Source organism: Streptomyces sp. NPDC001137 (assembly GCF_040298885.1).
Classification (GTDB): Bacteria; Actinomycetota; Actinomycetes; order Streptomycetales; family Streptomycetaceae; genus Streptomyces.
This window is the reverse complement of record NZ_JBEPBA010000021.1, coordinates 1-56940: the sequence shown is the minus strand read 5'-3', so window position 1 is coordinate 56940 and position 56940 is coordinate 1. Positions and strand designations below refer to the sequence as shown.

49 protein-coding genes (1 of these 49 only partly in view) are annotated in these 56940 nt (G+C 70.8%); 25 read left to right on the top strand and 24 right to left on the bottom strand.

The annotated features are described in order from the left end of the window. Positions 1-1113, top strand: partial view of a DUF6114 domain-containing protein gene (locus ABT254_RS33250; protein ID WP_351478377.1) — the 3' portion only. It extends 885 nt beyond the left edge of the window; the window shows 1113 of its 1998 coding nt (coding positions 886-1998); its start codon lies off the left edge, out of view; it ends in the stop codon at positions 1111-1113. A 173-nt stretch (positions 1114-1286) separates the two neighbouring features. Here the strand turns inward: ABT254_RS33250 and ABT254_RS33245 are convergent, their stop codons facing one another. From ABT254_RS33245 to ABT254_RS33235, 3 genes are read right to left on the bottom strand one after another with little or no spacing between them, the layout of a single operon-like run. Beyond that, a complete protein-coding gene (locus ABT254_RS33245; RefSeq protein ID WP_351478710.1) occupies positions 1287-1649 on the bottom strand; it encodes a hypothetical protein in 363 nt (120 codons plus the stop codon). 51 nt (positions 1650-1700) lie between these two features. Further along, a complete protein-coding gene (locus tag ABT254_RS33240) occupies positions 1701-2264 on the bottom strand; it encodes a DUF6232 family protein (RefSeq protein WP_351478374.1) in 564 nt (187 codons plus the stop codon). Between the two features lie 15 nt (positions 2265-2279). Continuing rightward, on the bottom strand, positions 2280-3533 hold the full coding sequence (locus tag ABT254_RS33235) for a hypothetical protein (protein WP_351478371.1): 1254 nt from the start codon (positions 3531-3533) through the stop codon (positions 2280-2282). A 170-nt stretch (positions 3534-3703) separates the two neighbouring features. Here ABT254_RS33235 and ABT254_RS33230 point away from each other — a divergent pair, with 170 nt between their 5' ends. Further along, entirely contained in the window at positions 3704-4069 is a 366-nt protein-coding gene (locus ABT254_RS33230) for a response regulator (RefSeq protein ID WP_351478368.1), read from the top strand. Between the two features lie 14 nt (positions 4070-4083). Here ABT254_RS33230 and ABT254_RS33225 read toward each other — a convergent pair whose 3' ends face one another. Next, complete coding sequence (locus tag ABT254_RS33225) at positions 4084-4812, bottom strand: response regulator transcription factor (RefSeq protein WP_450751459.1); 729 nt, start codon at positions 4810-4812, stop codon at positions 4084-4086. After that, entirely contained in the window at positions 4809-6671 is a 1863-nt protein-coding gene (locus tag ABT254_RS33220) for a sensor histidine kinase (RefSeq protein ID WP_351478365.1), read from the bottom strand. Before ABT254_RS33220 ends, ABT254_RS33225 begins: the two co-directional genes overlap by 4 nt. Positions 6672-6974: 303 nt before the next feature. Here ABT254_RS33220 and ABT254_RS33215 point away from each other — a divergent pair, with 303 nt between their 5' ends. The 5 genes from ABT254_RS33215 (at position 6975) to ABT254_RS33195 (ending at position 13266) form a co-directional block, all read left to right on the top strand. Beyond that, positions 6975-8033 (top strand): LacI family DNA-binding transcriptional regulator, encoded by a 1059-nt coding sequence (locus ABT254_RS33215; RefSeq protein WP_351478362.1) that lies wholly within the window; start codon positions 6975-6977, stop codon positions 8031-8033. A gap of 407 nt (positions 8034-8440) precedes the next feature. Beyond that, positions 8441-9910, top strand: coding sequence for a glycoside hydrolase family 32 protein (locus tag ABT254_RS33210; protein WP_351478359.1), 1470 nt, complete (start codon positions 8441-8443; stop codon positions 9908-9910). Between the two features lie 107 nt (positions 9911-10017). Next, complete coding sequence (locus ABT254_RS33205) at positions 10018-11361, top strand: ABC transporter substrate-binding protein (RefSeq protein ID WP_351478356.1); 1344 nt, start codon at positions 10018-10020, stop codon at positions 11359-11361. A gap of 76 nt (positions 11362-11437) precedes the next feature. After that, entirely contained in the window at positions 11438-12427 is a 990-nt protein-coding gene (locus ABT254_RS33200; protein ID WP_351478353.1) for a carbohydrate ABC transporter permease, read from the top strand. A 2-nt stretch (positions 12428-12429) separates the two neighbouring features. Beyond that, the gene (locus ABT254_RS33195) at positions 12430-13266 is read left to right on the top strand and encodes a carbohydrate ABC transporter permease (protein ID WP_351478350.1); all 837 of its coding nucleotides are present in this window, start codon (positions 12430-12432) and stop codon (positions 13264-13266) included. A 39-nt stretch (positions 13267-13305) separates the two neighbouring features. Here the strand turns inward: ABT254_RS33195 and ABT254_RS33190 are convergent, their stop codons facing one another. Continuing rightward, positions 13306-14133: a class I SAM-dependent methyltransferase gene (locus ABT254_RS33190; protein ID WP_351478347.1), complete on the bottom strand. Its 828-nt coding sequence runs from the start codon at positions 14131-14133 to the stop codon at positions 13306-13308. A 40-nt stretch (positions 14134-14173) separates the two neighbouring features. After that, positions 14174-14941 (bottom strand): response regulator, encoded by a 768-nt coding sequence (locus ABT254_RS33185; protein ID WP_351478344.1) that lies wholly within the window; start codon positions 14939-14941, stop codon positions 14174-14176. A 182-nt stretch (positions 14942-15123) separates the two neighbouring features. Here ABT254_RS33185 and ABT254_RS33180 point away from each other — a divergent pair, with 182 nt between their 5' ends. After that, positions 15124-15783 (top strand): hypothetical protein, encoded by a 660-nt coding sequence (locus tag ABT254_RS33180; protein WP_351478341.1) that lies wholly within the window; start codon positions 15124-15126, stop codon positions 15781-15783. A gap of 38 nt (positions 15784-15821) precedes the next feature. On the opposite strand, the gene ABT254_RS33175 is transcribed toward ABT254_RS33180, so the two are convergent. From ABT254_RS33175 to ABT254_RS33135, 9 genes are all read right to left on the bottom strand, one after another. Then, positions 15822-17348, bottom strand: coding sequence for an NCS1 family nucleobase:cation symporter-1 (locus tag ABT254_RS33175; RefSeq protein WP_351478338.1), 1527 nt, complete (start codon positions 17346-17348; stop codon positions 15822-15824). Between the two features lie 137 nt (positions 17349-17485). Further along, entirely contained in the window at positions 17486-18505 is a 1020-nt protein-coding gene (locus ABT254_RS33170; protein WP_351478335.1) for a TIGR03842 family LLM class F420-dependent oxidoreductase, read from the bottom strand. An 11-nt stretch (positions 18506-18516) separates the two neighbouring features. Further along, positions 18517-19920, bottom strand: coding sequence for a dihydropyrimidinase (hydA, locus tag ABT254_RS33165; RefSeq protein ID WP_351478332.1), 1404 nt, complete (start codon positions 19918-19920; stop codon positions 18517-18519). Positions 19921-20014: 94 nt separating this feature from the next. Continuing rightward, complete coding sequence (locus ABT254_RS33160; RefSeq protein ID WP_344397978.1) at positions 20015-20857, bottom strand: nitrilase-related carbon-nitrogen hydrolase; 843 nt, start codon at positions 20855-20857, stop codon at positions 20015-20017. Positions 20858-21012: 155 nt separating this feature from the next. Further along, on the bottom strand, positions 21013-22578 hold the full coding sequence (locus tag ABT254_RS33155; protein WP_351478328.1) for a PucR family transcriptional regulator: 1566 nt from the start codon (positions 22576-22578) through the stop codon (positions 21013-21015). Between the two features lie 24 nt (positions 22579-22602). Continuing rightward, positions 22603-23889, bottom strand: coding sequence for an aspartate aminotransferase family protein (locus ABT254_RS33150; RefSeq protein WP_351478326.1), 1287 nt, complete (start codon positions 23887-23889; stop codon positions 22603-22605). Further along, positions 23886-24728 carry a nitrilase-related carbon-nitrogen hydrolase gene (locus tag ABT254_RS33145; protein WP_351478323.1) on the bottom strand — a complete coding sequence of 281 codons (843 nt, stop codon included), beginning with the start codon at positions 24726-24728 and terminating at the stop codon, positions 23886-23888. The genes ABT254_RS33150 and ABT254_RS33145 overlap by 4 nt, the downstream gene beginning before the upstream one ends. A 168-nt stretch (positions 24729-24896) precedes the next feature. Continuing rightward, positions 24897-26840: a hypothetical protein gene (locus tag ABT254_RS33140; protein ID WP_351478320.1), complete on the bottom strand. Its 1944-nt coding sequence runs from the start codon at positions 26838-26840 to the stop codon at positions 24897-24899. Positions 26841-26994: 154 nt separating this feature from the next. After that, complete coding sequence (locus ABT254_RS33135; protein ID WP_351478317.1) at positions 26995-27246, bottom strand: helix-turn-helix domain-containing protein; 252 nt, start codon at positions 27244-27246, stop codon at positions 26995-26997. 32 nt (positions 27247-27278) lie between these two features. On the opposite strand from ABT254_RS33135, the gene map reads away from it, so the two are divergent. The 7 genes from map (at position 27279) to ABT254_RS33100 (ending at position 35612) form a co-directional block, all read left to right on the top strand. Further along, a complete protein-coding gene (gene map / locus ABT254_RS33130; RefSeq protein WP_351478315.1) occupies positions 27279-28055 on the top strand; it encodes a type I methionyl aminopeptidase in 777 nt (258 codons plus the stop codon). Between the two features lie 338 nt (positions 28056-28393). Beyond that, on the top strand, positions 28394-28504 hold the full coding sequence (locus ABT254_RS33125; protein ID WP_107416017.1) for a keywimysin-related RiPP: 111 nt from the start codon (positions 28394-28396) through the stop codon (positions 28502-28504). 25 nt (positions 28505-28529) lie between these two features. Beyond that, positions 28530-30374: a lasso peptide isopeptide bond-forming cyclase gene (locus ABT254_RS33120; RefSeq protein ID WP_351478311.1), complete on the top strand. Its 1845-nt coding sequence runs from the start codon at positions 28530-28532 to the stop codon at positions 30372-30374. A gap of 29 nt (positions 30375-30403) precedes the next feature. After that, positions 30404-30658, top strand: coding sequence for a lasso peptide biosynthesis PqqD family chaperone (locus ABT254_RS33115; RefSeq protein WP_351478308.1), 255 nt, complete (start codon positions 30404-30406; stop codon positions 30656-30658). Beyond that, positions 30655-31080, top strand: a complete 426-nt coding sequence (locus ABT254_RS33110; RefSeq protein ID WP_351478305.1) for a lasso peptide biosynthesis B2 protein — start codon at positions 30655-30657, stop codon at positions 31078-31080. Before ABT254_RS33115 ends, ABT254_RS33110 begins: the two co-directional genes overlap by 4 nt. Then, positions 31077-32906: an ABC transporter ATP-binding protein gene (locus ABT254_RS33105; protein ID WP_351478303.1), complete on the top strand. Its 1830-nt coding sequence runs from the start codon at positions 31077-31079 to the stop codon at positions 32904-32906. Before ABT254_RS33110 ends, ABT254_RS33105 begins: the two co-directional genes overlap by 4 nt. Positions 32907-33074: 168 nt before the next feature. Continuing rightward, positions 33075-35612, top strand: coding sequence for an ATP-dependent Clp protease ATP-binding subunit (locus tag ABT254_RS33100; protein WP_351478300.1), 2538 nt, complete (start codon positions 33075-33077; stop codon positions 35610-35612). 9 nt (positions 35613-35621) lie between these two features. Here ABT254_RS33100 and ggt read toward each other — a convergent pair whose 3' ends face one another. Further along, positions 35622-37430 carry a gamma-glutamyltransferase gene (gene ggt, locus ABT254_RS33095; protein WP_351478297.1) on the bottom strand — a complete coding sequence of 603 codons (1809 nt, stop codon included), beginning with the start codon at positions 37428-37430 and terminating at the stop codon, positions 35622-35624. Between the two features lie 143 nt (positions 37431-37573). Here ggt and ABT254_RS33090 point away from each other — a divergent pair, with 143 nt between their 5' ends. Both ABT254_RS33090 and ABT254_RS33085 read left to right on the top strand, forming a co-directional pair. After that, the gene (locus tag ABT254_RS33090; protein ID WP_351478294.1) at positions 37574-38332 is read left to right on the top strand and encodes a hypothetical protein; all 759 of its coding nucleotides are present in this window, start codon (positions 37574-37576) and stop codon (positions 38330-38332) included. Between the two features lie 117 nt (positions 38333-38449). Continuing rightward, positions 38450-40015 carry a CocE/NonD family hydrolase gene (locus tag ABT254_RS33085; RefSeq protein ID WP_351478291.1) on the top strand — a complete coding sequence of 522 codons (1566 nt, stop codon included), beginning with the start codon at positions 38450-38452 and terminating at the stop codon, positions 40013-40015. Positions 40016-40051: 36 nt separating this feature from the next. Here the strand turns inward: ABT254_RS33085 and ABT254_RS33080 are convergent, their stop codons facing one another. Then, positions 40052-40828: an amino acid ABC transporter ATP-binding protein gene (locus ABT254_RS33080; RefSeq protein WP_351478288.1), complete on the bottom strand. Its 777-nt coding sequence runs from the start codon at positions 40826-40828 to the stop codon at positions 40052-40054. A gap of 130 nt (positions 40829-40958) precedes the next feature. Beyond that, positions 40959-41366, bottom strand: a complete 408-nt coding sequence (locus ABT254_RS33075) for a DUF6278 family protein (protein ID WP_351478285.1) — start codon at positions 41364-41366, stop codon at positions 40959-40961. 165 nt (positions 41367-41531) lie between these two features. Here ABT254_RS33075 and ABT254_RS33070 point away from each other — a divergent pair, with 165 nt between their 5' ends. Beyond that, entirely contained in the window at positions 41532-43295 is a 1764-nt protein-coding gene (locus ABT254_RS33070; protein WP_351478282.1) for an SGNH/GDSL hydrolase family protein, read from the top strand. A 105-nt stretch (positions 43296-43400) separates the two neighbouring features. On the opposite strand, the gene ABT254_RS33065 is transcribed toward ABT254_RS33070, so the two are convergent. From ABT254_RS33065 to pcaDC, 3 genes are all read right to left on the bottom strand, one after another. After that, positions 43401-44180 (bottom strand): exodeoxyribonuclease III, encoded by a 780-nt coding sequence (locus ABT254_RS33065; protein WP_351478279.1) that lies wholly within the window; start codon positions 44178-44180, stop codon positions 43401-43403. Positions 44181-44245: 65 nt separating this feature from the next. Further along, complete coding sequence (locus ABT254_RS33060) at positions 44246-44881, bottom strand: MBL fold metallo-hydrolase (RefSeq protein ID WP_351478276.1); 636 nt, start codon at positions 44879-44881, stop codon at positions 44246-44248. An 81-nt stretch (positions 44882-44962) separates the two neighbouring features. After that, positions 44963-46273 (bottom strand): bifunctional 3-oxoadipate enol-lactonase/4-carboxymuconolactone decarboxylase PcaDC, encoded by a 1311-nt coding sequence (gene pcaDC, locus ABT254_RS33055; protein WP_351478273.1) that lies wholly within the window; start codon positions 46271-46273, stop codon positions 44963-44965. Positions 46274-46430: 157 nt separating this feature from the next. Between pcaDC and ABT254_RS33050 the strand changes: the two genes are divergently transcribed. Then, positions 46431-46799, top strand: a complete 369-nt coding sequence (locus tag ABT254_RS33050) for a cupin domain-containing protein (RefSeq protein WP_351478271.1) — start codon at positions 46431-46433, stop codon at positions 46797-46799. 28 nt (positions 46800-46827) lie between these two features. On the opposite strand, the gene ABT254_RS33045 is transcribed toward ABT254_RS33050, so the two are convergent. Together ABT254_RS33045 and ABT254_RS33040 are read right to left on the bottom strand one after the other, a co-directional pair. Next, a complete protein-coding gene (locus ABT254_RS33045) occupies positions 46828-48978 on the bottom strand; it encodes a beta-galactosidase (RefSeq protein WP_351478268.1) in 2151 nt (716 codons plus the stop codon). Between the two features lie 238 nt (positions 48979-49216). Continuing rightward, positions 49217-49978 carry a FadR/GntR family transcriptional regulator gene (locus ABT254_RS33040; RefSeq protein WP_351478265.1) on the bottom strand — a complete coding sequence of 254 codons (762 nt, stop codon included), beginning with the start codon at positions 49976-49978 and terminating at the stop codon, positions 49217-49219. 310 nt (positions 49979-50288) lie between these two features. On the opposite strand from ABT254_RS33040, the gene ABT254_RS33035 reads away from it, so the two are divergent. From ABT254_RS33035 to ABT254_RS33010, 6 genes are read left to right on the top strand one after another with little or no spacing between them, the layout of a single operon-like run. Beyond that, entirely contained in the window at positions 50289-51656 is a 1368-nt protein-coding gene (locus ABT254_RS33035; RefSeq protein ID WP_351478262.1) for an ABC transporter substrate-binding protein, read from the top strand. After that, positions 51653-52567 (top strand): carbohydrate ABC transporter permease, encoded by a 915-nt coding sequence (locus tag ABT254_RS33030; RefSeq protein ID WP_351478259.1) that lies wholly within the window; start codon positions 51653-51655, stop codon positions 52565-52567. Before ABT254_RS33035 ends, ABT254_RS33030 begins: the two co-directional genes overlap by 4 nt. Before the next feature lie 55 nt (positions 52568-52622). Then, positions 52623-53531, top strand: coding sequence for a carbohydrate ABC transporter permease (locus ABT254_RS33025; RefSeq protein ID WP_351478257.1), 909 nt, complete (start codon positions 52623-52625; stop codon positions 53529-53531). A gap of 8 nt (positions 53532-53539) precedes the next feature. Continuing rightward, positions 53540-55519, top strand: coding sequence for a DUF8034 domain-containing protein (locus ABT254_RS33020; protein WP_351478255.1), 1980 nt, complete (start codon positions 53540-53542; stop codon positions 55517-55519). Next, entirely contained in the window at positions 55516-55863 is a 348-nt protein-coding gene (locus tag ABT254_RS33015) for an L-rhamnose mutarotase (protein WP_351478252.1), read from the top strand. Before ABT254_RS33020 ends, ABT254_RS33015 begins: the two co-directional genes overlap by 4 nt. Before the next feature lie 18 nt (positions 55864-55881). Beyond that, entirely contained in the window at positions 55882-56787 is a 906-nt protein-coding gene (locus ABT254_RS33010; RefSeq protein ID WP_351478249.1) for an amidohydrolase family protein, read from the top strand. Positions 56788-56940 lie beyond the last annotated feature (153 nt).

Genomic DNA, 56940 nt, shown 5'->3' with positions numbered 1-56940 from the left:
GGCTCAGGCTCCGCGGTGGACGGCCCTCACACGCCCCTCGTCCCTCTTGTGCCGAAGCCGCGTACCGAGACGAACGACAAACCCAGGACCGGACGCGGGCCGACCTCCGTCAAGCCCGCACCCGCTCCCGCTCCTTCCTCCGGAGCGGGCCTTCTCGGCTCGGTCTCCGACCTTCTCGGCCTGCACGGTTCGGACGAAGCACGCGACAAGCAGGACACGGGCCCGGCTGCCCGGAACGACCATGAGACGTCACGCCCGCCCCGCCCCGCCGACCGGCCCCAGCGCAGTAAGCCCGACCACGCCGCCGGGCCGGGCAGGCCGGACAAGCAGCCGAGCAAGTCGGACGGCAACGCCCCGCCGTCCGTCCTGCGCCTCGACATCCCGCCCCTGCCTGCCGATGGGCGGATGAACGGGCCGCTGTCGCTGCTGCCGCTGCACATCGATCTGGGCACGGGCTCCGACCGGGACGAGCGCTCGCCCTGGTGCCTTCCGCAGCCCTTGATCTCCCTCAGGCTGGGTGTCGATGCCGCCGCCTACCGCGTACGCACCGCCGCCCAGCCGTTCCGGGTCGTCACCCCGCTGCTGGTGCTCACGGGCCTGACCTATCACGGCATCACCGAGGTGCCGACGGCGTACGGCCCCCAGGAGGTCCTGGTCTTCACCGCGTACCGGGTCGACATCGCGAGCCTGCGCCAGACGGCTCCGCTGCTGGCCCCCGGATGCGGCCGCCACCAGCCCCCGCCGCCCGCTCCGCCCTTCCAGGGCCTGCCCGGCCTCCGGTTGCCCCTGCTCGACATGGGCATTCCCGGCATCGGCCGGGTGGACCCGTCCGCCCCCGGCCCCTGGTATCCCTGTCAGGGCACGCTGGAGACGGACGCTCCCTCCAGCACTACGGTGGCCACCGGGCGGCCCGTGGTCCTGCTGACCAAGGTCCTCAGCGGGAACCTCCTCGGCCTGCTTCCCGTCACGTTCACCCCGAGCATGCCGCCCCCACTGCCACCGGGGCTCACCCTTCCCATCCCGATCTTCTTCACGAACGTCACCGCGTACAACCAGTTCCTCAGCGCCGACGAGTTGGACGTTCCCGGTATCCACCAGACGGCGGCCCGCTGACTTCGTCGGCGGGAGTGCGGCATTGCGGCAGCGCAGGGATTTTCGACAACGTCGGCAACCTCGACATGGGCCTGGTCTTCTGCTGCTACCAGCAGGACGTCCAGCGCCAGTTCGAGGCCACCCGGACCCGCCTGATCGACGAGCCCCTCGTCGACTGCGTCCGGCGGGCCCCCTCACATCCCCCCGACGAGCGCCGTCACCAGCGTCGCCACCCCGCCCCGCACCACAGCCAGCACCGCGTCCGAGGCGCCGCCCGCGACGGCACCGGCGAGCGCCCGCAGACGCTCGGGCCGGGAGCGCACCGCCGTGACGACCGCACCGGCGTCGGTGACGCTGCCGTCCGCCGCCACGACCCCCTCCCGGGTCAACTGGGCGACGAAGGCGCGCAGTTCACCGACGGCCGCGTCCAGCTCGGCGGGTGAGACTCCCGGGGAGTTGTCGATCCTGAACGTGTTGCCGCTGCCGCCGGTCTGGACGTTCTTGTCGCGGCCGATCTTGTCGCCGCCGAACTTGTCCCCGTGGACGTAGTCGGACATCCGTGGCTCCTTCTCCTCTGTTCTCTTCTGTTCTCTTCGTGAGGGTGGTGGTCACGCGGGAGATCCGCTGTGGACGTTCTTGTCCTTGCCGACCTTGTCGCCGCCGAACTTGTCCCCGAGGACGAGATCCCCTCCCACGTGCAGGATCCGTTCCGTGGCCGGCGGGTCCTCGATGGCGGCGACGATCGCCGCCTGGATGCGGTGGATCTCGTCGCGGGCCGTCCCGGACAGCGCCGTGTACTGCGTGCCCGCCGTCTCGATGAGCAGGGCGTACCGCTTGCGCCGCAGCAGCAGCCGGTAGAGCAGCACGCCCAGCAGGTAGGCGGTCCGGACGGCCAGCAGCACGACGAAGGCCGTGCCGATCCGTCGTACGGTCTCGGCGTCCGCGCCTGCGAGCCGGGACCCGGCGCGCTGCAGGACCAGGGTGATCGCGCCGCCCAGGAGGAGCAGGGCGGCGATCTCACGGAGCGGGTAGAACGTGGCCAGCTTGCCGCGCCAGACCACACGCAGCGTCTGCACCCGCGAGATGTTGGCGAGCGGGTACGTCTCGTGTCCGATGGTGACGATCCGCTTGGCGATGCGGATCTCGCCGACCTTCTTCTTCGTTCTGCTCATCGCTGTTCGTCGTCCTCATTCGGTCGAGGTCGGGGTCGGGATCGGGGTCGGGGTGCCGTCGGACGGAGTGACCGCCGCCGGGTCGGACGGCTCGGCACATTCGGGGAGCGACAGGGCGTCGGGGCCGCCGATGAGCGCGGTGGCCGTGACCCAGCCCGTGCCGCCGGTGGCGCGGAGCAGCTCGACCCACAGGTCGCTCTCGTAGCCGTGCGCCTGCACGGGGTCGCCGTGCGCCGCGCACACCGCCTGGTACGAGCCGCCCTCCTCGATGTAGCTGATCTGCGTGTCGGCGGTTGTGGGCCCTGTGCGCACGGGCGCCGTCGCGGCACCGGTGACGGTGGTGGTGCCGGGGGTCCCGGTGTCGGTGGGCGTGTCCGTCGGTGTGGGGGTCGGAGATTCCGTCGGCGGGTCCGAGGGCACGGACGGCGTCGCGGCCACGTACACCGTCGTCGGCGTACGGCGGCCTGCGGTCACCCGGTCGCCGGGCTGGGGCGCGGTGTCGTCGGCGGGCGGCAGCTGTACGGTGCCGGCGGCGCCGGTGGTCGGGATGACGACCCGGGAGACGGTGCCCTCCTCGACGCCGTCCGCGGGCTCGGCCGCGTACTGCACCTGGAGACAGTCGGCGGCCAGCTGCGCCACGGTGTCGTCGACGTCGGCGCCGGCGCTCACCTCGGGCAGGGTGACGCCGATGTCGCCGCTGCCGGCGGCACAGGAGGATGCCGAACTGGTCGGCACGGGAGAGTCCTGCTGCTCAGGGGCGTCGGCGATCTGCAGACGCGTCACCTTGCCGGGCTGCGTACGGGTCGCGTCCACCAGTACCGTGCCGCCCTGCGCGAGCGCGAGGTCCCGCCCGTCAAGGGAGGGCTGGACATGGCGGCCCTTGGTGTGGATCTCGTAGGCGGAGTAGACGTATCCCGTCCCCTGTGCCTCCCGTGTCCGGACGAACGCTGCGCTCCGGGTGGTCGTCGCGGCGTGCGCCAGGTGCCGGATCAGGACCACCAGGTTCTTGCCGCTGACCAGTCGTTGCTGGAATCCGCCGACGGAGACCTCGCCGAGCGGCGTGACGATCTTCGCGTCGGCGGAGACGCTGATGTTGCCCGCCGAGTCGATCGTGAACGACACCGGCAGGAACGCCGGTTTGACGGTCACCGAGCCCTCGCCCGGTTTTTTGCAGCCGGCCAGGCCGGTCGCGAGCAGCGCCGCAAGCACGACCAGGGCGAGCGGCCTGGCGGTCTTCGCCCATGCCTTTCCGCGTGTCTTCCCCCGCATGATGTTCCCCCGATTCCCCCGACTTCCGATTTCCGACTCCTGATGAGTGGTCCGCCCAGTCTTCGCGCGGCAGGGGGCGGGGACATCCAGGCGGACCCTGGTCCGCCGGCGGGGGCTTCTCAGGGTCTGCCCTGATGTCATGGCCACCGCGCGCCCGTCAGCATGGGGTCATGAGCCGCAGCGTGCTGATCGTCGACGACGACCCGGCCTACCGGGCCGCCGTACGGGCCCTGTTGGAGGCGGACGGGGACTACGCCGTGACCGAGGCGGCTTCCGGGGCCGCGGCGCTCGCGGCGGTCGCCCGCGGGGAGCGGCCGGACATCGTGCTCCTGGATCTGGGGCTGCCCGGGGAGAACGTCTTCGCCGTGACACGGGAGCTGAACGCGCTGGCCGCCGACATGGTGCTCGTGCTGTGCTCGGTGCGCGAGGCGGACGAGTTCGCCGCACGCATCGCCCGCTCCCCGGCCACCGGTTTCCTGGCCAAGGACCGGCTGTCGGTCAGGGCCCTGTCGGACCTCGTCGGCCGCGGAGGGTGAGCCGGGACCGCAGGTCAGGAGTCCCTGGACTGGAGGTATTTGAGCACGGCCAGCACCCGGCGGTGGTACTCCCCCTCGCTCTCGTCGGGCAGTTCGAGCCGTCGGAAGATGCTGCGGACGTGGGTCTCGACGGTCTTCAAGGTGACGACGAGCTGCTCGGCGATCGCCTGGTTGGTCAGGCCCTGCGCCATGAGCCGGAGCACGTCCAGTTCACGGGGGCTGAGCGTGGCCAGACCACCGCGCCGGCGCGGGCCGTTGAGGAGCAGTTGCAGCACCTGCTGGTCGAACTCGCACTCCCCGTCGGCGATCCGGCCGACGGTGTCGAGGAAGTGCTCGTCGGCGACGCGCTCCTTGAGCAGGTAGCCGACGCCCCGGACGTCGGATGCGGTCAACTCGGCGAGGTGGGTGACCTGGACGCTCTGGGACAGCAGCAGGATCCCCACGCCGTGGTGGGACCGGCGGATGTCCACGGCCGCCTGGAGTCCTTCCAGGCGTTTCGTCGGCGGCATCCTGATGTCGATCACCGCGAGGTCCGGGACCGTCCGGGCGACTGCCGCACGCAGCGCGTCCGCGTCGCCGACCTGGGCGGTGACCTCGTGACCCCGGCTCGCCAGCAGCGCGGCGAGGGCACCCCGGAAGAGGCGTTCGTCGTCGGCGAGCACAATCCGCAGGGGTCTGGGCGAGGACGGGGCGCTCGTGACGCCTCCGCGCGGGGAACGTCCCGGCAACTCGTGTTCCCTCACGCCCGTCCGTCCTCCCCTTCGCCGGAAACGCCGGAAGCCGTCTCCGCTACCGACAACGCCTCGGCCGCAGCCGCCGTCACGGCCAAGTCCCGGCTTCGGAGCGGCAGTTCGACCGCCACCACGGTCCCCCGGCCGCGTTCGCTGCGGACCGTCATGGTGCCGTCGAACACCGCCACCCGGTCCCTGAGCCCGAGCAGCCCGGTGCCGCCGCGCGGGTCGGCGCCACCGACACCGTCGTCGGCGACCGTCAGCCGCAGCACCCCGTCCTCGGCCCGGTGGCGGACGTCGATGCCGATGGTCCGCGCATGGGCGTGCTTCAGGGCGTTGGTGAGCGCCTCGGCGGCGACGAAGTACACGGTGGCCGCGAGCGGCGGGGGCAGCACGGGGACCGTGCCCGCGGTCACCTCGACCGGGCAGGGGGCGCGCGCGGCGAGCGTCTCAAGGGCCGCCACCAGGCCTGTTTCGGTCAGTACGGCGGGATGGATGCCGTGCGCGAGGTCGCGCAGCTGGTCGATGCCCTCGCCCATCAGCTCCGCGATCCGGTCGAGCAGGCCGACCAGTTCGGGATCGGGCGACTCCCGGCCCGCGCACCTCTGCTTTGCCAGCCGTAACGTGACGAGCGCGGTGACGAACGTCGTCTGTGCCCCGTCGTGCAGGTCGTGCTCGATCCGGCGGCGCTGCTCGTCGCCCGCCTCGACGATACGGGCCCGTGACGCGCGCACCTCGGCCAGCTGGGCGCGCACCTCGGCGGCGAGGCGCTGGTTGTCCAGCTCCAGCGCCGCCGCCGAGACGACGGCCTCCAGAACGTAGCGGTCCTCGCGCAGCGCCGGGTCGTGGACGAGCACCCCGACCCGCTGGCCGTCCCGCTCCAGCGGGCTGACCTGCCGCCCGGGCGCCACGGCGAGCACGGTGCCCCCACTGTCCACGTACCCCTCGGAGGCGGGGTAGCCGACCTGCACCGACGGGTCGCGCAGCGCCCGCGCCAGCGCGTCGCGCAACTGTGCCCGGGTGGCGGTCGGCATGCCGCGCAGCAGGTCTGCCACGGCCGTACGGCCCATGCGGACGTGCCAGACGCCGGCCAGGAAGGCCAGCGGCAGCGCGAGCACCGCCACGTGCGCGACGGCGATGAGCGGTGGATGGGTCGGCGAGTCGGGTCCCGTCCCGAGGATCGCGTCGAGCGTGGACGCGAGCCCGCCGACCAGTCCCACGCCGAACAGCGGCGCGAGCACCCGCCGCGCCGGACGTGTGGCTCTCACCCACCGCCCCAGCAGGACGGCGACGACGGCCGCGCTCATGACGAACTGGACGCGGTCGACCGCTTCGGGCAGCCAGAGCACGGGGTGCACCAGCAGCAGGTTCCGTACCAGCGAGTCGTAGAAGAGGGTGCTCAGCGGGATCAGCCCGAACGCCGTCGCACAGCCGGCGGCCACCAGGAGCCGCTCCAGCCGCGAGCGCAGCACCCCGTCGGGGAACATCAGCAGCAGCGGGATCAGGAATCCGCTCGACGCCGACCGCACCAGCAGCCCGACGGTGTGCGCCACCGGATCCGGGCTGATCTGCAGGTCCTCGGCGAACCACCCGATGCCCACCCACAGCATCATCAGCCCGACCGGGTTGCTCGGCCGCCGTATCCGCGCGAGCAGCCCCGCCGCGAGATACAGACCACCGACCGCGCCCGAGAACCAGGTCGTGGTGGTCGTGACGTACCGCCCGGGCGCGCTCACGACCAGCACATACGCCCCGAACACGAGCCCGCCCGCGGCCAGTCCGACCGCTTCCGCCTCCGGCGCGAGCCGCAGCCGCCCGCCCGGGACTCCCCAGCGCCCGGTCGGCCCGGCCACTTCCGCCGCCTCAGCCATGAGCCGCCTCCCCCTGGCGTGCGCCCCGCCGCAGGCCAACGGCCCGTCGGGACAGCCATGTTAGCGAGGCGAACCCCTCGGACCTGGCGGAACAGGGAGAAACAGGGACAGAAAACAGCGGAGTGCGGAACGATGCGCCGACGCCCGTCGACCCGGCCGCTCGCCCCGCCGCCCTCCGGTACATGTCGTGGCCACGAGTTCGTAACGAGCCATTGACAGTGGCTTCCGGCGGGGGCACTCTCATGTCCACACGGTTGGCTAAACGATTAGGCAACCCGGAATCAACCACTTTGGGCGGGGGCAATGGCGCGCCGGATCGGGATCAAGGACGTGGCCGCGGCGGCAGGTGTGTCGACCGCGACCGTGTCGCACGTCCTGAACCGGGTCGAGGGCAAGCGGATCAGCGAGGAGACGCGCCGGCGCGTCTGGAAGGCCGCCGACGAACTCGGGTACGCGCCCAACGGACTGGCCCGCGGGCTGCGGACACAGCGGTCGCAGACCATCGGCTTCGTCAGCGACCAGATCGCCACCACCCCGCACGCGGGCCGCATGATCCTGGGTGCCCAGGAGGCCGCCGCGGCCGAGGGCCTGGTGCTGCTGCTGGTCAACACGAGCGGCGATGCCGAACTGGAGCGCACCAGCATCGAGATGCTGCTCCAGCGGCAGGTGGACGGCGTCGTGTACGCGGCCATGTACCACCGCATCGTGGAACTGCCGGAGGCACTGCGCTCGACGCCCACCGTGCTGCTCGACGCGTGCTCGGCCGACCCCGCCGTCCCGTCCGTGGTGCCCGACGAGGTCCAGGGCGGTTACGCGGCGGTGCGCGAGCTGCTCGACCACGGTCACCGCCGGATCGGTGTGACCGTGCAGACCGTGGATCTGCCCGCGCGGCAGGGCCGGTTGGAGGGCTACCGCAGGGCGCTGGCCGAGGCCGGTGTCGCCTACGACCCGTCATTGGTCGCCGCGGAGACGGCGGTGCCGTTCAACACGGTCGGCGGTGACGTGGACGCGGGCTACCGGGCCGCGCGCCGGCTGCTGACGGCCGAGCAGCGCCCCACGGCGTTGTTCTGCTTCAACGACCGGATGGCCGCCGGTGCCTACCGGGCCGCGGCCGAGCTGGGGCTGTCCATCCCCGGCGATCTGTCGGTCATCGGGTTCGACAACCAGGAACTCGTCTGCGAGTCGGTGCACCCGCAGCTGAGCACGGTTCAGCTCCCGCACTACGAGATGGGGGCACGGGCCGTGGCCCAGTTGCTCGCGCTCACCAAGACTCCGGGCCGGCCACCGGGCCCGGACCCCCAGGAATTGCTGCCTTGCCCGCTGGTGGCGCGGGCATCGGTCACTTCGCCGCCCCGACTCTGACCCCGGGACGGCGAAGCAATCGCACCGTGACAGGCGACCGTCGCAACCGGTCGTCGGTCCTGCCAGTACGTGGAACACAGTGAGGGTACACATATGTCCCCCGAGCTTTTCAATGAGCGGTTTTTCAATGAGCGGTCGAGGCGGCATTCCCGCCTGACGTCCGACAGCGCCGCGGAGTACTGAGCCGCGCATCTCCCGCCGACGAGCCGTCGGCGCTTCAGACAGCCTTCCCTCATCTCGCCGCCGGCAGCGCGCCGGACCCGGCTTCCCTCGCCATGCCGCGAGGGCCGCCGGCGGGTGCAGGGGGAAAGGCGCCTTCATCGAGTCCCCCGAGGCGATCGTGGCCGGCCGTGCCCGGTGACCGCCCGTCCTCGCATGCTCCGCTGCCCATACCGAAAGGCACGTGTGTGTCCACCGCGCCCCGCGATCCGTACCGGCCCGTCGCGCATCTGCGCCCGCCCCGGAACTGGATCAACGACCCCAACGGACTGGTCTTCCACGACGGCCACTACCACGTCTTCCACCAGTACAACCCCTCCGGCGCGACGCACGCGAACATGCACTGGGCGCACTTCCGCAGCCCCGACCTGCTGAGCTGGGAACAGCTGCCGATCGCCCTGTCCCCGACCCCGGGCGGCGTGGACGCCGACGGCTGCTTCTCCGGCAACGCGGTCTCCGACGGCGACCGGCTGGTCGCCTTCTACTCCGCGAACCGCTGGGACCGCTCGCCCCAGCACCAGCCGGTCGCCACCGCCATCTCCCGCGACGGCGGCCGGACCTTCGGCCGACGGGGCCAACTGGCCGTCCCCACCTGGCCCGAGGGCTGCACCATGTACCGCGATCCCTATGTGTGGCGGGACGGCGAGCGGTGGCGGATGCTGGTCGGCGCCGCCCTCGCGGACGGCCGCGGCGCGGCCCTGCTGTACGAGTCGCCCGACCTGGAGACCTGGACCTACCTCGGCCCCTTCGACGCCCGCGCACAGGAGCCGGTGGCCGGCACCGACCTGCACACCGGCGAGGGCTGGGAATGCCCCCAGTACCTGCCACCGCACTCCGGACGGCCCGGTGCCCTGATCTTCAGCGCCTGGAACCACCACGACGGCGCACGCTGCGTCGCGGCCCTGGTCGGCGAGGATCACGGCAACACGTTCGAGGCCGGCGCGCCCGCCTTCGTGGACCACGGCCCGGACTGCTACGCCCCCGCCCTGCTGCGCGCACCGGGCGACCGATGGCTGCTGTGGGGCTGGTCCCCGGAGGCCCGCGAGGGGGACTGGGCGGTCGAGGACGGATGGGCCGGCGTACTGACGATCCCGCGCGAGATCTCGGTCGCCGCCGACGGCACGCTGCACCAGCAGCCCGCCGCTGAACTCTTCTCTCTGCGCGGTGAGTTGGCGTTCCACACGGAAGGCGTGGCGCACGGCCCGCAGCCCGTCGCACTGGGCAGTGCGGGCCGTGCCTTCGACCTGACGGCCCGTCTGGAGACGACCGGCGCGGCGAGCCTGCGGCTGATCACCGGACCCGACGAGTACCTCGACATCCGCCTCGACCCCGCCGCGGGCGAGCTCGTCGTCGACCGCGACCACGCCTCGCTGGACCCCCGCGCGTACGGCGGCTCCTATCGGATGCCCTGCCCCGCCGGGCAGCCGGTCGAGCTGCGCCTGATCGTCGACCACTCCCTCGTCGAAGTCTTCCTGACCACCACCGGCCAGGTGCTCTCCCTGCGCTTCTACCCGACCGGGGACGGCCCTTGGCGGCTCGAGGCCCACACCGCGCCGGGCGCGCACCTGCGCCACGCGGTCGACGCCTGGGAGCTCTTGCCCCTCGTGGTCAAGGAGCCGAGCGCCGGTCCCGAACTGCCGCAGGGGCAGCCCACATGACGGAGTCATCGCCCATGTCGCCGTACCGGCGCGTGCCGATCCCGAATCCCCCCATGCACCGAAGCACCGCTCACCCTCGCCCGCACCACACACCGGAGGCACCCACGATGAACGCCGGCACCACAAGAGTCCGCCGGACGACCTCTACGGCCCTGGCCCTCGCCCTTCCCCTGGCCGCGCTCGCCGCCTGCGGCGGGGGCAGCGGCACCGGCACCTCCGCCGAGCAGGGCAGCGGCACGGGCACCATCACCGTCTGGGCCCACCAGGGACAGGCGAGTGAGGCGGCCGCCCTGCAGAGCGCGGTGAAGACCTTCAACTCCTCGCAGAAGAAGGTCAAGGTCAAGCTGACGCTGATCCCCGACAACGACTACACCAAGACCATCACCGCCACCGAGGCGTCCAAGCTGCCGGACGTGATGGAGTTCGACGGTCCGACCATGGCGAACTTCGTCTACAACAAGAAGCTCACCGCGATCGACAGTTACGTCTCCGCCAGGACGCTCGCCAACGCCACCCCGGCGATCAAGGCGGAGGGCCGGTTCGAGGGCAAGCAGTACGGGCTCGGCATGTACGACTCCGGGCTCGGCATCTACGGCAACAAGAAGCTGCTGGACGCGGCCGGCGTCAAGTACCCCACCGGTCTGTCCGACGACTGGACCGCGGCCGAGTTCACCGCCGCCGTGAAGAAGCTGGCCGCCAAGGACTCCGACGGCAAGAGCCTGGACCTCCAGGAGAGCAACGGCCTCGCCAACGAGTGGGGCACCTACGGCTTCGCCCCGGTCGTGTGGTCGGCGGGCGGCTCCCTGCTGAAGAACGGCAAGGCCGAAGGCGCCGTGGACACCCCGGCCGTGGTCTCGGCGCTGAAGACCTTCCAGTCCTGGAAGAAGTACGTCGACCCCAACACCGACGGCAACGCCTTCGCCAAGGGCCGCGTCGCCCTCAGCTGGGTCGGCCACTGGATGTACCCCGCCTACGGCAAGGCGCTCGGCAAGGACCTGGTCGTGCTGCCGCTGCCCGACTTCGGCAACGGCCCCAAGACCGGCCAGGGTTCCTGGGCGTGGGGCATCGGCGCCGACACCAAGAACGGCAAGGCCGCCGGCGCCTTCCTCGACTCCCTGCTGAACGACACCAACGTCACCGCGATGACCACGGCCAACGGTGCCCCTCCCGGCACGAAGAGCGCGCTCGCCAAGAGCAGCCTGTACAAGCAGGGCGGCCCGCTGCAGCTCTTCGCCGACCAGCTCGCCAAGGCCTGTGGTGACACGAACATCGACAAGTCCTGCGTCGCCGTGACCCGCCCGGTCACCGCCGGATACCCCACGGTCACCGCCAAGTTCAGCCAGGCGCTGAGCGACGTCTACGGCGGCGCCGACCCGAAGTCCGCCCTCGACAAGGCCGCCCGCGCCATCGACCAGGACTTCTCGGACAACGACGGCTACAAGCTGCAGTAGCGGCATCCAGCAGCCGGGAGGGACGGACCCACTCCGACAGCGCCCGTCCCTCCCGGCCCGGAAGAGGACACCCACTGTGACCACCGTGAACCCCGCACCCGCCGCACCCGACCGGCAAAAGCCGAGCCCTCCACCGCCGTCCCCCGAGTCCGTACGGCCTCGCCGCGCGAACCGCGACCGGGTGCACGGACTGCTGATGTCCGCACCCGCGCTCGGCGGACTGATCGCCTTCGTCGCCGTGCCGTTCGTGTACGCCGTCGTCCTGTCCTTCTACAACGTGCGGCTCGGCTCCCCGCTCCCGCCGCGCTTCTTCGGCATCGAGCAGTACCGGCGCATCTTCACCGACCCCGACATGTCCGGCCCGTTCCTGCGGGCCCTGCTGAACAACCTGACCTTCGCCGCAGTCGTCGTACCCCTGCAGACGGGGCTGGCGCTGGGGTTGGCGATCCTGCTCAACCGGAAGCTGAAGGCGATCGGCGTCTTCCGTTCGCTGTTCTTCCTGCCGGTCGTCTTCCCCATGGCGCTCGTCGCGGTCATCTGGCGGCTCATCCTCGCCCGCAGCGGCGACGGCCTGCTCAACTCCGCGTTGCACGCGGTGAGTTTCGGCAACTGGGGCGCCTTCGACTGGCTCGGCGACGGCCTCACCGCGATGGCCTCGATCATCGTGCTGTCCGTGTGGCAGGGCGTCGGCTTCCAGATGGTCATCCTGCTCGCCGGCCTCCAGCAGATCCCGGGCGAGCTCTACGAGGCCGCCCAGCTCGACCGCGCCTCGCGCTGGCAGCAGTTCCGCAACGTCACCCTGCCCGGCATCCGCGGCACCCTCGTCTTCGTCGCCATGCTCACCTCGGTGCTGTCCTTCCGCGTCTTCGACCAGGTCTACGTCCTCGTCCACGGCGGCGGACTCGACGAGGACGCCACCCGCACCGTGATGTACCAGGCCGTCACCACCGCCTTCGACCAGAACAACATCGGCCAGGCGTCCGCGATCACCGTCGTGTTCTTCCTGATCGTCGTCGTCCTGACCCTCATCCAGCGCCGCGTCGTCCGCCCCGGCAACGAGGACTGATCATGACCAGCACACCCCTGCGCCGCTTCTTCGACCACGCCGTCCTCAGCGTCCTGGCGTTCGTCTTCGTCCTGCCGGTCCTCTACCTGGTCCTCGGCAGCTTCAAGCCGTCCGACCAGGTCCTGAACGGGCTGACCGGCTTCCTGCCCACCCATCTGTCCTTCGACAACTACCGTGCCGTCCTGGGCAGCTTCGACTCCGACGCCACCGGCTACTTCTGGCGCTTCATGGGCATCTCGCTGCTGGTGGCCACGGTCGTGGTGCTCGGCAACCTGATCGTCAACTCCATAGCCGCGTACGGCCTCACCCGACTGCGCTGGCGCGGCCAGCGTGCCGTCTTCACCCTTGTGCTGCTGCTGATGCTGGTGCCGTTCGAAGCGGTCGCCGTGCCGCTGTTCTACATGTTCAACGAGCAGCGCAACACCATCTACATCCAGGCCGTCCCCTTCATCGCGAACGCCTTCTCGATCTACCAGTTCGCCACGTTCTTCCGCGCGATCCCGCCCAGCATCGAGGAGGCCGCCCGTATCGACGGCGCCGGGCCCTGGCGCACCTTCTTCGCGATCGTCGTCCCGATGTCGAAGCCGGTGTTCGCCTCGGTCGCGATCCTGACCTTCCTCACCCAGTGGGGAGCCTTCCTGTGGCCGGTCCTGATGATCTCCGACCCGTCGGTGCGCCCGCTGCCGCTGGAGATGAGCGTCTTCCAGGGCCAGATGCCCGTCGACTGGGGCCAGGTCCTCGCCTTCGGCGTCCTCCTCGTCCTGCCCGTCCTGATCGTCTTCGCGTTCTTCCAGCGCTGGTTCGTGCAGGGCGTGGCAAGCTCCGCCGTCAAGGGCTGAGTTGCCGGGTCGGCGGCGTAGCGACATCGGGATCCCTGCTCACGGCTCCCGTCTGCCCACCGTGAGCAGGTGTCCGCTCGCACCGAGAAGCGTCGGCTCCGCCTCGATGCGACGGGTCGCCGCCAGCACAGCCTCGCGCCGCTCCGGGTCGTCCAGCCAGTCCTCCACGCCGCCCATCAGCCAGGCGAGGCCCTCCAGGCCGTACTGCCCCTGAGGGACGAGGCCGGCTTCGGTGAACTCGCCAGGCACCTCCGCCGGCTGGGCGAAGTAGGCCACGGTGAACAGACCGCCGTCGCCGCCGTGCCGGCCGTCGCTGCTCGCCGCGTCGGTGCGTGCCCGCTGTGCCGGATCGAAGTAGCGCTCCTCCCGGAGCAGGTCGTGCAGCCCCGCGTAGCGGTTGATGGTGGCCGCCACCACGGGCCCGCCCGGCCGCACCACCCGCCGTGCCTCGGCCAACGCCTTTACCCGGTCCGCCCGTTCCGGCAGGTGGTACAGCGGGCCGAGCAGCAGCACAGCGTCGTACGAGGCGTCGTCGTCCGTCAGGGACCGGGCGTCCCCGTACCTCGCGCTCACTCCGGGCAACCGACCGGCCTGCTCGACATGCAGCGGTACGGGATCGACGAGGTCGACCTCGTACCCGTCCTGCGCCAGCCACTGCGCGTGCACGCCGCTGCCTCCGCCGACGTCCAGGATCCGTGCGGGGGCCGCGGGCAGTACCCGCCGCAGCACGTCCTGGGTGCGCCAGAACTCCAGCCGCCCGGCGGGCGCGCCGCCCTGTCTGAGGCGGGCGTCCTCCTTGCCCCGGGCGTAGTAGGCGAGGATCTCCTCGTGGACGGCCGTGCCCTGCGCGCGTGTCGTCTCCGTCATCACTCAAGGTTGCTGATCTGCGCACGCGGCGCGCAACGGGTTAAGCGCGCCGCGGCGCCACCAGCCCCGACTCGTACGCGAACACCACCAACTGGGCCCGGTCCCGTGCGCCCAGTTTCGTCATCGCACGGCTGATGTGGGTCTTCGCCGTGAGGGGGCTGATGACCATGTGGGCGGCGATCTCCTCGTTCGACAGGCCCCGCGCCGCCAGGGCCGTCACCTCGCGTTCGCGGCGGGTGAGGCAGTCCAGGCCGGGGGCCGTCGAACGGTCCGGTGGGCGGGAGACGAACTCGCCGATCAGGGTGCGGGTGACCGACGGGGAGAGCAGGGCCTCGCCGTGGGCCACGACCTCGATGGCCTGGAGGAGGTCCGCGGGCTCGGTGTCCTTGAGCAGGAAGCCGCTGGCGCCCGCCCGCAGGGCCTCGAAGACGTACTCGTCGAGACCGTAGTTGGTGAGGATCACGACACGTCCGGCCGACAGGGCGGGGTCGGCGGCGATCCGCCGGGTCGCCTCGATGCCCGTCATCACCGGCATCTGTACGTCGATCAGCGCGACGTCCGGCACCTGCGCGCGCACCAGCGCCAGGCCCTGTTCCCCGTCCGCCGCCTCGCCGACCACCTCGAGGCCGTCCTCGGCCTCCAGCAGCGCCCGCTGTCCTGCGCGAACCCTGCGGCGGCCTTCCGCAATCTGGCGCGGGCGCTGATGCCGGGCGGTCGGCTGGTCCTGGTGTGCCCCCGTCCCCGCTCGGGTCCCGACCGCATCCTGGCAGCGCTGGACGACTGGGAAGACGTCGAGGTGGAGCGGCATGACGGCATCCGGCTCGTCACCGCCCGCCGGCTGCGCCGCATGCCGACCGATGGTGACTGAACAGTAACCGCGCGGCCACGGAGCGAGTTGACACTTCCGTCTCACAGGGACTCATGTGAGACTGGCGCCCCGTCCGCAGTGCGGACCCCCTCCGCACACCGTCCCCCACCGAAAAGTGTGCCGTGCGCGATTTTCCTCTGCCGCTCGCCCTGACCGCGCGTCTGTCCCCGGTCGTCGTGCTGGCCGCGGCGGGCTGGGCGCTGACGTCCGGCCCCGCGGCGACGCCGACCGCAGAGCACAAGGACGCACCGAAGACCGGCAACCAGTCGGCCTCCGCCCCCTCCACGACCGCGCAGACCAAGACGTACGCCGCCGCCCCGGCACCCTGCGGCAGCGTGGCCGTGAAGACGCTCAAGTCGCTCGTGCCGGGGGCCAAGACGGCGGGCAAGGAAATCCAGTCGACGGACGCGAAACTGCGCCGCACCTGCTCCTGGAACGCCCTGAAGGGCTATGACTACCGGTGGCTCGACGTCTCCTTCGAGGTGATGAAGTCGGACGAAGCGGCACAGACCACGTACAAGCAACGAATTGCAGAGAAGAGTGGCGGAGGGGCGGTTCCCGGACTCGGTGACCAGGCCTACTCCATCGTCAACCTCACCACCGAGGACAAGCAGCAGACCCGCGAGGGCGTGGTGTTCGCCCAGGTCTCCAATGTGCTGGTGGTCGTCACGTACAACGGCAGCGACTTCGAGACGAAGAAGGCGCCCAGCACGGACGAGATCAACAAGGGTGCGATCAAGGCGTCGAGGGACGCCGTGACCGCGCTGAAGGGCAGCCAGTAGGACCGGCTGCCCTCCGAAGACGCAGGCAGAGCACAGGCTCAGGCCTCGAGGCGGTCCCTTCCGCGCAGCAGCATCAGCACCACGTACAGGACCATCGAGGTGCCGAGGCCGACCGCCCAGCCGTAGTCGGCGAGCGGCTCCAGCGCCGGAATGGGCCGCCCGTCGATCAGCGGCTTGAAGCTGGCGCCGCCGATCGCGAGGACACCGCCCGCCACGAAGGCGACGACGGCCCGCCAGTTCCAGCCACCCTCGTACCAGTAGCGGCCGCCCGCGCGGTACAGGTCGACCAGGTCCAGCTTGCCGCGGCGCAGGATCCAGTAGTCGGCGATGAGGATGCCGGCGACGGTGCCGAGCAGTCCGCCGACCAGGCCGAGCCAGGTGAAGATGTAGCCCTGCGGGTCGGAGTACAGCTTCCACGGGAAGATCAGCACGCCGATGACGCAGGTGGCGAGCGCACCGGCCCGGAAACTGACCTTCCGTGGCGCGATGTTGGAGAAGTCGAAGGCCGGCGAGACCAGGTTGGCCGCGATGTTCACGGACAGGGTCGCCACCAGCACGGTCACCAGTGCGTACAGCAGGCCGAAGACGTTGTCCGTCTTGGCGGCGAGCTGTACCGGGTCCCAGACCGTCTGCCCGTACACGGCCTGCGAACCGGAGGTGACCAGCACGGACAGCAGCGCGAAGAGCGTCATGGTGGTGGGCAGGCCGAGGGCCTGGCCCCAGGTCTGCGCCTTCTGCGACTTGCCGTAGCGGGTGAAGTCCGGGATGTTCAGCGACAGCGTGGACCAGAAGCCGATCATGCCCATCAGGGACGGCCAGAACAACTTCCAGAAGCCGCCGCCCCAGCCCAGCTTGGACGGCTGGTCGAGCAGCGGGCCGAAGCCTCCGGCCTTGTTGCTCATCCAGATCAGCATCACCAGCGCGCCGACGATGACGAAGGGCGCCGCCCAGTTCTCGAAGCGGCGGATCGTCTCCATGCCCCGGTAGATGATGGCGACCTGGATGACCCAGAAGATGGCGAACGACAGCCACATCGTCCAGGCGTAGCCGCCGACCTTCCCGGCGTCGGACCAGCCGTTGCCGATCAGCTTGCCGGCGAGGAAGTAGATCGCCTCACCGCCGATCCAGGTCTGGATGCCGAACCAGCCGCACGCCACCAGCGCCCGTACGACGGCCGGGAGGTTGGCGCCGCGGATGCCGAAGGAGGCGCGCGCGAAGACCGGGAAGGGAATGCCGTACTTCGGCCCCGCGTGCCCGGTGAGCAGCATCGGGATCAGCACGATCACATTGGCCAGGGCGATGGTGAGCACCGCCTGCTTCCAGTCCATGCCGACGGCGATCAGACCGGAGGCCAGGGTCCAGGAGGCCGTGTTGTGGGCCATGCCGACCCACAGGGCGGAGAAGTTGTACGTGGTCCAGGTGCGCTTCTCGACCGGGACCGGGAGCAGGTCCTCGTTGGCGTACGGGCCGCTGGGCTGCGGGGACCCGGGGGCGATCTCCACCCGCCCGTCGGCGAGGGTGACTTGGGCTGTCGGCGGTATGGCCGTGGGAGCGGTGTCGGTCATGGGCAGGCCAATCAATGAAGGGTGGGTCCGGAAAGGCCGTGCGGGTCTCCGGTCCCCTCCCCGGGGACGGCCGGGGAGGGGAGAACTGGAGTGGGGGGATGGGGAGTTGAGCGGTTGCTATGAGGGTCTTGTGCGCGTCAGGCGTTGACTGCCGGGATGACCTGGGCGCCGTACGCGTCGATCGTGCTCTCCTGCGCGTCGTGCATGTCGTAGACGGCGAACTGGTCGACGCCCAGCTCGCGCAGCGCGTTCAGCTTCTCGATGTGCTTCTCGACCGGTCCGATGATGCAGAACCGGTCGACGATCTCGTCGGGCACGAAGGCGGTGTCGGGGTTGTCGGCGCGCCCGTGGTGGGAGTAGTCGTATCCCTCGCGGGCCTTGATGTAGTCGGTGAGCTCGTCGGGGACCTGGGCGGAGTGCTCGCCGTACTTGGAGACGAGGTCGGCGACGTGGTTGCCGACCATGCCGCCGAACCAGCGGCACTGGTCGCGTGCGTGGGCGAGCGCCTCCGGCGAGTCGTCCTCGGTGACGTATGCGGGGGCGGCGACGCAGATCTTGACGTCCCCGGGGTCCCGGCCCGCCGCGACCGCCGCGTCCTTGACCGCCTTCACCATGTACTCGGTGAGATAGAGGTCGGCGAGCTGAAGGATGAACCCGTCGGCCTCCTCGCCGGTCATCTTCAGCGCCTTGGGGCCGTACGCTGCCATCCAGACGGGGAGTTCGGCGTCCTCCTTGATCCAGGGGAACTTGATGACCGTACCGCCGAGGTCGGCCTCCTTGCCGGAGCCGAGCGCCCTGATCACCTTCATGGCCTCGCTGATCCGGGCGAGGGTGTTCGGGGTGCGGCCCGCGACACGCATCGCGGAGTCGCCGCGGCCGATGCCGCAGACGGTGCGGTTGCCGAACATGTCGTTGAGGGTGGCGAAGGTGGAGGCGGTGACCTCCCAGGTGCGGGTGCCCGGGTTGGTGACCATCGGGCCGACCTTCAACTTCGTGGTGTTCGACAGGATCTGACTGTAGATCACGAACGGTTCCTGCCACAGCACGGCGGAGTCGAAGGTCCAGCCGTAGGTGAAGCCGTTGCGCTCGGCACGCTTCATCAGGCTGACGACCTTGGAGGCCGGCGGGTCGGTCTGCAGGACGAGTCCGAAGTCCATGGGCGCCACTCCTAGTTGAGGTACTGACAGGTGGAGCGCGGGGTGTAGACGCCGTGCCCGGCGTGTCCGGTGTACTCCCGCTCGTTGATGACGACTTCGCCGCGCGAGAGGACCGTCTCGACCCGGCCGGTGGTGTGCTTGCCCTCGTAGGCCGAGTAGTCGACGTTCATGTGGTGCGTCTCTACGGACATGACCTGCTCGGCGTTCGGGTCGTAGATGACGACGTCGGCGTCGGCGCCGGGCGCGATCGTGCCCTTCTTCGGGTACATGCCGAACATGCGGGCCGGGGTGGCGCAGGCGATCTCGATCCAGCGGCGGCGGGAGATATGGCCCTCGACGACGGCCTGGTGGAGCAGGTCCATGCGGTTCTCGACGCCGGGGAGACCGTTGGGGATCTTGGAGAAGTCGCCCCGGCCGAGCTCCTTCTGGCCCACGAAGCAGAAGGGGCAGTGGTCGGTGGAGACCACCTGGAGGTCGTTGGTCCGCAGGCCCTGCCACAGCTTGGCCTGGTGGTCCTTGGGGCGGAGCGGCGTACTGCACACGTACTTCGAACCCTCGAAGTCCGGCTCGGCGAGGTTGTCGGTGGACAGGAACAGGTACTGCGGACAGGTCTCGCCGAAGACCGGGAGTCCCTCGTCACGCGCGCGTGCCAGCTCGGCCACTGCCTCCATGGCCGAGACGTGCACCACGTAGAGCGGGGCACCCGCGACCTGGGCGAGCTTGATGGCGCGATGGGTGGCCTCGGCCTCCAGCAGCGCCTTGCGGACCTCGCCGTGGTAGCGGGGGTCGGTCTCACCGCGGGCCAGCGCCTGCTCGACCAGCACGTCGATCGCGATGCCGTTCTCGGCGTGCATCATGATCAGGCCGCCGTTCTCGGCGGAGCGCTGCATGGCGCGCAGGATCTGGCCGTCGTCGGAGTAGAAGACGCCGGGGTAGGCCATGAACTGCTTGAAGGAGGTGACGCCTTCCTCGACGAGGAGGTCCATCTCCTTGAGCGTCTCCTGGTTCACATCGGAGACGATCATGTGGAAGCCGTAGTCGATCGCGCAGTTGCCCTCCGCCTTGGCGTGCCAGGCGTCGAGGCCCTCACGCAGGGAGTGGCCGACGCTCTGCACGGCGAAGTCGACGATCGTGGTCGTACCGCCCCAGGCGGCCGCCCGGGTGCCGGTCTCGAAGGTGTCGGAGGCGAAGGTGCCGCCGAACGGCAGCTCCATGTGGGTATGGGCGTCGACGCCGCCCGGGATGACGTACTTGCCGGTGGCGTCTATGGTCCGCTCGGCCGTCCAGGCCTCCGCGGCGGGGGTGCCGGACGCGGCGAGGGCGGCGATGCGGCCGTCCTCGATCAGGACGTCGGCATGGAGTTCGTCGGACGCCGTGATGACGAGGCCACCACGGATGACGGTACGGCTGCTCATTCTCCCTCTCCTTATGACGGACGGTGCTGAAATCCCCCTGTGCCCCGCAGGCCCGATCCCCGTACACCGGGCCCGCGGAGGCTCACGGCGTCGGTCAGGGGGCGGTCAGCGGTGCGTACGCGTCGGGACGGCGGTCGCGGAAGAACTGCCAGCGGTCGCGGACCTCGCGGAGCTTGGCCAGGTCCAGGTCGCGCACGACGAGCTCGGTCTCCTTGTCGCTCGCCACCTCTCCCACGAACTGGGCCTCCGGGTCGACGAAGTACGTCGTCCCGTAGAAGTCGTTGTCGCCCAGCTCCTCGACACCGACCCGGTTGATCGCGCCGACGAAGTACTCGTTGGCGACGGCCGCCGCCGGCTGCTCCAGCTGCCAGAGGTAGGCGGACAGGCCGCGCGAGGTGGCCGACGGGTTGAAGACGATCTCGGCGCCCGCGAGGCCCAACGCCCGCCAGCCCTCCGGGAAGTGGCGGTCGTAGCAGATGTAGACGCCGATCTTCCCGACCTTGGTGTCGAAGACGGGCCAGCCGAGGTTGCCGGGGCGGAAGTAGAACTTCTCCCAGAATCCCGGGACTTGAGGGATGTGGTGCTTGCGGTACTTGCCGAGGTACGAGCCGTCCGCGTCGATCACCGCGGCCGTGTTGTAGAGGACGCCGGGCTGCTCCTCCTCGTACATCGGCAGGATCAGGACGATGCCCAGTTCCTTGGCGAGCGCCTGGAAGCGCTTGACGATCGGGCCGTCCGGGATCGCCTCCGCGTACTCGTAGAACGCCTTGTCCTGGACCTGGCAGAAGTAGGGCCCGTAGAACAGCTCCTGGAAGCACAGGACCTGAGCACCCTGCGCGGCCGCGTCCCGGGCCGCCTGCTCGTGTACCTGGATCATCGACTCCTTGTCGCCCGTCCACGCGGTCTGGAAGAGGGCGGCACGAATCACTCTGCTCATCGGGACCTCCGGTCGCTCGGTGTGCGAGAAGACTAGGAAGTCCGAAAACCGGCTTTGAGTTGCACGCTGTCACGTCTGCGGGCCTCGCGCGTGCCACGGTGTCACCCTCTTCCAAGCCCATGTTTCACCGCCGTTTTCCCAGGTCGTGGCATGTTTCAGCCCTGTTGCGCGTCGTGCGCGAGAAGCGCGATGTGCACCGAGGCGGCCTGCTCGAAGTCGTCGAGGTCCACCCCGAGACGGCCCTGTATGGCCTCCAGCCGGCGGTACAGGGCGGGCCGGGAGACATGGTGGAGCTGGGCGGTACGGGACTTGTTGCGGCCGGTGGCGAGATAGGTGCGCAGCACGGACAGCAGGTCGTCGTCGGCCGAGCACAGCAGCCCGTCCAGCTCCCGTTCCGCGAACGACTGCACGTGCGGATCGTCCCGCAGCAGCCGGATCAGCCCTCGCAGGTGTACGTCCCTGAGGCGTACGACGGCCGGGAGGTCGAGGGCGGCCGAGGAGTCCGCGACGGCGTCGGCGACATGCTGGGCCTCGCGCAGTCCGGCGGGCACGTCGTCCCAGGCGGTGCGCGGGTCGGCGGCTGCCACCACGGCCTTCGTGGATCCCGATTCCGTACGCAGCCTTGCCGCGAAGTGCACGGTGAGCGCCTCGGCGTCCTGGTCGCGGGCGAGGCTGAGCAGGACCGCGGTGGCCGCGTCGGCCAGCTCGGCGACGAGACCGGGCAGCCCCAACATCCTTAGGACTCGGTCGAGTTGGGTCGGTTCGCCGTCCCGCACGACCAGTGGCACGAAGGTGCGCCGGTTGACCGGCAGCCCTGCGGCACGCGCGCGTGGCAGCAGTTGCCTCGCCGGTACGACCCCGCTGACCAGGTCGGTGAGCAGGCTCTGCGCGGACTGCTCCTCCCAGGTGTGGGCCGAGTTGCCGCCGAGCATGCGGTGCAGGACGAGTGACTCGGCGGCCCGGTCGGCGAGCAGGCGTCCGGTGGCGGTGTCGCCTCGGTAGCCGCACAGCATGATCTGTCCCCAGCGTTCGCCGCGCCCGCCGAGTTCGGCGCGGATCCAGCCGTCGCCCTCGCTGCCGCCGGCCTGCCGGGAGATGCGCTCCCAGTCGCGCAGCACGTCGTCCACCGCCGGCCGCTCCCCCGCGGTGGCGAGGACACGGTGGGCGAGGTTGGTGACGACGACCGGGCAGGCGCTGTGCTGGGCGATCTCGTCGAGGAGCCGTTGCAGCGGGGCCCCCGCGGTGATGAGCCCGGTGAGCGCCGTGCGGACGGACTCCGAGAGACTCACGGCGGCGAACTTCCGCCGCACCAGCCGGGCCTGGACCTCCTCCGTCAGCTCCGCGAACGGGAAGGGCCGGTGCAGAACGATCATCGGCAGCCCGCACCGCTCGGCGGCCCGGCGCATCACGTCCGGCGGGGAGGGGAAGGCCCGCCCCAGGCCGAGCACGACGGCCGCGGCCTCCGCGCGGTGCAGGGACTGGATGTACTCCGCCTGCTTCTCCTCGTCGCCGGCCAGCAGCACCCCCGTGGTGAGCACCATCTCGCCGCCGCTGAGCATGACGCCCACGTCGGGCGCCTCGGCGACATGCACCCAGCGCACCGGACGGTCGAGCTGGGCGGCGCCCGCCACCACCTCGGGCTCACCGGCGAGGACCCTTTCCAGGGCCAGCACCTGGCGCACCGACAGAGCCGGTTCGAAGGTCCCGAAGGTGGTGGTCATGGCGGTCGCCCCTTGCTCGGTGCACTACTGCGTAAGGCTCCTCAGAGCGCGTTCGAGGATCGCGGCGCCCTCCTCGGCCTCCGCGACCGTCAGGGACAGGGGCGGGGCGATGCGCAGGGCGCTGGTGTTGTGGCCGCCGCCCTTGCCGATGAGCAGCCCGTCCGCGCGGGTCGCTTCGAGGACGGCGGACGCGGCGTCCGGGTCGGCCTCGTCGGTCCCCGGCTTCACCAGCTCGACGCCGAGCATCAGGCCGCGGCCGCGCACCTCCCGTACGTGCGGGACCTGGGCGGCGACGGCCCGCAGCCGCTCGATGAGCAGCCCGCCGACGCGCCGGGCGTTGCCCTGCAGGTCGTGTTCCAGCAGGTAGGTGAGGTTGGCGAGACCTGCCGCCATGGTGATCTGGGTGCCGCCGAAGGTGGAGATGCTGTTGGAGTCGAGGCAGTTCATGATCTCGGCGCGGGCGACGACACCGCCGATGGAGCTGCCGTTGCCGATGCCCTTGGCGAAGGTGAGCATGTCCGGCGGGCCGCTCCGGCCGTGTGCCTGCCAGCCCCAGAAGTTGTCACCGGTACGACCCCAGCCGGTCTGCACCTCGTCGGCGATCCACAGGATGCCGCGCTCGGCGAGGACCTCGCGGAAGGCCGCGTAGAGGCCGTCCGGCCCGGAGGTGAAGCCGCCGACGCCCTGGATGGGCTCGGCGATCAGGGCCGCGGGCGGGCGGGTGTGGCCGACGAGGTCCTTGAGGTCGTCGACGCAGGCCGCGATGAAGTCGTCGTCGCTGAGGGAGGCGTACGGGCCGCGGGTGCGGACGCCTCCGTGGACGTACAGCGTCTGCAGCGGGGACAGCGAGGTCGGGGACCAGCCGCGGTTGCCGGTGATGCCGACCGCGCTGAAGGAGCGGCCGTGGTAGCTGTTGCGCATCGCCAGGACGGTGTTGCTCTGCCGGTAGGTGGTGGCGAGCAGCAGGGCGGTGTCGTTGGCCTCGGTGCCGGAGGTGGTGAAGAAGACGCGGGCGTCCGGGATGCCGCTCAACTGGGCGATGCGCTCGGCGAGTTCGACCATCGGCCGGTTCAGGTAGAGCGTGGACGAGTGGAGGATCCGCCCGGCCTGCTCGCTGACCGCCTTGGTGACCTCGGGCAGCGCGTGCGCGGTCATCGTGGTGAGGATGCCGCCGAAGAAGTCGAGGTACTTGTTGCCGTCGGAGTCCCAGACGTGCCGGCCCTCGCCGTGCGTGATCTCCAGCGGGTCCTCGTAGTAGAGGGCGAGCCAGTCGGGCAGTACCGACTTGTGGCGGGCGTACAGGTCGGTCACGGCTGCACCAGTCCTTCGTAGGCGTCGGGTCGTCGGTCACGGTAGAACGCCCATTGCTGCCGCACTTCCTCGATCAGGTCGAAGTCGAGGTCGCGGACGAGGAGCTCCTCGGTCTTGTCGCTCGCGGTGTCGCCGACGAACTGGCCGCGCGGGTCGACGAAGTACGAGGTCCCGTAGAAGTCGTTGTCGCCGTACTCCTCGACGCCGACCCGGTTGATCGCGGCGACGAAGTACTCGTTGGCGACGGCCGCGGCGGGCTGCTCCAGCCGCCAGAGGTAGGAGGAGAGCCCGCGGTGGGTGGCGGAGGGGTTGTAGACCAACTGGGCGCCGTTGAGACCGAGTTGGCGCCAGCCTTCGGGGAAGTGGCGGTCGTAGCAGATGTAGACACCGACCTTCCCGACGGCGGTGTCGAAGACCGGCCACCCCACATTGCCGGGCTTGAAGTAGTACTTCTCCCAGAAGCCCTTGACCTGCGGGATGTGGTGCTTGCGGTACTTGCCGAGGAAGGTGCCGTCGGCGTCGATCACGGCGGCGGTGTTGTAGTAGAAGCCGGACTGCTCGACCTCGAAGACCGGCACGACGATCACCATGCCGGTTTCGCGGGCGAGTTCCTGCATACGACTCACGGTCGGCCCCTCGGGCACCGCCTCGGCCCAGCGGTAGTGCTCGGGTTCCTGGACCTGGCAGAAGTAGGGAGCGTTGAAGACCTCCTGGAACCCGATGATCTTCGCACCCTGTCGGGCCGCCTCGCGGGCGTGCTCCTCGTGTTTCGCCACCATGGACTCGGTGTCGCCGGTCCAGGTGGCCTGGACCAGAGCGGCACGAACGACGTTGGCCATGAGCTGCTCCTTCGGCGGGTCGTCAGAGCCTCTACGCCCGTAGAACAGGCCGTAGAGGGATGAACGTAAGCCTCCGGGAGAGCCTTGCCAAGACCATCGCCGTTAACCCGCGGAGTCGATCACGTTTCGCACTCCTGTGGAGGAGCGAAGAGGCCGGTGGCCGCGGTGTCAGGCGGTGAAGCCGGCGACCCGGAGGGCGTGCACCAGATCCCAGTGTCGCTCTTCGGAGACGCCCCGCGCGGCCTCCAGCAGGAGCGGCACGAGAGCCCCCGGGTCGGGCTCGGCGCTGCGGGCCGCCTCCTCGGGGGTGCGGACGCGGACGTATGCGTCGAGCAGCGCGCGCACCTCGCGGTGGCGTCCCTCGCCGGACAGTCCCAGTACGGCCTGTCCGATCTCGGTGGCGGGCCGGGCGACGCCCTGCCGCAGGATCTGCTCGCCGTCGCCGCCGCGCCCGGCCGCGACCAGGGCGTCCGCTGCGGCCACGAGCCGCTCGGCGGGCAGTGAGGCGGCCTCCCACAGCAGGGTCGCCCAGTCGGCGCCGAGCCCGGCGCGCTGCAGCTCCGCGGCGAGCAGCGGGAAGCGGGCGGCGGGCCAGTGGGCGGCGTCGACGAGCAGGGCGTGCGCCTCGCCGCTGCGCCCCTCCTGACGCAGCCGCACCAGCCGCTCGACGGCCCCGGCGACCTCCCGCGGCCCCGCCGTGTCCACGGGCTCGGCGGCCGGCTGCTGCGGCTGCTCCGCCACCTCGGCGGCCCCGGCGAACCGCGCTCCGCGCGGGGTGCGTCCGGCGGCCTTCGGAGTGGGCTGGGCGGGGACGGCGGTCGGCGGCAGGGCGACGGGGGCGGCCTCCTCCTCGGTCATCCCCGCAAACCGTGCACTGCCCCGGCGGCGCTTGCGCTGTTTGGGGGCGGGGGGTTCGGAGGCCTGGGGTTCAGGGGCGGGCCGTGCCTCGCCGGAGGGGTTGGCGTGCGCGTCGCCCTGCTGGGGCGGGCTCGGGAAGCCGCCGTCGGACGAGACGGGACGCGCCGCCTCGAACGGGCCACGGTGCTGTGACGCACCGCGGAGACCGGACTCGTAGGAACCGGGCAGCGCGTCCGCGGCACCTGCGCGCGGACCCTCTGAACCTGAGTCCCGCACGCCCTGACCCGCCCCCAGGGGCCCCCGGCCGTACGAGTCGTAGGACCGCGCCTCATAGGAGCCGACCGGCTGCCCCTTCGGAACACCACGATCATGCGATCCGCCATGCGCCCCACCGGAGCCGTGCGCGCCTTGCCCCGCCCCCGCAGGACCGTGATCGTACGGCTCGTACGGACGCGCCTCGGTGGAGGCAGCCGGCTCGTAGGGGTTGCTCCGGGCCCAGGCGGGACCGCCGCCGTGTGCGTCCGTCGGCCGCGGGCCGGCCGGCGTGGCGGCCTCGAACAGCCCCCGTTGCCCGGCTGCGGCGGCCGGGGTGTGCGGGCCGCGCTGGTGTGGGAAGTGGGTCTCGCCGACGTCCGTGGGGGTGTCGGTCGGCAGGGGCTCGTCCGGGGTGAACTCCCTGTCGATGCGGTAGACCGCGCCTTCCGCGATGCGGGCCCGGCGGATCGCCGCCGCCCGGCCGTCTGCCGTGCGGCTGTCCAAGTCGGCCATCCGGGCGCGGAGTTCGGCGCAGCGGGCGGTGGCCCGTTCGTGGTCGTCGCGGGCCCAGGCCAGGTCGAGGCGGAGGGCGTCGGCCTCCTGCCGGGTGACGGCGGAGGCGAGCCTGCGGCCCAGTTCCGCCTGGCGTTCGGCGGCGTAGCGCTGCTCGCGGAGCATGACGTCGAGCCGGTCACCGAGGGCGTCCCGGCCGCCGGGCCGGGCGTCGTGGGCCGCGAGCGCCGCGCCGTGCAGCCCGCGGGCCCGTTCCTGCTCCTGGGCCGCGGCCCCCGCGCCGTACTCCGCGGCGAGGTCCTGCAGAAGCGCCTGCACCACGTCCCAGGGCGGCACTTCACGCCCCTCGAGACAGGCCCGCATCCCGTCGGGGTCGCGCTGCCAGAAGACGGCGCACCAGCCTCCGCCCTGGTCCAGGCGCGTCAGCAGGCCGTTCAGATAGTTCACGAACTCCCGTACCCGGCCCGGGAGTTGATCCACAGCCATCGCCCAACTCCTGCCAGACCGGAGCACTCCGGTCCGTTAGACAACACGAGCCGTGTTACAGGAGCGCTACGAGAAGTTTTCCGACGGGACGCAGAGTACGCCCTCCCTGTCGGAACGTGACGTGCGCGGGGTGGCTCTTGCCGGACTCACACCCTCACACCACGACCGGCGCGCAGGCCCCCGCGAGTTCGTCCATCGACAGGCCGAGCGCGCGGGCCAGCGCGGCGACCGTGAAGAAGGCCGGCGTCGGCGCCCGGCCCGTCTCGATCTTCCGCAGGGTCTCGGCGGAGATCCCGGCGTCCGCCGCGACGTCCGCCATGCTCCGTCCGCCGCGGGCCTCACGGAGCAGCCGCCCGAGCCGCTCGCCGCGTTCGCGTTCTTCGGGGGTGAGAGGGGTGCGCACCATGCCGTCATTCTAATACCGGTATAGTAATTGGCATGGTGGAGCTGAAGACAGACACATCGATCGACGCCATGTACGAGGCGGGGCAGGTGGTCGGACGTGCCCTGACGGCCGTACGGAACGCCGCCGACGTGGGCGTTTCCCTGCTGGAGCTGGACGAGGTGGCCCGGGAGGTGCTGCGGGAGGCAGGGGCGTCCTCCCCGTTCCTCGGCTACCGCCCCTCCTTCGCGCCCGTCCCCTTTCCGGCCGTCATCTGCGCGTCGGTGAACGACGCGATCGTGCACGGCATCCCGACCGGCTACCGGCTGCGCGACGGCGACCTGGTCTCCATCGACTGCGGCGCGGAACTGGGCGGCTGGGTCGGCGACTCGGCGACCAGTTTCGTGGTCGGCGAGCCGCGCCCGGCGGACGTACGGCTGATCGAGACGGCGGAGCGGGCACTGGCGGCGGCCGTCGAGGCGGCGGTGGTCGGCAATCGCATCGGCGACATCGCGCACGCGATCGGCTCGGTGTGCCGCGCGGCGGGCTACGGCATCCCGGACGGCTTCGGCGGACACGGCATCGGGCGCCGTATGCACGAGGACCCCGGGGTCCCGAACGAGGGCCGCCCGGGGCGTGGCCTGCCCCTGCGCCACGGCATGGCCCTCGCCATCGAGCCGATGCTCATCGCGGGCGGCCGGGACGACTACCACGCGGCGGCGGACGGCTGGACCCTGCGCACGAACGACGGCTCCCGCGCGGCCCATGTGGAGCACACGGTGGCGATCACGGACACCGGGCCGCGGATCCTCACCGCGCGGGAAGCTCTTTGAGGGAGCCGCCCACCGGTCCCGCCGACGCCGGACAGGTGCGTGCCGACTGCCGGGCCGTGCGCTCCGGCGGCGCTCTTTCCGGCTTTTGTGCGCGGTACGCGCCGGTCGGAGCGAGGCACAGATGGGAACGATTCTTCGCGCGCGCGTACGGCAAATCGCCAACAGCTGCACGCACTCCCGCCCGGCACGTGCGCCGACGTCAGACCAGAGGTATCTGCGTTTTCGTACCGTCATACTTTCACGCTGCGCCTTGCCTCTTCCTCACGTTTCGCAGCTAGCTGGTGCTGCGCCCGCTGCCCACCCGGGGAGTGGGACTCCACCCGCAGTGAGGAGTAGTCATGAAGAAGGCATACGAAGCGCCGACGCTCGTCCGGCTCGGTACGTTCCGCAAGGAGACAGGGCTCCTGGCACGCCACGGCAACGACCGGCTGATCCTGAGCAAGAACTGACGGGCGACGGCACTGACCCGACGTCATGACTGAACTGCACGAAAGTGCGGGGACGGGCCCCGGCGACGCGGACTTCGCGGTCTTCACCGACTGCGCGGACGCGGCCGCCGTGGCCCGCTCCTTCGCCCCGCCCGGCCGCCGCACCCTCACCCACGCGTCGGGCCGGCCCTGGCTCGTCGGCCACTGGCACGACGAGGAGATCGTCACGGCGAGCGCCGGTGACGCCGCCCTCGCCGTCATCGGCTGCTGTCCCGTCGAGGCGGACGTACTGCGGCGCAGGGCCGCGCGGCTGACGGACCTCGCCGAGCTCGACGCGCTGGCCCGCTCGCTCCCCGGCAGCTTCCATCTCGTCGCCGCCCTCGACGGACAGGTCCGGGTGCAGGGCACCGCCTCGGGCCTCAGGCTGGTCTTCCACGCGGAGATCGACGGCGTACGGGTGGCCGCGAGCCGCGCCGACACGCTCGCCGCCGCGCTCGGCCTCGACCCCGACCCGCGGGAACTGGCCGTCCGGCTGCTGTGGCCGGCCCCTTACCCCCTGTTCGAGACCTCGCTGTGGCCCCCGGTCACCGCCGTGCCCCCGCACGACGCCGTGATCGTCGCCGCGGACGGGCGCTCCGCACGGCACACCCGCTGGTGGACCCCGCCGGAGCCGGTCCGTTCCCTCGCCGAGACGGCGCCGCTCATCCGAACGGCGCTGCGGGAGGCCGTCGACGCCCGGACCCGGCAGGGCGGTGTGGTCAGCTGCGATCTGTCCGGCGGCCTCGACTCCACCTCCGTCTGCTTTCTCGCCGACCGCTCCCCCGCCCGCGTGGTGGCCAGCACCTGGCCGGGCCGCGATCCCGCGGACACCGACCTGTACTGGGCCGAGCTGGCCGCGGGGCACCTCCCGGGCGTCGAGCACGTCGTCTGGGACGCGGACGCCTCGCCGCTGGTCTACGAGGACCTGCTCGGCATCGACGACCTCCTCGACGAACCCACCATCGGTGTCATGGACCGCTCCCGGGCCCGGCACCACCTGCCCGCCCTCGCCGCACGCGGCAGCCGGGTGCATCTGACCGGCATCGGCGGTGACCACGTGGCCTGGTGCTCCGAGGCCTACTACCACCGGCTGGTGCGCACCCGTCCGCTGTTCGCCCTGCGGCAGCTGCGCGGGACACGGGCCCTGCGGCACTGGCCACTCGGCGGTACGGTCCGCGCCCTCGCGGACTCCCGGCCGTACGGCAGGTGGCTCGCCGACGCGGCCGGCCGGCTGCGCGACCCGTCGCCCTCCTCCGTGTCCTGCGGGCTCGGCTGGGGCATGGCACCGCGGCTTTTCGGCTGGGTGACACCGGACGCCGAGCGCCTGGCGCGCCGGGCGCTGCTCGACGCCGCCGCGACAGTGGCACCGCTGCATCCGGACCGGGGGATGCACACGGACCTGGAGCAGATCCGCTCGACCACCCGCATCATCCGCCAGTGGGACCGGATGGCGGCCCGCGCCGGTCTGCCGATGGCCCACCCGTTCCTCGACGACCGCGTCATCGAGGCGTGTCTCGCCGTACGGCCCGGTGAACGCGTCACCCCGTGGGCGTACAAGCCGGTGCTGACCGCCGCGATGCGCGGCCTGGTGCCCGAGGAGTGTCTGCGGCGCACCACCAAGGCCGCGGCCTCGATGGACGCCGCCAACGGGCTGCGCGCACACCGCGCCGACCTGCTGGCGTTGTGGGAGGACTCCCGGCTGGAAGGTCTCGGCCTGGTGGACGGCGCCCAGCTGCGCGACCTCGCCCGGCGGCCCGCCTCCCCCGGCCTGTCCGACGCCATCCTCTACTCCACGATCGCCGCCGAGGTGTGGCTGCGCGGGCTCCGCCGCAGCCGTGCCACCCATTCCTGAGAACCCCACCGCGTCAGAAAGGCGAGCGCATGCCCTTGCGGTTCGACGCACACATCTCCACGGCCGAGACCGACTACGGCACCGTCCTGCTGGACGAACGGGCCGGTACCTACTGGGAGTTGAACCCGACCGCCACCCTGGTGGTCCGCACGCTGCTGAACGGCGGCGAGGAGGCGGACGCTGCCGCCGCACTGGTCCGTGAGTTCGACATCGACGGGGCGCAGGCCCTGCAGGACGTCGAGGTGCTGGTCGGCCACCTGCGCGAGGCCGGGCTGGCCTCATGACGACACCCAGCGCGCTGGAGCGCCCCACCGGTGTGTCCCCGGGCCTGCGCCTGGCCGCCCGCCTCGTGCTGCTCCCCGCCGTCGTGCTCGCCCTGCTGCCGCCCCGCCGCATCCGTGCCGTCCTGGGTGTCCTGCGCCGCGGGGCGACGCCCGCCACCACCCCGCAGGCCCAGACCGCCCGGGACGCCATGTGCGCCGTCAGCCTGCGCTGCACCGGGCCGAAGGGGTGCCTGCCGCGCTCGCTGGGGGCCGCGCTGCTGTGCCGGCTCCGGGGGACGTGGCCCACATGGTGTGCCGGAGTCCGTGTCGTCCCGCCCTTCACCGCGCACGCCTGGATCGAGGCGGAGGGCCGCCCCGTCGGCGAGGGCGTACCGGACGACTACTTCGCCCGGCTGGTGTCCGTCGAGCCGACGCACCGGTGAGCGCCGGTACGTCGCCGGACGAGCCCCCTGGCGAGGACCGGTCGACCCGCGCGGCCGTGGCCACGCTGTTCCGGCTCACCGGCGGGCACCGGGCCGCCGTGGCCGCGGCCACCGCTCTGACACTGGCCGGCTCCGCCCTGGGCCTGGCGCAGCCGCTCGTGGCCCGGCAGGCCGTGGACGCGAGCGGCCGCGGACAGGTCCTCTGGCCACTGCTGGCACTGCTCGGCGTGCTGTTCCTCGTCGAAGCGGCCATCGGGTCCGTCGGGCGCTTCCTGCTGGAGCGGATGGGCGAGGGTGTCGTACGGCAGCTCCGCATGGGCCTGGTCGGACGTCTGCTCCGGCTGGAGATGCGGGAGTACGACCGGCACCGCAGCGGCGATCTCGTCTCCCGGGTCACCGCGGACACGACCCTGTTGCGCGAGGTCGTGTCACAGGCGCTCGTCGACCTGGTGACCGGAAGCCTCGTCGCCGCCGGGGCACTGGTCCTGATGGCGTGGCTCGACCCGCTGCTGCTGCTTCTGGTCGCGCTCACCGTGGCCGTGGCGGCAGCCGTGGTCGCCTCGCTGCTCCAGGGCATCCGGCGCGCCTCCGAGCGTATGCAGGACTCGGTCGGCGCCGTCGCCGCGGACCTGGAACGGGCGCTGGGGGCCCTGCCGATGGTCCGGGTGCACCGCGCCGAGGACCGCGAGGCGGCCCGCATCGGGGCCAGGGTCGAGGAGGCGTACGAGGCCGGAGTGAGCACCGCGCGGCTCGCGTCCGTCATGAGTCCCGCCGTCGAACTCGCCGTCCAGGGCTCCTTCCTCGTCGTCCTCGTCGTCGGGGGCCTGCGCGTCGGCGGTCACGCCGGCTCGCTCGGAGATCTCGTCGCGTTCCTGCTGTACGCCTCGTACCTGGTCATGCCGCTGTCCTCCGTCTTCCATGCGGTGGGACTGATCCAGCGCGGCATGGGCGCCCACCGGCGCGTCGACCAGGCTCTGCGCCTTCCCACGGAGCGCACGGACCCGCCGCTCGCGCAGGGCCGCCCCCGGCCGGTCGCATCCGCGGCCCCCGGCTCGCCCGCGCTCGCGCTGCACGACGTCCGGTTCGGTTACGCTCCGGGCCGCCAGGTGCTGTCCGGGGTCTCCTTCACCGTGCCCCACCACCGGCATGTGGCCCTCGTGGGTCCCTCGGGCGCCGGCAAGAGCACCGTCTTCGCGCTCGTCGCGCGGTTCTACGAACCGGATTCGGGAACCGTGCTGTTCGACGGGCGCCCAGCCGCCGAGCTCGGCCGCGACGCCTGCCGTCGGCGCATCGCCGTGGTCGACCAGAACACCCATGTCGTCCACGGCACCCTGCGGGAGAACATCACCTACGCCGTCCCCGACGCCCCGGCGGCCGAGGTGCGGCGGGTCCTCGCGCTGGCCCGGCTGGAGGAACTCGTCGACCGGCTGCCCGGCGGCCTGGACGCCGTCATCGGTGAACGCGGCAGCACCCTCTCGGGCGGCGAACGCCAACGCGTCGCCCTGGCCCGCGCCCTGCTCGCCCGCCCCGCGCTGCTCCTGCTGGACGAGCCCACCTCGCATCTCGACGCGATCAACGAAGCCGCGCTGACCGGCGTGATGAAGGAGATCGCCCAGGAATGCGCCCTGTTGGTCATCGCCCACCGCCTCTCCACCGTGCAGCACGCCGACCGCATCGTCGTGCTCCACGAGGGCCGCAGCGTCGCCGCCGGTGACCACGAGGAACTGCTCGCCCACAACGCCCTGTACCGCGACCTGGCCACAAGCCAGATGCTGCGCCCCGGCGCACCGTCCACCGATCGTGCGGGCCGTCGGACGAACGGCTGAGGAAGACGTACCGTGCGGGCGCTGGAGGTGCCCCGGCCCACCCTTCGTGCGAAGGTGTTCTACGGGCGTGCGCCAGGGTGTAACCGGCTCCCACCCGGGTTACCCGACTGCGGCACGTCGATCAGCGAGGGCGTCCCGGGCCCCGCAGGGACGCCGGATGGGAAGGCCATGACCAGCGGCTTCAGCAGCCCCGAGGGCTACGACCCCTTCGGAGAATTCCTCGCCCGCTTCTTCGGCGGCCCGCGCCCGGGCCCCCGGCAGATCGACATCGGGAGGCTGCTCAGTCAGCCCGCCCGGGAACTGGTCCGCGGGGCCGCCCAGTACGCGGCCGAGCACGGCAGCCGGGACCTGGACACCCAGCATCTGCTGCGGGCCGCCCTGGCCAGCGAGCCGACCCGGAGTCTGCTCAGCCGGGCCGGCGCCGATCCCGACTCGCTGGCGTCGGAGATCGACGAACGCTCCGGCCCGGTCCAGCACACGGCGGAGGAGGCGCCGCCGCCCACTTCGCTCTCCCTCACCCCGGCCGTCAAACGGGCCCTGCTCGACGCCCACGACCTGGCGCGGGCCAGCGGCGCCGGTTACATCGGCCCCGAGCACGTGCTCAGCGCCCTGGCCGCGAACCCCGACTCGGCGGCCGGTCACATCCTCAACTCGGCCCGTTTCGCGCCCACCGGACTGCCGCCCGAGGCGCCGGACGCCACGCAGACCCGTACCGAGCACGCGCGCGCCACCGGCACGCCCACCCTGGACAAGTACGGCCGCGACCTCACCGAACTGGCCCGCGAGGGCCGTATCGACCCGGTGATCGGCCGCGAGGACGAGATCGAGCAGACCATCGAGGTGCTGTCGCGGCGCGGCAAGAACAACCCGGTGCTGATCGGTGACGCGGGCGTCGGAAAGACCGCCATCGTGGAGGGTCTCGCCCAGCGCATCGCCGACGGCGACGTCCCCGACGTACTGATCGGGCGGCGGGTGGTCGCCCTGGACCTCACCGGCGTGGTCGCGGGCACCCGCTACCGCGGTGACTTCGAGGAACGCCTCAACAACATCGTCGGCGAAATCCGCACCCACTCCGACCAGTTGATCGTCTTCATCGACGAGCTGCACACGGTGGTCGGCGCCGGCGGAGGCGGTGAGGGCGGGGCGCTGGACGCCGGAAACATCCTCAAGCCGGCTCTGGCCCGCGGCGAGCTCCACATCGTCGGCGCCACCACGCTGGAGGAGTTCCGCCGGATCGAGAAGGACGCGGCACTGGCCCGCCGCTTCCAGCCGATCCTGGTGCCCGAACCCTCCGTACCGGACACGATCGAGATCCTGCGCGGTCTGCGCGACCGCTACGAGGCCCACCACCAGGTCCGCTACACCGACGAGGCCCTGGTGGCCGCCGTGGAGCTGTCCGACCGCTATCTCACCGACCGCCGCCTGCCCGACAAGGCCATCGACCTCATCGACCAGGCCGGCGCGCGGGTACGGCTGCGGGCCCGCACGAAGGGCACCGACGTACGGGCCCTGGAGCGCGAGGTCGAGCAGCTGACCCGCGACAAGGACCAGGCGGTCGCCGACGAGCAGTACGAGCAGGCGACCCAGCTGCGCGACCGGATCGTCGAGTTGAAGAAGCGCATCGCGGACACCACGGGCGGCGACGAGGCCGACGAGGGACAGCTGGAGGTGACCGCCGAGGCGATCGCCGAGGTGGTGTCCCGGCAGACGGGCATCCCGGTGGCCAGCCTCACCCAGGAGGAGAAGGAGAAGCTGCTCGGCCTGGAGGAGCACCTCCACAAGCGGGTCGTCGGACAGGAGGAGGCCGTCGCCGTGGTCGCCGAGGCCGTCATGCGCTCCCGCGCCGGACTCGCCAGCCCCGACCGACCGATCGGCAGCTTCCTCTTCCTCGGCCCGACCGGTGTCGGCAAGACGGAACTGGCCCGCGCCCTCGCGGAGGCCCTCTTCGGCAGCGAGGAGCGCATGGTCCGCCTGGACATGAGCGAGTACCAGGAACGCCACACCGTCAGCCGCCTGGTCGGCGCCCCGCCCGGCTATGTGGGCCACGAGGAGGCGGGCCAGCTCACCGAGGTCGTCCGCCGCCACCCGTACTCGCTCCTGCTCCTCGACGAGGTGGAGAAGGCGCACCCGGACGTCTTCAACATCCTGCTCCAGGTCCTCGACGACGGCCGTCTCACGGACTCCCAGGGCCGCACCGTCGACTTCACCAACACCGTCATCGTGATGACCAGCAACCTCGGCTCCGAGGCGATCACCCGGCGCGGCGCCGGCATCGGCTTCGGGGCGGGCGGTGCCGACGCCGACGAGGAGGCTCGGCGCGAACAGATCCTGCGCCCGCTGCGCGAGCACTTCCGCCCCGAGTTCCTCAACCGCATCGACGAGATCGTCGTCTTCCGCCAGCTCACCGGCGACCAACTGCGGCAGATCACCGACCTGCTGCTGGAGAAGACCCGCCGCCTGCTGCAGGCGCAGGGCGTCACGGTCGAGTTCACGGACCCCGCCGTCGACTGGCTCGCCGAACGCGGCTACCAGCCCGAATACGGCGCCCGCCCCCTGCGCCGCACCATCCAGCGCGAGGTCGACAACCAGCTGTCGCGCCTGCTGCTGGACGGCCGGGTGGCGGAGGGCGGCCGCGTGACGGTCGATGTCGAGGACGGCAGGCTGGCCTTCCAGACGGAGGACCTGCCGATCGCCCCAGAGTTGTGAGGGCCGGCTCTAAGGCGCAGGATCCACCACCTGTGCCGATCCCCCACCTCGCCGTACAGTCTCAGCCGCCGCCAGCCACTTCCCACCGGGCAACCGCTGCACACCCGTGGCCGCCCCGATCTCCGGGTTCAACTTGAACGAGTGCCCAATGGCCTCAAGCTGCGCCCGCACACTCCCGGCACCGGTGTCGTTGTACAGCGCGGGCTCCAGCTCGGTCTGCGCGGCATTGCGCTGACTGGCCCGCGGCGCCGCGATCGCGTCGACCAGCGGCAGATGACGGTCGAGGAACTCGGTCAGCACCTGAAGCACGGTCGTGATGATCGTCGCCCCACCGGGCGAACCGACCGCCACCACCGGCTTGTTGTGCTTGTCGAGCACGATCGTCGGCGAGATCGACGACCGCGGCCGCTTGCCCGGCCCCGGCAGGTTCGGGTCGTGCACGGCCGGGTTCGCCGGGGTGAACGAGAAGTCCGTCAGCTCGTTGTTGAGGATGAACCCGCGCCCGGGCACGGTGATCGCGCTGCCGCCGGTCTGCTCGATGGTGAGCGTGTAGGAGACGACGTTGCCCCACTTGTCGGCCACGGTCAGATGGGTGGTGTTCTCACCCTCGTACGTCGTCGGGGCCGCCGTACCGCCGGAGGCGCACGCCGCCGGGTTGCGCGGATCCCCGGGCGCCACCGGGCTGGTGAGCACCGCGTCGTCCTTGATGAGGCACGCGCGCGAGTCGGCGTACTTCTGCGAGAGCAGTTCCGTCGTCGGTACGTCCTCGAAGGCGGGGTCGCCGACCCAGCGCCCGCGGTCCGCGAACGCGATCCGGCCGGCCTCGATGTAGTGGTGCAGGTACTGGACCTCGCTCGCCTTCGAAAGGTCCGTGTTCTCCAGGATGTTGAGGGCTTCGCCGACGGTCGTGCCGCCGGAGGAGGAGGGCGCGATGGAGTAGACGCCGAGTCCGCGGTACGAGGTCTTCGTGGGCGCCTGGAGCTTGGCGCGGTAGGCCGCGAGGTCCTTGTCGGACAGCTTGCCCGGGCGGGCGTTCCAGCCCGAACTCGGGTCCACCGGCGGGTGGTTCACCGTGCGGACGATGTCGTCGCCGAGGTCGCCGTGGTAGATGGTGCCGACGCCCTTCTTGCCCAACTCCTCGTAGGTCTTGGCAAGTTCGGGGTTCTTGAAGGTGGAGCCGACCACCGGGAGCTGCCCGCCCGGCAGGAACAGCTTGGCCGTGTCCGGGAAGTAGCGGAACCGGTTCTCGTTGGAGGCGGTCTGCGCGCGGAAGGTGTCGTCGACGGTGAAGCCGTCGCGGGCGATCCGCTCGGCGGGCGCCAGCACCGTGCCGAGTCTTCTGCTGCCCCAGTGGTCGAGCGCGGTCTGCCAGGTGGCGGGCGTGCCCGGAGTGCCGACGCTCAGTCCGCTGCTGACGGCGTCGGCGAAGGCGAGGGGTTTGCCGTTCTCCACGAAGAGGTTGGAGTCGGCGGTCAGGGGCGCGGTCTCGCGGCCGTCGATCGTGTGTACCGTACGGGACTTGGCGTCGTAGTAGACGAAGTAGCCGCCTCCGCCGACCCCGGAGGAATAGGGCTCGGTGACGCCGAGCGCGGCCGCGGTGGCGACGGCCGCGTCGACCGCGTTGCCGCCCTTCCTCAGGACCTCGATGCCGGCGGCGGAGGCGTCCGCGTCGACACTGGCTACGGCGCCGCCGTAGCCGACGGCGACGGGCACCTTCTGCGGTGTCGTGGCGGCGGTCGGCGGTGCTGCCGCCCCCACCGACACCACGGCGGCCGAGACCGCAAGGACCGAGAGTTTCCGCGCGACAGGGCGACGCATCCGTACCTCCAGTCAGGGGCGTCCGCGCAGCGTAACCGCATCATCCTGGGCCCCAACACCCCCATTCCGGCAGCTGTCATACGAATGCCACGGATCGAACACCGGTACGTACCAGCCATGTCGGCCCGCTAGCATGCGCGCCCATGAATGACGACGTGCGCAACATCGTCCTGGGCGTGGTCGCGGCGGGCATCAGTGCCGCGCTCGGCTGGCTGGCCCGTACCTATCTGTGGAAGCGGAAGCTCCGCCGCAAGCAGGCATTCTTCGGGCTGCCCGACCACTCCGAGTCGCTGCTCGTCGTCAACCGCGACGCCGGCAGCCCCGACCTCGCGGTGCACCGCTACGACGTGTTCGCGCTCCTGGAACTGGCCGCCCTCATCAAGGACTGCGGCGCGCACGCCGAGGTGATCACCCAGGACGCGGCGCGGCAGGGCTTCGGCGAGCGGACCGAGTTCTGTGTCGGAGGACCGGGCTCGAACCGGCGCATGGCGGCCCACCTGCACGCCCTGCTGCCCGGGGTGCGGGTGAACACGGACCCGGAGCCGGGCCCGGACCGGCTGGCCTTCCAGATCGGCAGCGAGCGCTACCGCATGGAGAAGGGCCTGTCCGAATATGTGCTGCTGGCGCGGCTGACGGCGGGACAGCCCGGCCTGACCCGCCCCGTCTTCCTGTTCAGCGGCCAGACCGCGATCACCAACCAGGCGGCGACCCGCTATCTCGCCCGCAACCACGAGCGCCTGGCCCGCAAGTACGGCAACAACACGTTCGTCCTGCTGCTGAAGGTGGTCAACTCACAGGCGTACGGCCCGGACGTCGCCGAGCTCGTCGCGGACGTGACCCGCGCGGCACAGGCACCCCTGCCGGCGCCCGCCGCTCCCCGTAACTCCCACCGCGCCTCCTGAATTCATTCACACGACAACAATCGTTACTGGCACGTAACTTACCGACGGGTTACCTCCGGTAAAGGGGCGAGGTTACCGTCTGGTCACTTTGCACTGACACGAGTGAGGAGTGACCCCGTGGGAACCCATCGCAAGGCCCTGCGCACGACCGCCGTGGGCGCCGTCTCCGCGACTCTGATCGCCGGTAGCGCCCTCGGGCTCGCCCCCGCCGCACAGGCCGCGGACGCCGTCCGCTTCGTCGACATCACCGGTGACGGCGGCACCGTCCTCAAGGCCAACGTCCTCATGCCCGCGGGCGCCGACGGCACCCGGCGCTACCCGCTGCTCGTACTCCCCACGAGCTGGGGCCTGCCCCAGGTCGAGTACCTCGCCCAGGCCCAGAAGCTGGCCGACTCCGGTTACATCGTGGTCAGTTACAACGTGCGGGGCTTCTGGCAGTCCGGCGGAGAGATAGAAGTGGCAGGACCTCCGGACATAGCCGACACGTCCAAGGTCATCGACTGGGCGCTCGCCAACACCCCGACGGACTCCGCCCACATCGGCGTGGCGGGGGTCTCGTACGGCGCCGGGATCAGCCTGATCGCCGCCGCGCACGACAAGCGGATCAAGGCGGTCGCCGCCCTCAGCGGCTGGGCCGACCTGATCGACTCGATCTACTCCGGCCGCACCCAGCACGCCCAGGCCGCGGCCGTGCTCGACGGCGCGAGCCTGGTCACCGGCCGGCAGAGCCCCGAAGTCCGGCAGATCTTCGACAACTTCTACGCCTCCAACCTGTCCAAGGAACAGGAGATGATCAATTGGGGGAAGAAACGTTCGGCCGCAACATACGTGGATCAACTCAACAAGAACGGCCCCGCGGTCATGATGGCCAACGCCTGGGGCGACACGGTCTTCGCGCCCAACCAGTACGCGGACTTCTACGAGAAGCTCACCGGCCCGAAGAGACTGGAGTTCCGGCCCGGCGACCACGCGACCGCCGAGCTCACCGGCCTGTTCGGACTGCCCAACGATGTGTGGACGGACACCGAGCGCTGGTTCGACCACTACCTCAAGGGTGAGGACAACGGCATCAACCGCGAGGAGCCGGTGCAGCTGAAGTCCCGTTCCACGGGCGGCTACGAGGGCTACCCGGACTGGAAGTCGATCGCCGCGACCGAGCGGAAGATCGCCCTCGCCGGCACGACCACGATCCACACGAACGTCGACTCGGGGGCCGACGGCGGGATCGTCTTCCTGTCGAGCATCCTCGACCAGATCGCCCAGCTGCCCCCGATGGCCTCGATCCCCCTGCTCCCCCGCCGCTGGGCCGCCGTCTGGCAGTCGGAGAAATACGCCGCCGCCCAGCAGATCCGCGGTACGGCCGAGTTGCACACCACGGTCACCCCGACCAAGGAGAGCGGCACCCTCGTCGCCTATCTCTACGACGTGGGGCCGCTCGGCCTCGGCAAGCTGGTCAGCAACGCGCCGTACACCTTCCACGGGCGCGAGCCCGGAAAGCCGTTCGGTCTCGACCTGGATCTGTTCTCCACGGCCTACGACGTCCCGGCAGGGCACCGGCTGGCCCTGGTCGTCGACACGGTCGACCCGCTCTACATCGAGCACAACCCGTCCGGCGCTCAGCTGACCTTCTCCTCGCCGGCGAACGACCCGTCGTACGTGTCGATTCCGCTGCGCGAGCAGTGATCTCCGGCTGCCGCCGGCCGGGCATGGCTCTGTCGCTCAGTGCTTGAGGATCTTGGACAGGAAGTCTTTGGCGCGCTCGCTGTGCGGGTCGGTGAAGAACTCCTCCGGGGCGCGGTCCTCGATGATGCGGCCGTCGGACATGAAGACGACGCGGCCCGCGGCAGAACGGGCGAAGCCCATCTCGTGGGTGACGACGACCATCGTCATACCGTCGCGGGCCAGCTGCCGCATGACATCGAGGACCTCGTTGATCATTTCGGGGTCCAGGGCGGAGGTGGGCTCGTCGAACAGGAGCGCCTTGGGCTCCATGGCGAGGGCGCGGGCGATGGCCACCCTCCCCCAGTGCCTGAAGGGCCCGGGAGGTACCCCCAGCTGCTGGCCGCCGGAGAGCTGCGCGGGGAACTTGGGTGCCTGGTCGGCGAGTCCGACGCGGTCGAGAAGCCGGCGGGAGCGAGCGTCGGCTTCCTCCTTCTTGCGTCCGCGGACCTTGATCTGCCCCAGCGAGACGTTCTGCAGGACGGTCTTGTGGGCGAACAGGTTGAACGACTGGAAGACCATGCCGACGTCGGCGCGGAGCCGCGCGAGGGCCTTGCCCTCCTCGGACAGCGGCTGCCCGTCGAGCAGGATGGTGCCGGACCGGACGGTCCCCAGCCGGTTGATCGTCCTGCACGGTGTCGACTTTCCCGACCCGGACGGGCCGATGACCACGACCACCTCCCCCTTGCCGACGGTGAGGTCGATGTCCTGCAGGGCATGCAACTCCCCGTAGTACTTGTTGACGTCATGCAGCTCGATCAGTGGATCGACGGCCATTCGCAGCCCTACTCACTCTCAGCTGTGTCGTGGTTGCCGCAAACTATCCGGACGCGAGTTGACTTACGTCACGACACGCACTTTTCGGGCATAAGCCGTATTTACGTCGATCTTAGGTCGGGCGCTCCGCTCAGGTCTCCGCGACCTCGGCGTACAGCTGCGAGAGCTCGGGCGCCCCGCTGGCCGCCCACTCGTGGCCGGAGGTCACGACGTCGAACTCGCGGCCCGAGGCGAGCCGTACGACGGGCTGGCCGTCCGGCCAGATCTCCCAGGCCGCTCCGGGCACGGTGCGCACGATGACGGTGCCGAGATAGAGCCCGGCGTCGTTGCCGAGCCAGTGCAGCACCTCGGGGTCGTCCCGCCAGCGCGGCAGCAGCTGGTCGAGCGCCTCCAACGAGGCTGCGGAATCGTCGAGTTGGACGCCCTCCTGGGACGCCTGCGAGCGGAGCAGTTCGCACTCGGAGAGAAGTTCGGCGATGCCCTCCGGGTCGGGGATGCCGTGCTTCTCATGCCGGTGGCCCAGAAAAGGGATCTTCATACCCCCAGCGTGTCATTCGCACCGGCGTGCGCACCACAGGCGCGCGGGCGGTCACTTCGGGGCGATTTCGCGTCCACTTCGTGCATGGCGCGTTGACGGGTCCCTCACGTCTCTCTAGCTTCGCGATGCGTCTTTCGTCCCACCGGTGAGCGGGAGGAGTCGGCCGTGCGTCGACGTGTGCGGGGATTCGCGGTTGCCATCGTCTCGTTCGCCTTCCTGGCACCTGCCGTGTCGGCACGGGCCACAGCCGAGGGGGCACAACCACAGCCGCTGGAGCGGCTCTTCGACAACGTTGCCGTCAGCGACGACGCCCGTCCGGAACTGGCGAACCTCGACGGCTACGGGGGCTCCCTGTCGGCACAGGACCTGACCGCCGCGGGCTGGACGCCCGGACGCGCCCTCACCTTGCAGGGAGCCCGGCTGACCTGGCCGCGGCGGCTGCCGGGCGAGCGGGACAACGTGGTCGCCGCCGGACAGTCCGTGCGCGTGGGCGGACGCGGCGACGCGCTCGCCTTCCTGGTGGCGGGCACGGGCGGGGCCGGAGCGAGCGGCACGGGCTCGGTCGCGTACCGGGACGGCACCCGCTCCTCGTACGACCTGACCGCTCCCGACTGGCGCGCCGGACCGCTCGCCACGAAGGCGGTGGCGCTGCCGCACATCAACACACCCGGCGGCCGGCTCGCCGAGCAGGCACGGCTGTACGTGGTGACCGTGCCGCTGGTCCGGGGGCTCCAGGTGGCCTCCGTGCAGCTGCCGCGCGCCGCCGGTCTGCATGTCTTCGCGCTGGCCGTGCGGTCCTCCGGCGCGGGCTGGAGTGGCAGTTGGGCGGCCGCGACCTCCGGTGTCCGGGCCGTGGGGCCGTGGAGTGACCGGACGGTACGGCTGGTGGTGCACACGTCGGTGGGCGGATCGCGGATGCGGCTGCGGCTCGACAACACCTTCGCGGCGGCGCCGGTACGGATCGGCGGCGCGACGGTGGCCGTGCAGAAGGAGGGGGCCACGGCGCGGGGCGTGCCGGTGCCGCTGTCGTTCCGGGGGGCGAGGGGGACGGAGATCCCGGCCGGGGCCCAGGCGTTCAGCGATCCACTGGGCTTCGTGGTGCCCTCGGACGCGAATCTCCTGGTCAGTTTCCATCTGCCCGGGCCGGTGGCGGCGGCACCCGTCCACCAGCTCGCGGTGCAGCGCTCGTATGTGAGCACGGCGGGCGACCATACGGCGGAGGGCTCCGGGACGGCGTACACCACGACCCTGACCAGGTGGCCGCTGCTGACCGGTGTGGACGTGGGCGGTGGGCCGGGGTCGGTGGTGCTGCTCGGCGACTCGATCACCGACGGGGACAGATCCACGACGGATGCGAACCGGCGGTGGCCCGATGTGCTGGCCGCACGGCTGCTGAAGCAGCGTGCGGTCCCGCGCTACGGGGTGCTCAACCAGGGGATCTCCGGGAACCGTGTGGTCACCGACCGGTATCCCGGTGACGGGGTCTCCACGGACGGGGCCGGGGTCAGCGCCCTGCACCGGTTCGACCGCGATGTCCTCGCCCAGACCTCGGTGCGTACGGCGGTCGTCTTCGAGGGCGTGAACGACCTGCGGGGGCTGACGACGGCGCAGCAGATCGTCGCCGGGTTGCGGGAGATCGCGGACCGGGGGCATGCACGGGGCCTGCGGATGCTGGCCGGCACGATCCTGCCCTGCGAGGGCGAGGTGCGGTGCACCGCTGCCGTCGAGGCGGAGCGCTCCGCGGTGAACGCGTGGATCCGGGGCTCCGGGGTGTTCGACGCGGTGCTCGACTTCGATGCGGTGGTGCGGGATCCGCGGCAGCCGGGGCGGATGCTGCCCGCTTATGACAGTGGGGATCATCTGCATCCGGGGGATGCGGGGCTCGCCGCGATGGCCCGATCCGTGGATCTGCGCGCTCTGGTGCCGTGACCGTCCCGGGGGCTGCGCCCCCGGACCCCGCTTCGGCCTGAACGGCCTCGTCCTCAAACGCCGGACGGGCTGATGTGGCTGCGCCCGGCATGCGCAGAGCGGCGCCTACACGTCCACGTCCACCACCACCGGCGCATGGTCCGATGCGCCCTTGCCCTTGCGTTCCTCGCGGTCCACGTAGGCGTCGGTGACCGCCTCGGCGAAGGGGGCGTTGCCGTAGACCAGGTCGATGCGCATGCCGCGGTTCTTGGGGAAGCAGAGTTGGCGGTAGTCCCAGTAGGTGAAGGGGTGCTCGTACTTGAGGGGGCGGGGGACCACGTCCGAGAGGCCGGCCTCGCGCAGGGACGCCAGGGCCGCACGCTCGGCGGGGGTGACGTGGGTGAGGCCCTCGAAGGCGGCCACGTCGTAGACGTCGTCGTCCGTCGGGGCCACGTTGTAGTCGCCGAGCACGGCGAACGGGCGGCTTCCGGCCGCGTCGCCGGCGACGGCGGCCTTGAGGGCCTCGAACCACTGGAGCTTGTAGGCGTAGTGGGGGTGGTCCACCTCGCGGCCGTTCGGCACGTACACCGACCAGACGCGGACCGGGCCGCAGGTCGCCGAGATGGCTCGGGGCTCCGGGGCGCCGTCGTATCCGGGATCGCCGGGCAGGCCCTTGACCACTTCCTTGAGGCCTACGCGGGAGAGCACCGCCACGCCGTTCCACCGGCCGGTCGCGTGCACCGCCGCTTCGTAGCCGAGGTCGCGCAGTGCGTCGAACGGGAACTGCTCCTCGGCCAGCTTGGCCTCCTGGAGGCAGAGCACGTCCGTGCCGCTGCTCTCCAGCCAGGCCAGGAGCCTCGGCAGGCGGGCGGTGATCGAGTTCACGTTCCAGGTCGCAATGCGCATGCCTCACAACCTACCGGGCCGGTCTGACAACGCGGCCGGCCCGCCCGCCGTCCCTGGGCCCGGGCTCAGACCTCCGCCGACTCGCCCGGGGTCAGGCGCAGGTGGTCGGAGCCGCCGAGAGCGCCGATCTGGCGGTCGTAGATCGGGCGGGCGAGGTCCGTGAGGAGGGCGTCGTGGATGTCGTAGGCACGCTGCGGTTTGACCTCGCGGACGTACTCGATGACCTCGGCGATCTTGTTCCAGGGGGCCATGACCGGGAGCATCAGCGTCTCGACCGGGTGGTCGGGGACGGTGAGGGCGTCGCCGGGGTGGAAGACCTTGCCGCCGTCGACGAGGTAACCGACGTTGGTGATGCGCGGAATGTCCGGGTGGATGACCGCGTGCAGCTCGCCGTGGACCTGAATGTCGAAGCCCGCGGCGGTGAACGTGTCGCCGTGGCCGACGGTGTGCACGCGGCCCGGGAAGGCGGCGGAGATCTGTTCCGCGACCGAGGCGAGGGTCCAGATCTCGGCCGCCGGATTCGCCTCCATGGCCGCCCGCAGCCGGCCCTCGTCGAAGTGGTCGGGGTGCTCGTGCGTGACGAGGATCGCATCCGCGCCGAGGGCGGCGTCCTGCTCGCTGAACCCGCCGGGGTCGAGGACGAGCGTGCGCCCGTCCTTCTCGAGACGGACGCAGGCATGCGACTTCTTCGTGAGCTTCATGGCTCCCATCCTGCCCCCTTCACGGGAGGGTCGGGCAGCTGAGCCGGGTGCTCTCGCTGCCCGGTTGACGATCAGCCGGTGTCAGTCGGTGGGGGTCGTTTCCTCCCTTATGACCTGCTGGGCAACCCTGAACGCGCTGTTCGCCGCCGGCAGTCCGCAGTAGACGGCCGACTGCATCAGCACTTCCTTGATCTCGCTCGGGGTGAGGCCGTTGCGCAGGGCGGCGCGGGTGTGGACGGCGAGCTCCTCCAGATGGCCGCCCGCGACCAGGGCGGCCAGGGTCACACAGCTGCGGGCACGCCGGTCGAGACCGGGCCGGTCCCATATCTCGCCCCACGCATACCGGGTGACGAACTCCTGGAAGTCCCCGGAGAACTCGTCCGCCTGCGCCAGCACCCGGTCGACGTGTGCGTCGCCGAGCACCTCGCGGCGCACCTTGATGCCCGTGTCGTGGGGGTCGGGACGCCCGTTCACCGGCGGGGGCACGACCGCGGCGGGGGCTATCTCGGCGATCGGTGCGAGCTGGTGGGGCCGCGGGGACGGGGAGAGTGCGGGCTTGGCGGGCATGGCCGGGATGGCTGTCTGCCCCGTGGACGACTCGACGTAGCCGGGCTGCCAGGCGGTGGAGAAGTGCCGGACCAGCAGGTCGGTGACGGCGGCGGGCTGCTCGACCGGCACCAGGTGGGAGGCGCCGGGGACCACGGCGAGGCGCGCGTCGGGTATGCCGGCGACCAGGGTGCGGGCCTCGGCGGGGCCGGTGACCTTGTCCTCCGAGCCGACGAGGACGAGGGTGGGCACGCCGACGCGACCGAGTTCGGGCCGTACGTCGAACGCGGCCAGGGCCTCGCAGGCGGCGATGTAGCAGCCGGGGTCCGTGGTGCGGACCATCTGCACGGCCCAGTCGGTGATCGCGGGCTGCGCGGCGGCGAACCCGCCGGTGAACCAGCGGTCGGGGGAGGTACGGGCGATGGGGTCGAGCCCGTTCGTACGCACTATCACCCCGCGCTGGCGGAACTCGTCGGCCGTGCCGAAGCGGGGCGAGGCGGCGATCACGGCGAGCGAGGCGAGCCGCTCGGGGTGGCGGAGGGCCAGCTCGAGGCCGATCGCACCGCCGAGCGCACAGCCCGCGTAGCCGAAGCGCTGCACGCCGAGCCCGTCGAGCGTGGCCAGCAGCCGGGAGGCGAGTTCGGCCACCGAGCCCACCGGGTGGGCCGGCGCGCCGCCGTGCCCCGGCAGGTCGAAGCGGAAGACGCGCCACTGCTTCGCCAGCTCGGGCACCTGGCGGTCCCACATGTGCCATGTGGTGCCCAGCGAGGGCCCCAGGATGAGGACAGGTGCGTCGTCCGGCCCGTCAAAGCGGTATTGCAGGGTGATCGGTGGTGTCTGGCTCACTCGTCAGAGCCTCTCATCTCTCACGGCCGCCCCCATGACGGGGTGCGTGAGGATGTGGGACAGATCAGGTGAAAGACCTCTCGGTCAGCCATGCCATGTACTGCCGAGAAATTCCTCACGCCGGAATTTCAGTAAACCGGCTGATAAGATCCCCTTTATGGCTGATGGGATTTATGTGGGGAATGCAGGAAATGACGCCCCATTGGATCGGGGATGGATTCTGGGTCACTTCAAGGAGGTCGACGACCCTCGGCACACCCGAGCGGTGGAGATCAAATGGGGCATCCATCCGCGTGGCGACGAACGGCTGGAGTGGGTGCGGGGGGAACAGCGCACCGCGCTCCTGGTCCTCATCAGCGGCCGGTTTCGTGTCGACTTCCCGGAGCGCAGCGTGGTTCTTGAAAAGCAGGGAGATTATGTCGTCTGGGGTCGCGGAGTCGATCACTCGTGGTGTGCGGAAGAGGAATCCGTGGTCCTGACGGTTCGCTGGCCTTCTGTGGCCGGTTACGCGGTCGAGCAGGAATAGCCTGGGAATTCTGTCGGGGCAGGTACGGTCACCAGGCGCCCGGGGTGGTGCCGTCGCGCTCGGCGACGAGGACGCGGACGTCCCACGGGCCCAGGTCCACCTCCGCACCGGCTGGTACGTCGTCGCCGCTCAGGACGTCGGAAAGGTTCACCGGGGACGGGACCCGAGTGGGCTGCCAGCTCCAGTTGTGGACGACGTGCACGTGACGCCCGTCCGGCGAGGTGCCGGTCGTGACGGTCACGGTCCCGGGCAGGTCCCGCCAGCCGCCGCGCGTCTCGGGCGCCATCCAGGCGGCCAGGGACCGGGCGAGGTCACGGCCGGGAACCGTGCCCACGCAGGTGACACGGCCTGCGCCGTGTGCGCGGGTGGTGACGGCGGGCCAGCGCCCGAAGTGCGGGTGCTCGTAGGAGGCCAGTGCCTCGGCGTCGACCGGGGTGAGGCCCTCGACCCAGTGCGTCGCCGTCGCCCCGGCGGGCACTTCGAGCGGGCCGCCGTCGGCACCGCGGACCGGTACGGGCCCCGCCAGGTTGCTGAACTCGTCGTAGTGGACGCCCGCTGCCTCGGCGAGACGGCCGGGGGCCTTCTCGATCCTGGCGCGGGCCTCGTGGTCGGCGTACCCGGTGCGGGGGCCCAGGACGAGGTGGCCGCCGTCCTGGGCGTAGGCGGTGAGCCAGTCGCGGGCTGCGTCGGTGGCGATGTACAGCGCCGGTACGACGAGCACGGGGTGGCGGCGCGCGGCCTCCTGCGGTGCCGTGTCCTCGACCAGTTGCGACACGTGGATGATCCGCACCTGCCGGCGGGCGTCGAAGGCGCCGCGGTAGAAGGGGTCGAAGATGCGGTGGTAGGCGGCGGGGTCCGGCTCGCCGTTGGGCTTGGCCAGTGGCGGGTACTTCTGCATCAGCCACTTGCTCGGTGTCGAGTAGACCATCGTGATGTCGGCGTCCGGCTCCAGCCCCGCGACGAGCGGGCCGGCCGTCTCGAACTCGGCGCCCAGGCGCGCGATTTCGGCGTAGGTGCGGCCGGGCTGCCCGCTGTGCGGCAGGACACCGCCCCAGTAGGTCTCGGCGCCGAAGCGCAGGGTCTGCCACTGCCAGTACTCGATCATCCGGGCGCCCCTGGCCACGTGCGCCCACGCCGTCTGGCGCCACTGGCCGTCGTAACCGGGCCGGTTGTCCCAGGCGTAGCCGATGGAGCTCGCGTTGGTCTCGGTGACCAGGAAAGGCTCCTGGCGGGAGGAGTACATCCAGTCCGCGGTCTGGTACATCGACCAGACGCCGCTGGTCTTCCAGCCCTGCTCGTGCTCGTCCGGGGTGGGGTCGGGCAGCAGGAGACCGTCCTGCATGTCGTAGTACGGGTTGCCGGAGGCGATGTCGAGCCGCGCGGACAGTTCGTCGTCCGCCACGCCCTGCCGGGTGTAGGAGATGCAGGTGGTGACGAAGTGCTCGGGGCTCGCGTACTCGCGGACGATGTCGGCCTGCCAGCCGATGAACTCGGTGACCTGCCGGGCCTGGAACTCCCGCCAGGCGACGTCGTACTGCGGCTGTTCGTTGCCGTCCGGGGTCCACAGGTCGGACCAGTCGGAGAGCCGGTGCGACCAGTAGACCAGGCCCCACTCGCGGTTGAGGGTCTCGACGTCCCCGTACTTGTCGCGCAGATGGTCGACGAAGCGCCGGAAGACTCCGCGGTTGTGGAAGAGGTGCAGGCCGGGTTCGTTGTCGACCTGCCAGCCGATGACCGCCGGGTGGTCGGCGTACCGGGCGACGATCTTGCGGATGATCCGCTCGGCGTGGAAGCGGAACGCGGGGTGGGTGAAGTCCACCTCCTGGCGTGCGCCCCAGCCGATGCGCTCACCGGTGCGCCGCTCCCCCGTGATCTCGGGGTACTGGCGGGCCAGCCACGGCGGCACCGCGTAGGTCGGGGTGCCGAGGACGACGGAGATGCCACGCTCATGGGCACCGTCGAGGACCGGCTGGAGCCAGTCGAGGTCGAAGCGGCCGTTGTCGGGCTCCCAGGTGGACCAGACCGACTCGCCGACCCGGATCACGGTGAAGTGCGCCTCGGCCATCAGGTCCAGATCGGTCTTCAGCCGTTCGTCTGGCCGCAGTCGGGGGTCGTAGGCGGGCGTGTACTCGTGGTAGTACGCGGCACCGAAGAGGACGCGGGCGGGCAGGACCGCCATGGGAGAACCTCCGAGGAGTCGGTGGGGGCGTTACTGCCTGAACCGCTCTGTCAGTACCAGCATGTTGCTGTGCGCGCCGCTGCCCCCTCCGAAGGCCTGGGAGGCCAGGAGGAGAGGCCGACGTCCTGGGTACGTCTGACTGCGCTGACATGTCTACGCAGTCAGGTGGGTGCCCGTCAAGCGTCCGGTACGGATTCATCGACCTGGCGCGCCCCCGGCCGGGGGTGCAGTCCGCAGGTCATCCGAACAGGCGGCGCTGGATCTCCCGCCGGTAGTCCTCCAGGGTCCGGTCGAGGTGTACGGCGGTGGCCTCGGCGGCCGCCTCGGGCCGGCCGTCGCGAATCGCGCGGTAGATCGCCTCGTGCTCCTCCACCGCGGCCGCGGTGCCCTCACCGAAGCTGTCGTGTATGCCGATCGCGCTGGACTGGCGCTGGAGTCGCCGGGCGTCCCGCACCGCGCTGCCGAGGAACGTGTTGTGCGAGGCCGCGGCCACCGCCGCATGGAAGTCGTCGTCGGCCTGATTGAAGACGGCGATCTCGCCATGGACGTACCCGTGCCGGCACTGCTCCATGGCGATCTCGAGGGTGCGCAGTTCGGCGGGCGTGGCACGGGTGGCGGCGAGTCTGGCGGCGGCCGTCTCCTGAACCCTTCGGAACTCGAACAGCATGAGCACGTGATCCAGGTCCACAGGCCGGAAGAAGCCTCCCCAGCGGCTGTCGACCAGTAGGCCGTCGTCGTTCGCGACGAACAGTCCGCGCCCCTTGTGCGCCCGGACCCGGCCGAGCGCCGAGAGGATCTTCACGGCTTCCCGAACCACCGCTCGGCTGGTGTCCAGCCGCTGAGCCAGGTCGTTCTCCGTGGGCATCCGGTCACCGGGGGCCAGGCGCGCCTCGGCGATGAACTCGAGTATCCGCTCCGCCACGACCTCGTATCCGGGCCGGTAGTCGCGCCGCTCGTCAGCACCGTTCACCACCGCTGCCACGGCGGGCGTGTGTTTCATGCGTGTTGCCTCCGGGTGACTGCGACGACGGTGACTGATCGGCCCTGAAGCCGCGGTCATCGTACAGGGAGGTGAGGATAAGTAGTACTCATCGATCGAACTTCACCTTCGGAGTCGATCTCCGTTCGGGGCTTAAGTGCCGATTCACCTGCTTCTTCAGCCTGGCATCACCCACGCATCGCCTACTCACGAGTCCAAAAAAAGACATACTCACCTCTTGACGAGCCTCTCGATATGGCGGCTAATTTCTTTCCGCGGCGGTAACGACAGAGCCGCCAGCCGCCCTCATGCAAACCGAGTGGAGTCGCTCATGTCCGTCTACAAGCCTTCGGCCGACCAGGAGACAGGGACCAGCAGGAGACGTGCCGCGGTGCTGGCCGGCTGCGCGGCCACCGTGCTGCTCACCGTGACCGCCTGCGGCGGCGGTGGCGGCACCGCCGGCGGCACCGCCAAGGACGGATTCACCCAAGCCCCGCAGAACAAGGGGGCGTTGACCGTCTGGGTGGACGCGACCCGCATGGACGCCGCGAAGCTGTACCAGCAGCAGCACCCCGACGTGAAGATGGACATCGTCAGCTACGACGGCGACGCCAACGGGTCCAACTACCTCCAGACCAAGGTCCAGTTGTTCAACCGCACCGGCAAGGGCTGGCCGGACGTCGTCTTCAGCTCCCAGAACAACGAGGCGAGCTGGGCCGTCGACGCGGGATTCGCGGCACCGCTGAACAAGGGCCTGATCCCGGACGCCACCCTCAGCGGGTTCGCCAAGGGCGCCAACGACGTCTGCACGGTCGACGGAACCCTCTACTGCCTGCGCAACGACCTCTCCCAGGCGGTGCTCTGGTACAACGCGCCGCTGCTGAAGAAGTTCGGCTACAAGGTCCCGACGACCTGGGAGGAGTACCAGGCGCTCGGTGAGAAGGTCGCCAAGGAGCACCCCGGCTACCTCGTGGGCGACGCGGGTGACACCTTCACCCCCGAGATCTACATGTGGGCGAGCAAGTGCGGCGCCAACCACATCACCGGCCCCAAGTCCGTCTCGGTCAACACCACCAGCGAGGCCTGCACCAAGATGGCCAAGCTGCTGGACGTACTGATCAAGAACAAGTCGATGTCCATCAGCGGCGTCTTCAGCACCGACTTCGGCAAGAACGAGGCCGACAAGGTCCTGCTCATGCCCGGCCCGGCGTGGTACGGCGGAGCGGTCTTCAAGGACGGCCTCAAGACCCCGGCCAAGCAGATAGCGGTGGCGCCCATCCCGCAGTGGCAGGGCGACACCTCACCCTCCACCGGCAACGTCGGCGGCGGCACCTGGCTGCTGTCCAAGCACTCCACCCACCTCAAGGCGGCCACCGACTTCCTGAAGTGGGTCACCACCGACAACGCCTACCAGGGCGAGAAGGCCCCCGGCTTCCCGGCGTACGCGCCCGCCGCCGAGAACTGGCTGAAGGCGCAGGCCGCCTCCGGGTACTACGCCAGTGACCTCACGGCCCTCAAGGACGCCTCCTCGCAGGTGTGGTCCGACTGGGGCTCGGGCCAGTTCAGCCAGGAGGCGGTCTGGGCCGCCACCGTCAAGCCCGCCCTGACCCAGGGCAAGACCATCGAATCGATGCTGCCCGCCTGGAAGGACTCGATCGTCAAGTACGCCAAGGCCGACGGATACAAGGTCTCCCAGTGACCGTCACCCACTCCTCGGCCGGCTCTGTCCGGGGGCGCCCGCGCGGCACCTCCCGGCAGAGCCGGGCCGGCGTGGCATTCGTCGCCGGCTACGTACTGCTGCTGATCGCCTTCGGCGTCCTACCGACGTGTTACGCCATCTACTTCGCGTTCACGGACGCCGGAGGCGTGTTCACCGGCCTCTCCAACTTCGTCACCACGGCACAGGACTTCCGCTTCGTCGACTCCCTGGGCCATGTGGCCCTGTACCTGGTCTTCTGGCTCCTGTCGCTCGTGGTGTTCGTGGTGGTCCTGGCGCTGCTCCTGCACCGGCTGTCCTCCGGGCCGCTCAGTCAGGCACTGCGCTTCCTCTACTACATCCCCGGAGCCCTCGCCGGCGCCGCGAGCGTCCTGGTGTGGCTGTTCATGCTCGACCCGACGGTCAGCCCGGTCAGCTCCCTGCTGGAGACGCTGGGCTTCCACACCTTCGGCGAGGTCATCGCCCCCGGAAACCTGGCACTGCTGTTCACGGTCATCGCGTTCTGGACCGGCGCGGGCGGCTGGATCGTCGTGATGTACGGCGCGCTCAACAACATCCCCAAGGACGTCATGGAGGCCGCGCGCATCGACGGTGCGAACGGCTGGCAGACCGCCTGGCGGGTGCAGATCCCCATGCTCCGCAAGTGGATCGTCTACATGGTGATCCTGGCCTTCGCGGGCGGCGCCCAGCTGTTCGTGGAGCCGCAGTTGCTCTCCCTCGCCAGCGTGGGCGTGGCCGGACGCGACTACTCGCTCAACCAGCTGACGTACGACTTCGCCTTCCAGATGAACAACATCAACGGCGCGGCGGCGGTCTCGGTGGAGCTCCTGGTCGTCAGCGTGTCGGTCGCCGGTGTCTTCGTCGCACGGTCGGGGTTCTTCGATGCCGACTGACACACGACCCACTCCCCCTGCCACCGCCCCACGCACGGAACGGGATGCGAACGTCATGAGCCGAACCCGACACGGGGAACCACGGCAGCGCCGCCGGCCCCCTCAGCACGTGGCCTCCCGGCTGCTGGCGGGCTCGGTACTCACCGTCTTCGTGGTGTTCTTCGTGCTCCCGGTGCTCTGGCTGCTGCTCGCGGCGACCAAGACCGACCAGCAACTGGTCCACGACAACCCGCTGTCCTTCGGGTCCTGGCACGCACTGAAGGCCAACTGGCACGCGCTCACCGCCTTCCAGGACGACGCCATCCTGCTGTGGCTGCGCAACTCCGCCGTCTACGCCGCGATCTCCCTGGTCATCACGCTCTGCCTGGCCATCCCGGCCGGCTACGCCCTGGCGATGACCGAGTTCCGCGGCCGGCACACGCTGCTCGTCTCGACCCTCGTCGTGATGCTGATGCCGAACGCCACGCTGGTGGTGCCGCTGTTCCTGGAGATCAACGCGGTGCACCTGATCGGCACGATGTGGTCGATCATCCTGCCGTACTCGTTCTACCCGTTCGGGGTGTACCTGACGTACATCTACTTCACCACCGCCGTGCCCAAGGACCTCCTGGCCGCGGCGCGGATCGACGGCTGCTCCGAGTTCGGTGTCTTCCGTCATGTGGCTCTGCCGCTGGCGACGCCCGTCATCGCACTGGTCGGGTTCTTCAGCTTCGTCGCCAACTGGACGAACTACTTCCTGCCGTACGTGATGCTCCCCGAGAGCGACCAGATGCCGATCCAGGTGGGCGTCGGCAGTCTGCTCAGCAATGTTCCGTCGTTCAACCCGACCGTCGGCGCCCTCGCGATCCAACGCCCCCAGTTGGCACTGGCCACGCTGGTTGCCATCACCCCCGTGCTCGTCGTGTTCCTGTTCGCCCAGCGCTTCCTGGTCAGCGGAATGCTTGCCGGCGCCACCAAGGAGTGACCGCTCTCATGCCCTTCAGCCCGCACCCCGACGCCTCCGGCGACTCGACACCCGATGTCCAGGCGACGGTCCCCTTGCTCGAACCCCCCGGCTGGGCCGTCGCACAGCGCGCCCTGTTCGACCTGCTCGACCATGCCTGGCGCCGCTTCGCCCGCGACTTCACCGGCCCCGACGGACGCCTGAACTACACCGGCCCGCTGACCACCCGCGACGGCGTGGACGACTTCTACGAGGTCTTCTTCAACTGGCCCCAGCTCTACCTCCTCGGCGGCGCCGACGACCTCCTGCCCGCCAGCGAGAAGCACTGGGAGGGCGTCACCAAGCAGCTGACCGAACTGGACATGCTGCGCGACGAGTACGAGCGCGGCTACGACTGGTTCCACCAGGGCGAGAGCCTGCTCCTGCTCTACTTCCTGTGCATGGCCGCCCCCGACCGCTGGCGGGAGCGCACCCTGCGCTTCGCCGAGCTCTACGTCGACCCCGCCAAGGGCAACTACGACCCCGAACACCGCATCATCACCCGCCCCCACAACGGCAGCGACCCCGAACGCACCGGCCTGTTCGACGGTGACGTGTACCCGTGGCTGCTCAAGGAGGCCGAGACCTACGGCTACCCGCTCGAATGGCTGCCCGAGGCCCAGGACGGTCCGTACCCGCTGTCGGCGGATCCGCGCCTCGGCGACCAGATGCGGGACCGGATGGGCGTCGGCGACACCGCGGTCAACCTCGCCGCGGCCGGTCTGGTCCTCAACGCCTGGATCCTGTCCGGCGAGGAGCGCTACCGCGACTGGATCGTCGAGTACGTGGACGCCTGGCGCGAACGCACCCAGGCGAATGGCGGCCTGATCCCGGACAACGTCGGCCCGGACGGCGTCGTCGGCAGCCTGCTGGAGGGCCGCTGGTACGGCGGCCACTACGGCTGGTCCTGGCCGCACGGCTGGCACAGCCTCGGCCACGCGGCCTGCGTGGCGGCGCTCGCGGCGGCCACGGTCACCGGGGACGACGACTACCTCTCCATGGTCGCCACCTCGCTCGACACCCTCATAGGCCACGCCAAGGTCATGCCCCACACCGAGGCCGACTCCAGCCTGCCCTCCAAGTGGGCGGTGGAACTCGGTCCCGACCGGCACACACCCACGCTCCACCTGCCGTTCCGCCACAACGACTCCGGCTGGTTCGACTACAACCCCTCGACACCCCCCGTGCCGGTGGCCCTGTGGCACCACACCTCCTCCCAGGCCGACCGGGCCCGGCTGGAAGGACTGCGCGAAGCGGACGGCATCGACTGGCGCACCGTGCGGCCGTTCCGGTCCAAGGAGGACTCCGGGCACGAGAAGGCGTGGTTCGCCTTCCTCGCCGGCGACGACCCCGACTACCCCGAGCGCATCCTCGCCATGGCGCAGGCCCAGATCCGGCACCGGCTGCGGCGCATCGACCGCTACCGCGACCTGGACGTGCCCGAGGCCGACATCCATGTGTGGCAGCTGTGCAACCCGGTGGTCACCGAGGCCCTCGTGCAGCTGACCTGGGGCGGCCCGCAGGTGCTGTACCAGGGCGGCCTCCAGCAGGCCCGACTGCGCTACCACGACGCCGACGCCCGCCGCGCCGGCCTGCCCGCGGACGTCGCCGCACTGGTCACCTCCATCGACCCCGAGGCGACCACCGTCGAGCTGGTCAACCTCGCCCCCGAGACCGACCGCACGGTCATCGTCCAGGCGGGCGCGTTCGCCGAGCACACCATCACCGGCGTCCGGTACACGGCCTGCACGGACGACGGCTGGATCGGCGACATGTACGACTACGGCCACTCCGAGCCGGTGGTCTCCGAGGCCGAACTCCCTTACGAGGGACCCTATCTGACGGTCCGTCTGCCCGCCTCCACCCGCATCCGGCTCACCCTGCGGCTGGGGCTGCGCACCCGCACCCCCAGTTACCGCACGCCGTTCGACGCGTCCAACTCCCGTGACACGACAGGGGAATCGGCATGAAGCGCATCGCCCAGACCATCAGGCTCCGGCCCGAGCACCGCGAGGAGTACCTCCGGCTCCACTCGGCGGTGTGGCCCGGCGTGGAAGCCGCCCTGCTCCGGGCGAACATCCGCAACTACAGCATCTACCTCCACGGTGACGTGCTCTTCGCCTACATGGAGTACATCGGCGACGACTTCGAGGCGGACATGGCGTCCATCGAGGCCGACCCCGAGACCCAGCGGTGGTGGAAGCTCACCGACCCATGCCAGGAGCCCTTCCCCGACCGGGGCGAGGGCCGCCAGTGGACCGAGCTGCCCGAGATCTGGCACCTGAGCCCGCCCAGCGACGACGCCACCGCCTGAGCCGACTTGGACCCCCTTGTGAACGCACCCGTGCTGGTCGACGCCCACCACCACCTGTGGGATCTCGCCCAGCGTCCGCAGCCCTGGCTCGACGACCCCGACGTGGCGTCGATCCGCCGCACCTTCACCCCCGAGGACCTGCGCTCGACCGCCACCCACCCCGTCGCGGGCCGGCGGCTGCACGGCACGGTGGTCGTCCAGTGCATCGCGGAGGTCGCCGAGACCGAGGACCTGCTCGCGCTCGCCGAGCGGGAGCCCCTGATCCAGGCCGTGGTCGGCTGGGCCGACCTCACGTCACCGGCCGTCGGTGACGTGCTCGACCGTCTGACCTCCGGGCCGGGCGGCGGATATCTGCGCTCCCTGCGTCACCTGGTCCAGGGCGAGACCGACCCCAACTGGCTCCAACGCCCCGATGTGGAACGCGGGTTGAGGGCGGCCCGCGATCGAGGACTGCGCTACGACGTGCTCGTGCGCGACCACCAGCTCGACCAGGCGATCCGGCTCGCGGAACGCTTCCCCGAGCTGCCCCAGGTCCTCGACCACGCGGGCAAGCCAGACCTCGTCCGCCAGGAGCTCGCCGAGTGGGAACGCGGCATCCGGCGGCTGGCCGCGCACCCGCACGTGGTGTGCAAGGTCTCCGGACTGATCACCGAGGCCGACCACGAGAAGTGGACCGTCGACGACATCCGCCCCGCCTGGGACCTCCTGGTCTCCGCCTTCGGGCCCGAGCGGCTGATGTTCGGCTCGGACTGGCCGGTCGCCAACCTGGCGGGCGGCTGGAACCGGTGGGCCGCCACCGTGGACGAACTGCTCAGCGCCTGGAGCGAGAGCGATGTCCACGCGCTTCTCGCCGGCACCGCGACCGCGTTCTACGGGCTCGCCCCCGTCGCCGGAGAGAGCGACGCAACGATCCGCACCACCTGACCCGCCCCGCCGAACATCGCACCGAACCCGCGCCGGACACACCGCCCCGCATGCTCCGGTCCGCGCTGAAGGGACCCTGATCGCACGATGACACTTGCCGTCCGCTACCTGTCCGCCCGCACCCTGGACACGGCTCCCGCCCCCAGCACACCG

Bases quoted from the DNA above. Each gene is read 5' to 3' on its own strand.
- ABT254_RS33245 (WP_351478710.1), bottom strand. From the start codon at position 1,649: ATGTCCGACTACGTCCACGGGGACAAGTTCGGCGGCGACAAGATCGGC.
- ABT254_RS33240 (WP_351478374.1), bottom strand. From the start codon at position 2,264: ATGAGCAGAACGAAGAAGAAGGTCGGCGAGATCCGCATCGCCAAGCGG.
- ABT254_RS33235 (WP_351478371.1), bottom strand. From the start codon at position 3,533: ATGCGGGGGAAGACACGCGGAAAGGCATGGGCGAAGACCGCCAGGCCG.
- ABT254_RS33230 (WP_351478368.1), top strand. From the start codon at position 3,704: ATGAGCCGCAGCGTGCTGATCGTCGACGACGACCCGGCCTACCGGGCC.
- ABT254_RS33220 (WP_351478365.1), bottom strand. From the start codon at position 6,671: ATGGCTGAGGCGGCGGAAGTGGCCGGGCCGACCGGGCGCTGGGGAGTC.
- ABT254_RS33215 (WP_351478362.1), top strand. From the start codon at position 6,975: ATGGCGCGCCGGATCGGGATCAAGGACGTGGCCGCGGCGGCAGGTGTG.
- ABT254_RS33205 (WP_351478356.1), top strand. From the start codon at position 10,018: ATGAACGCCGGCACCACAAGAGTCCGCCGGACGACCTCTACGGCCCTG.
- ABT254_RS33195 (WP_351478350.1), top strand. From the start codon at position 12,430: ATGACCAGCACACCCCTGCGCCGCTTCTTCGACCACGCCGTCCTCAGC.
- ABT254_RS33190 (WP_351478347.1), bottom strand. From the start codon at position 14,133: ATGACGGAGACGACACGCGCGCAGGGCACGGCCGTCCACGAGGAGATC.
- ABT254_RS33185 (WP_351478344.1), bottom strand. From the start codon at position 14,941: ATGCCGCTCCACCTCGACGTCTTCCCAGTCGTCCAGCGCTGCCAGGAT.
- ABT254_RS33175 (WP_351478338.1), bottom strand. From the start codon at position 17,348: ATGACCGACACCGCTCCCACGGCCATACCGCCGACAGCCCAAGTCACC.
- ABT254_RS33170 (WP_351478335.1), bottom strand. From the start codon at position 18,505: ATGGACTTCGGACTCGTCCTGCAGACCGACCCGCCGGCCTCCAAGGTC.
- hydA (WP_351478332.1), bottom strand. From the start codon at position 19,920: ATGAGCAGCCGTACCGTCATCCGTGGTGGCCTCGTCATCACGGCGTCC.
- ABT254_RS33160 (WP_344397978.1), bottom strand. From the start codon at position 20,857: ATGAGCAGAGTGATTCGTGCCGCCCTCTTCCAGACCGCGTGGACGGGC.
- ABT254_RS33155 (WP_351478328.1), bottom strand. From the start codon at position 22,578: ATGACCACCACCTTCGGGACCTTCGAACCGGCTCTGTCGGTGCGCCAG.
- ABT254_RS33145 (WP_351478323.1), bottom strand. From the start codon at position 24,728: ATGGCCAACGTCGTTCGTGCCGCTCTGGTCCAGGCCACCTGGACCGGC.
- ABT254_RS33140 (WP_351478320.1), bottom strand. From the start codon at position 26,840: ATGGCTGTGGATCAACTCCCGGGCCGGGTACGGGAGTTCGTGAACTAT.
- ABT254_RS33135 (WP_351478317.1), bottom strand. From the start codon at position 27,246: ATGGTGCGCACCCCTCTCACCCCCGAAGAACGCGAACGCGGCGAGCGG.
- map (WP_351478315.1), top strand. From the start codon at position 27,279: ATGGTGGAGCTGAAGACAGACACATCGATCGACGCCATGTACGAGGCG.
- ABT254_RS33125 (WP_107416017.1), top strand. From the start codon at position 28,394: ATGAAGAAGGCATACGAAGCGCCGACGCTCGTCCGGCTCGGTACGTTC.
- ABT254_RS33120 (WP_351478311.1), top strand. From the start codon at position 28,530: ATGACTGAACTGCACGAAAGTGCGGGGACGGGCCCCGGCGACGCGGAC.
- ABT254_RS33115 (WP_351478308.1), top strand. From the start codon at position 30,404: ATGCCCTTGCGGTTCGACGCACACATCTCCACGGCCGAGACCGACTAC.
- ABT254_RS33110 (WP_351478305.1), top strand. From the start codon at position 30,655: ATGACGACACCCAGCGCGCTGGAGCGCCCCACCGGTGTGTCCCCGGGC.
- ABT254_RS33100 (WP_351478300.1), top strand. From the start codon at position 33,075: ATGACCAGCGGCTTCAGCAGCCCCGAGGGCTACGACCCCTTCGGAGAA.
- ggt (WP_351478297.1), bottom strand. From the start codon at position 37,430: ATGCGTCGCCCTGTCGCGCGGAAACTCTCGGTCCTTGCGGTCTCGGCC.
- ABT254_RS33090 (WP_351478294.1), top strand. From the start codon at position 37,574: ATGAATGACGACGTGCGCAACATCGTCCTGGGCGTGGTCGCGGCGGGC.
- ABT254_RS33080 (WP_351478288.1), bottom strand. From the start codon at position 40,828: ATGGCCGTCGATCCACTGATCGAGCTGCATGACGTCAACAAGTACTAC.
- ABT254_RS33075 (WP_351478285.1), bottom strand. From the start codon at position 41,366: ATGAAGATCCCTTTTCTGGGCCACCGGCATGAGAAGCACGGCATCCCC.
- ABT254_RS33065 (WP_351478279.1), bottom strand. From the start codon at position 44,180: ATGCGCATTGCGACCTGGAACGTGAACTCGATCACCGCCCGCCTGCCG.
- ABT254_RS33060 (WP_351478276.1), bottom strand. From the start codon at position 44,881: ATGAAGCTCACGAAGAAGTCGCATGCCTGCGTCCGTCTCGAGAAGGAC.
- ABT254_RS33050 (WP_351478271.1), top strand. From the start codon at position 46,431: ATGGCTGATGGGATTTATGTGGGGAATGCAGGAAATGACGCCCCATTG.
- ABT254_RS33045 (WP_351478268.1), bottom strand. From the start codon at position 48,978: ATGGCGGTCCTGCCCGCCCGCGTCCTCTTCGGTGCCGCGTACTACCAC.
- ABT254_RS33040 (WP_351478265.1), bottom strand. From the start codon at position 49,978: ATGAAACACACGCCCGCCGTGGCAGCGGTGGTGAACGGTGCTGACGAG.
- ABT254_RS33035 (WP_351478262.1), top strand. From the start codon at position 50,289: ATGTCCGTCTACAAGCCTTCGGCCGACCAGGAGACAGGGACCAGCAGG.
- ABT254_RS33025 (WP_351478257.1), top strand. From the start codon at position 52,623: ATGAGCCGAACCCGACACGGGGAACCACGGCAGCGCCGCCGGCCCCCT.
- ABT254_RS33020 (WP_351478255.1), top strand. From the start codon at position 53,540: ATGCCCTTCAGCCCGCACCCCGACGCCTCCGGCGACTCGACACCCGAT.
- ABT254_RS33015 (WP_351478252.1), top strand. From the start codon at position 55,516: ATGAAGCGCATCGCCCAGACCATCAGGCTCCGGCCCGAGCACCGCGAG.